Genomic DNA, 55,849 nt, shown 5'->3' with positions numbered 1-55,849 from the left:
ACCCCGCCGTCTCCCGCCTCCAGCGCAGCTCCTTGCCGTAGAAGGCCGGCACGCTCGCCGACCCGTCAATGTCCTTACGTGCGGCCACGACCCCCTGCTTTCCACACTTCGCGCTGTGGACTGGAAACCCTTCCCACGCTACGCCGGGCCACGCCAGCCTGTGAGGGCTTCGTCACACACAGTCGGCAATGCGAAAGGCTGCGCCATGAGCGACCACCCCCACGACCACGAGGCGACCCAGGCCCTGGAGAACCTCCGGGCCGCCCTCGCAGGGCACGGCATCACGCTCCCCTCCCTCGACCTCCACCTCCTCTCCTACGCCGGGCGCTACACGAGCCCACCCCTCATCGCCCTCGGCAACTGCAACCCCGCCACCGCCCAGCGCCTGGCCGACGCACTGGCGGCCCGGTGAACAGCGATCTCACGCTCCGACTCCTCGCCACCCCCGGCGCCGTCCCCCTGGCCCGCCACGCAGTGCGCGCGCACCTGGGGAGCCATGACCTGGAGCTCTGCGTCAGCGAGCTGCTCACCAACGCCCTCACCCACCTGGGCGAAGGCACGCCCGTCACGCTTCGGGTCACCGGAAGGGCAGCCCGTACGCGGGTCGAGCTCACCGACCCCGACCCGCACGCATGCCCCGTAAGGCGACACCCCACGGACGGCGACGAATCCGGCCGGGGCCTAGCCCTGCTCGACGCGCTCGCGCTGCAATGGGGGGTCATCACGGGGCCTGGGAGCAAGACCGTCTGGTGTGAGCTCGAACTTGACCCTGGTCACAGTCGCCACGGAAGGGTTGCTCTTATTACCGGTGGGTAGCATCATTACGTTACCGATTGGTATGCACGAGGAACCACTCTCACCGAGCCTTAACGGAGCCGTCGCCATGGGGCACTACAAGTCGAATCTCCGCGACATCGAGTTCAACCTCTTCGAGGTGCTCGGGCGCGACAACGTGTACGGCACCGGTCCGTTCGGTGAGATGGACACCGAGACCGCGAAGACGATCCTCAGCGAGGTGGCCAAGCTCTCCGAGAACGAGCTGGCCGCCTCCTTCGAGGACGCCGACCGCAACCCGCCGGTCTTCGACCCGACGACGAACACCGCGCCCGTCCCGGCGTCCTTCAAGAAGAGCTACAAGGCCTTCATGGACTCCGAGTACTGGCGCCTGGGCCTGCCCGAGGAGATCGGCGGCACCACCTCGCCCCGCTCCCTGATCTGGGCCTTCGCCGAGACGATCCTGGGTGCGAACCCGGCCGTGTGGATGTACTCCTCCGGCCCGGCGTTCGCCGGCGTCCTCTACGAAGAGGGCAACGAGGTCCAGAAGAAGATCGCCGCGCTCGCGGTCGAGAAGCGCTGGGGCTCCACCATGGTCCTCACCGAGCCGGACGCCGGTTCGGACGTCGGCGCGGGCCGCACGAAGGCGGTCCAGCAGGACGACGGCTCCTGGCACATCGAGGGCGTGAAGCGCTTCATCACCTCGGGCGAGCACGACATGGAGGAGAACATCCTCCACTACGTCCTCGCGCGCCCCGAGGGCCACGGTGCGGGCACCAAGGGCCTGTCCCTCTTCCTGGTCCCGAAGTTCCACTTCGACCGGGAGACCGGCGAGCTGGGCGAGCGCAACGGCGTCTACGCGACGAACGTCGAGCACAAGATGGGCCTCAAGGCCTCCAACACGTGCGAGATGACCTTCGGCGACCAGCACCCCGCCAAGGGCTGGCTGATCGGTGACAAGCACGACGGCATCCGCCAGATGTTCATGATCATCGAGTTCGCCCGCATGATGGTCGGCACGAAGGCCATCGCGACGCTCTCGACGGGCTACCTGAACGCCCTGGAGTACGCCAAGGAGCGCGTGCAGGGTCCCGACCTGGCCAACTTCATGGACAAGACGGCCCCCAAGGTCACCATCACGCACCACCCCGACGTGCGCCGCTCGCTCATGACGCAGAAGGCGTACGCCGAGGGCATGCGCGCCCTGGTCCTCTACACCGCCTCCGTCCAGGACGAGATCCAGGTCAAGCAGGCCGCCGGCGAGGACACCGCGTCCCTGGTGGGCCTCAACGACCTGCTGCTGCCGATCGTGAAGGGCTACGGCTCCGAGAAGTCCTACGAGCAGCTCGCGCAGTCGCTCCAGACCTTCGGCGGCTCGGGCTACCTGCAGGAATACCCGATCGAGCAGTACATCCGCGACGCCAAGATCGACACCCTCTACGAGGGCACCACGGCCATCCAGGGCCAGGACTTCTTCTTCCGGAAGATCGTCCGCGACCAGGGCGCCGCCCTGAACGTCCTCACCGAGACGATCAAGAAGTTCCTGGCCGAGGGCGACGGCGGCGAGGAGCTGGCCCCGGCCCGCGACGCGCTCGCCAAGGCGGCCGTCGACCTGGAGGCCATCGTCGGCCAGATGGTCGTCGACCTCACCGCCACCGGCGAGGACGTCAAGAACATCTACAAGGTCGGCCAGAACACCACTCGGCTGCTGATGGCCTCCGGTGACGTGGTCGTCGGCTACCTGCTCCTCAAGGGCGCGGCCGTCGCCGCCGAGAAGCTGCCGACCGCCTCCGCCAAGGACGTGCCGTTCTACACCGGCAAGATCGCGGCGGCGAAGTTCTTCGCCGGCGAGGTCCTCCCGGGCGTCTCGGTGGCCCGCGCGCTCGCCGAGTCCGTCGACAACACCCTGATGGAGCTCGACGAGGCCGCCTTCTAGGCCCCCGTCCCTCCTCCCACAGCTGTACGCGGTGTACGTACGCGCAGTCGGCCGGGTCCTCCGCACGGGGGCCCGGCCGTCGGCGTGCGCGCGCAGGCGACTCCGGCCGCGCCTCGCCCGCAGGGCCCCGTACCGCCTGTGGGCTGCGGGGTTCCCGGGATGTCGGTGGTTCGTGGGACGCTCGTGGGTATGAGTCCACAGGAGCAGCAGCGCGGCAGCAGGGGGTACTCGGTCCCGACCGGGCGGCCCTATGCCCTCAAGGAGCTGCAGTCCGCCGTGGGCAGCCTCGGAGACCACCTCAAGGAGCTGTACGAGGGCGCCCACCCCACCGAGTACGAATCGGTGGCCGACGCCCTCTACACCGCCTTCCAGACCGCCGCCGGGCTCGCCCCCGCCAAGAGCTACACCGGCTGCGCGGAGCACCCCAACGGCGCCCTGGACCCCGAGGCGCCCGACGGCTGGGGGCGCTGCCTGATCTGCAACGACCGGCGCCGCCTCGGACTGCGCGCCAAGGGCGCCCGGGCCGCGTCCGCCGCCCCGCCCGCCGGGGAGCAGCGCCGGCTCGGATACCCCGTACCGGACCCCCCGTACACCCTCCAGGCGCTCCAGACCCGGCTGCGCACGGTCGAGGAGCGGCGCTTCCACCTGAGCCTGTCCTCGCCCCCCGACGACTTCGTCGCGATGGCCGACGACCTGCACCGGGCCTTCATCGTGGCCCGCGAGCTGTCGCGGCCGCGCAACGCCTCCGGCTGCTCCGAGCACCCCGGCGCACCCATCGATCCCGACGCCCCTCCCGGTGAGGCCTGTATCTTCTGCGCCGGACGCAAGAGGCGCGCGCAGCGCTCCGCGCAGACCCCGGAGATGCTCCCGCGCATCCGCCGGGGCGAGCGCAGACAGTTGCAGCGCCGCTTCGACCGTCCGCCGGGCTGACACAGCCCGGGGGCCCGGGCCACACCCCCGCGACCCCTTCTCCGGCTATCCGCCGCAGTCCGGCCATGACGAACACGACCGTCGTTAAGGTGACCCACATGAGCTCTCCCGCCGCCGCCCGCTTCGACCGCGGCCACACCGACGACCTGATGACCTTCCTGGCGGCGAGTCCGTCGCAGTACCACGCCGTGGCCAACGCGGCCGAGCGGCTGGAGAAGGCCGGATTCAGGCAGTTGGCCGAGACCGACGCGTGGGACGCGAGCACGGGCGGCAAGTTCGTACTCCGCGGGGGCGCGATCATCGCCTGGTACGTGCCCGAGGGCGCGGCCGCGCACACCCCCTTCCGGATCATCGGCGCACACACCGACTCCCCCAACCTCCGGGTCAAGCCGCTCCCCGACACCGGCGCCCAGGGCTGGCGGCAGATCGCCGTGGAGATCTACGGCGGCACCCTGCTCAACACCTGGCTCGACCGCGACCTGGGCCTGGCCGGACGCCTCACCCTGCTCGACGGCACCGAACGGCTCGTCAACATCGACCGTGCGCTGATGCGCGTACCCCAACTCGCCGTGCACCTCGACCGGTCGGTGAACACCGACGGGCTCAAGCTGGACAAGCAGCGGCACATGCAGCCGATCTGGGGCCTCGGCGACGTCCACGAAGGCGACCTGATCGCCTTCCTTGAGGACGAGGAAGACCTCGAGCGCGGCTCCGTCGCCGGATGGGACCTGATGGTCCATTCGATCGAGCCCCCGGCCTACCTCGGCCGCGACCGCGAGCTCCTCGCCGGCCCGCGCATGGACAACCTGCTCTCCGTCCACGCGGGCGTCGCGGCCCTCGCCGCGGCCTCCACGGCAGGCAAGCTCGACCACATCCCGGTACTGGCCGCCTTCGACCACGAGGAGAACGGCTCCCAGTCGGACACCGGCGCGGACGGCCCCCTGCTGGGCAACGTGCTGGAACGTTCAGTCTTCTCCCGCGGCGGCACCTACGAGGACCGCGCCCGGGCCTTCGCCGGCGCGATCTGCCTCTCCTCCGACACCGGCCACGCCGTGCACCCCAACTACGCGGAGCGGCACGACCCCTCGCACCACCCGCGCGCCAACGGCGGCCCGATCCTGAAGGTCAACGTCAACCAGCGCTACGCCACCGACGGCAGCGGCCGCGCGGTGTTCGTGAACGCCTGCGAACGCGCCGGCGTCCCGTGGCAGACCTTCGTCTCCAACAACTCGATGCCGTGCGGCACCACGATCGGCCCGATCACCGCCGCCCGCCACGGCATCCAGACGGTAGACATCGGCGTAGCCATCCTCTCCATGCACAGCGCCCGCGAACTCTGCGGCGCAGACGACCCATACCTCCTGGCCAACGTCATGCTGGCGTTCCTGGAGAACTAGCACCCCCGGCCCGACCGCCGAGCACTGAGACGACCCACCCCGGAACGTTCCGGGGTGGGTCTTTTCAACTCCGTAATTAACTGAGTAATGTACTTAGTTATGGATATGGATTTAACCGCCATCGCGCACGCCGTCCAGATCGATGGGGTCAAGCGACTCCAGATGCGCACCATCAAGGCGCACGCGGCTCCGGACCGGGCGCGATTGAGCCTGGAACTCTGTGCAGAAATCAGAGCATCGTTCGATAAATTGGGAATTATGACACTTCCCCTACGCCTTCCGACGTCCGAGAACGACTTCGTGTTCCTTTTCGAGAAGTCCGGACCGATCGGTCAAGCCGTCGCAATCGCGTCGAGTGCGGCCCTGCTGGACAGGTACGGCCAGAATCCGCTTTCCCTGCTGCTCGAAGGCCGTCCAGGGGTGAAGGAATTCCTGATTCCGTAGGTCGAAAAGGGGCGAAAATCAGCCACTTACACTCCCCTCCGGCCACCCCAGTCAGACAAACAGGCATACGGACCATCCGAGCGGGTACTACTCTCCTTTCTCAAGTAACCCGAAGTCATCCGCGAGGGCAGTTCGCCGCGTCGCGGGCTACGGGAAGAGAAAGCAACGGAGATGGACATGACCGAGGGGCATTCCCTTGCCGGTGACGGCGACCGCACACCGTTACCCTTTGCTGCAAAGATCGCCATCGCAAAGGATGGCATCCATGTAGTGGCCCCGGCCCGCGACCGCAACCTGGCCACCATCGGCTGGATGCGCATCGACTTCGACCGTCTGAAGGAAACCCTCGCGGCCTGGTCCGCGCTTCACGACGAAGCACTCGCGGACCCCGGCGTGAATGTCCGGCGAGGCGACCGGCTCCGGGCACGGAAACTCGCAGGTGGCCACGGTCGCCCCCGCCACGCTTCCGCCCGCGGCGGTCTCCTCCGGGCCGAGCGCTGGACCTACCGGTTCCTCTTCCTGAGTTTGCTCCGCCATCTCTCCGACCTGCCGAATGTCACGACCGGCGCGATGTACAGCCGCCACCTGACGGCCCCGGAACTGATCGAATCCCGGCTCGGTGAACTTGAGCTCCTGCATGCGGTCCCGGCCGAAATCCAGGCTTTGCTGGACGATCCCACCACATACGAACAGCTGGTCGACATGACCGGGTTCATCGCCCAGGCCGCGCTCCAGAACGTGGCCGGGAACCCGCACCGGCGTTTCATGTGGGCCTGGTTCCCCGAGAGCCTTCCGGGGGCCGAGGGTCCCCGCGAAGTCTGACCTCACCCGTTCAAGCCACAGCGCTCTGATCCGGCTGCCTCCACGACAAAGAGGCAGCCGGATCAGCACGTTGCGTATGCACCCGGAGGCCGCCACCCATGCCACAGCATCCTCACCAGTCCCTGGTCGTCAGCTGGGGGAACGAACAGATCACAGTGTCCAACCTGGGACCCGACCTGCCCGCCGGACCCGGCGAGGCCGACGTCCGCAAGGTCGTCGAAGCCGGCACCGCCAACCCCGCGACCCGTCTCCCCGAGGCCGCGTTGCATGCCATCGGCCGTGCCACGACCGGCCCCGACAGCGTGGCCGTACAGCTCCGTTCCACTGCCGAGGAGACGGATGGACTCCTGATGGCAGAGAACGTCGACGGCGCCACGCTCCACTCCGTCATCACCCGCGCCTACTTCACCGAGCTGCTGCCCGGAATCCAGCCGCGCACGGGAGTGGAGCACCAAGAAGTCGACGATCCCCAGGTCCAGGGCGTCACGGACGACGGGCACCCTTGCGCGATCCTCCAGTACCGGTACCGCGACCTGGAGCACCTCAGGAACCACATCTGGCAGACCATCTACGGGACCCTGTCGCTCAACAGCTACGCGATCTCCATCCTCCGCCGGAAGGTGACGCGCAGCCTGATCACCCACCCTGTGGAGATCTGCTTCGAGGACGGCACCGAGTCCTTCCACGCCCTGACCGTCCGGGACGGGATCACCCGGCTGGCCAGCGCCTGGGCCGTGCTCGCGGGCCCCGGCGCCGACCACGAAGAGGCCGCGACCCTGGCGGTGGACACGCTCTTCGGCAGGGGGCCCGCGCCCGCGGGTGACGGCAGCCCGCTCGGAGACCGTTTGGCAGCCGGCCGCGAGCGCCGCCGTGCGTCGCTGCGCGAGGAGTACGACCAGCAGATGGACAGCGCGGACCCCGGCCTCCGCGCCGCCCAGATCGTGCAGACCTACGTCGTGCCCGTCCAGATCGCGGTCGGAGTGACGGGGCACGGGCGTCTGCTGGCCTCGGAGGACCTCTTCGACGACGCGATCCGTTCCGTACTGGCCTCGATCCACGTCGAGTTCAAGGAATGGAAGGAATCCGCCCAGAACATCGAGGTTGCAACACGCGCCCTCAAGCGCGTGATCCAGGCGGGGGACTCCGCGATACCTCAGGACGATCTCAAGACCGTCTACGGTCTGGCCGTCGGCCGCATCCCGTTCGAGGACTTGCCCAAGCACTTCCCCGGGAACGACGCCCCTGTTCCCGCCACCGCGCTGTGGCGGGCCGTGTGCCTGGTGCACGCGCTGACCAGGCCCGAGCTGATGGACCTCCTCAAGGACCAGGCCAAGCTCATCAAGGGCGGCCGGCGCATGAGCACGAAGGGGTACGCCGAGCTGCTGGGACCGATCATCGACCTGCCTTGGCGCTCCAAGAAGAAGCTCGTGACAACCCAGGCACGCAATGCCTGGAAGAACGGGGGTGTGCTGACCTCCACCGTCACCTCCGAGTGGGAGCCCGTACCCACACACGACTTCACCACACTGGTCGCCCCGGCACTCGCAGGAGACACCAACGCCCGCTGCACGCTGGCCGTGGCCGGCGGCGTGGCGCTCATCGCGGACAAACTCCTTACCCGGAATGTCGGTTCGAGCCTCTCCGCCTCCAAAGTAAGGGGCGGAGTTCCCTTCCGTGCCGATGTCAACCTGATCGTCGACGGCCTGTCCCGACCCAGCAACGAGCGCGGCCTGTGGACCCTCGCCCTCGCGGCGAACCGCTTCCGAAGCGATGCGCTGCCCGAAAACGCGGCGACCTCACGACCGCTCATACACCGGGACAAGGCCCTCGACGACTCGACCGCGCCCTACGTCCACTACGCCCTGGACCTGGAGGCCGAGGACAAAGCCGCCCGCGACGCCGATGGCGTGCCCGAGCTCCTCCACCAATGGGACGTCGTCTGGGATTCCGATTCGGTCCGGGCCACCGCGAACCAGCGCCCCGTAGTCCCGCAAGCCCCGGACACGCTGTTCGGTCCCACGGATCCCACGGACTCAAAGGACGCCGACGTCTCCACGGCCCCGGCGGTGGACCTGCCCCACCCCCGCGATCCCGACGTCCCCGACACCAGGCCGGTCAGCCAGCGTGCCGCCGGCCACCGGCAGACTCTCCGGCGGGCCGTGACGGTGTCGCGCGATGCGCTGGACCGGCTCCTGGAACTCGAGCCGGAGGTCGGGGGCCACACTCCGATCATCCCGGTGGACGCCCTCGACGACCTTCACAAGGTGCTCATCGGTCTGCAGACGGATGTCGAGAACCTCCGGCGGAGCATCAACTCCGCCGAGGACCCGTCCTGGGAAGACGAGGAGGTGTAGCGGCCCGCGACCCGTCCGGCTACTGGCTCACGTCCCCGTCCATCCCCGCCAGCACCAGCGGCAGGCGGGTCGTGCCGTCGGTGGTGATGGTCAGGGGGACGCCCCAGTCCTGTTGGTGGACGTGGCAGGCCGGGTATTCGTTGGCCGGGTCGTCGTCGCAGGAGGCGGCCATCGCGGAGACGTGGAGGACGCCCTCGGTCAGGGTCGGGTTCAGGGCGAGGTCCCGGAAGAGGTCCGTGCCGGCTCCGGAGCCCGCCGTCAGCAGCTCGGGCGGGGTCGAGGAGACCAGCAGCCGGGTCGAGGGACCGTAGCGGGTGTCGAGCTTCTGGCCGGACGGGGCCTGGAAGACGATGTCGAGCCGGAGCGTGCCGGGGGCCACCTCGGTGGCGGCCCGCTTGGTGCGGTGGGCGACCGCGTCGACCCGTACGGCCTCCTCGGGGAGCCGCAGCCGGGTCAGGCGGTGCCGGGCCGACTCCACCACCACGATGTCGTCCCCGACCAGCACGGCGTCGCTGGGCTCGCGCAGGTCGGTCGCCAGGGTGGTGACCTGGCCGGTCGCCGGGTCGTAGCGGCGCAGGGCGTGGTTGTACGTGTCGCACACCGCGACCGAGCCGTCGGGCAGTGCGGTCACCCCGAGCGGGTGCTGGAGCAGCGCCTGGGCGGCGTCGCCGTCCCGGTGGCCGAAGTCGAACAGGCCGGACCCGACGGCGGTGCGGATGGCGTAGCCGCCCTCGCCCGCCTCCACGTACCGGAGCGAGCTCGTCTCGGAGTCGGCGATCCACAGCCGGTCCTCCGTGGCGGCGAGCCCCGACGGCTGGGCGAACCAGGCCTCGGCGGCCGGCCCGTCGTGCAGCCCCTCGTTGGTCGTGCCGGCGGCGACCTCCACGGTGTTGTTCTCCGGGTCCCAGGTCCACAGCTGGTGGACGCCCGCCATGGCGATCCACACCCGGCCCTGCCACCAGGCCACGTCCCACGGCGAGGACAGGTCGACCTCCAGGGCCGGCCCGGAGGTCGGGGAGCCCTGCCACCACTGCCGCCCGGTCCCGGCGACGGTCTCCACGGCCCCGGTCTCGGGGTCGAAGCGCCGCAGCGCGTGATTGACGGTGTCGGCGACGACCACGGACCCGTCGGGCAGCAGCGCCAGCCCCTGCGGCTCGCTGAACGCCTCCGGCCCGAACCCGCGCTCCCCGCCACCCACACGCCGTACGACGCTCTCCCCGTCGGGGGCCAGCTCCACGAGCTGGTGCCGGGTCGTGTCGGAGACGAGCAGGTTCCCGGACGGCAGCACGAGCGCCTTCCCGGGGAACCGCAGGTCACCCGCCACCGGCTCGGGAGCCACGTACGGCCCGTCCCCGCGCCGCAGCGTGCCCTTGGCCTCGTGCTCGGCCTCCAGCTCCGCCACGAGCTTCGCGATGGCGTGCGCGTGCCCCTCGCCGGCGTGCTGCGCGACGACGTACCCCTCGGGGTCGATCACCACGAGCGTGGGCCAGGCGCGGACGGCGTACTGCTTCCAGGTCGCGAGCTCGGGGTCGTCGAGCACGGGATGGTGCACCCCGTACCGCTCGACGGCGTCGACGACGGCGGAGTGCTCGGCCTCGTGCACGAACTTCGGCGAGTGCACGCCGACGATCACGACGGTGTCGCGGTGCTTCTCCTCCAGCTCGCGCAACTCGTCCAGCACGTGCAGGCAGTTCACACAGCAGAAGGTCCAAAAATCGAGGATCGTGATGCGTCCTCGCAGGTCGGCAAGGGTCAGGTCCTTCCCGCCGGTGTTGAGCCAGCCCCCCTTGCCGATCAGCTCGGGGGCACGGACACGGGCACGTCGGCGGGGCGCGGGCGCGGGGGTGGGCGCCGGGGCGGCATCGTTCATGCTTCAAGCTTGCCATCCGGGTATGAACGCCCGACCACACGCATACGTCAGGGGGAGCGGGCCGGGCTTCAGGGTGTGGGCGGGGTCAGGGCTCCGACCGCGGTGGTGGCGGCTCGCTCTATGAGGGCGGTGCCCGCCTCTCGGGTGGGCTGGCCGTCGGTGAGGACGGCGAGCAGGAGGGTGTGGCCTTCGTGCTCCACGAGGCCGATGCTGTTGACCGCCCATCGGGCGGGCGTTCCGACCGGGAGCCAGCCGTTCTTGAGTACGGGCGGGGTGCCGGGGGCTCTCGCCGCGCCTACGCCCCAGTTCTGGTCGGCGGCGATGTCGGCCATGAGGGTGCGCATGTACGTCCGGGAGGCGGCGGTCAAGGGGGAGTGTTCGGTGAACACGGCCTTCAGGAGGGTGATTTGGTCGCCGGCCGTGGTGCGGGTGAGGCCCCAGGGGACCTGCTGGCCGGCGTGGGCCGGGGTGAATCCGAGTCGGGCGTTGGCCGCGTCCAGGCCCTGGCGTCTGCCGATGGCCGTCCAGAGTTCCTGGGTCGCGTCGTTGTCGCTGACGCGGATCATGGCCGAGGCCAGCCGTCGCTGGTCGGGGGTGAGGCTGCCGCCGCGGTCCTGGGTCCGGAGCAGCAGGGTGGCCAGGATGTCGACCTTGATGATGCTCGCGGAGACGAAGGTCTCGGTGGACGGGCCGTAGGCGGCCGCACGGCCCGAGGTGAGGTCCTCCACGGCGAGCGCGTACCGGCCCTGGTGCGGTCCGAGCCCGTCGAGGGCGCGGCGCACGGCCTGGTCCGGAGCCACCGGCTCCGCGGGGGCCGGGGTCTTGGGGGGCGTCGCAGCGGGGGCCGGGGCCGTCGGGGCTGCCGCCGTCGGGGCCGTCGCCGTCGGGGCTGCCGCTCTCGGGGCCGTCGCCGTCGGCAGGGGGCGGGGAGGCGCGGACTCGGCGAGGCCCGGGGTCGGTATCAGGAGGCGGGCCGCCAGGGCGCCGCCCAGGACCAGGGGGAGGAGTAAGGCCGTCCGGTGCTTCATGCGGGACTCGCTTTCCGATGTGCGGGCACGCGGACATCGCCCCGCGGCGCATCAGGGCGCGTCAGGGCATGCCGAAGCGAGCCGTGGCGTGTGTCGGGGTGTGGATCGGGATGTGGATCGGGATGTGGATCGGGATGTGTGCCGGGGCGTGCCGGGATGTGCGGCATGCGGCAGGGCCCGTCAGGGGGGCCGGACGCGCCGCCGTGCGGGCGCGGTCCGGTGCCGTTCGCTGCCGGCGGGTGCTACTGCCCGCGGAGCCGGGTCAGCGGCGGTCGGCGGTCGGCGGTCGGCGCCGGGCGGTGCGGATCAGCCCCCGCAGGAACGGGTGATCTTCTCGTCCTCGCCGATCTCGATCGGGAAGGCGGAGGCGGGGTCGCCGCCGAGGTTCACGGTCCATCCGTGGGTGATGGTTCCGGACGAGGGGTTGTCGGCGAGCCAGAAGGCGGGCCTGGTGTGGGAGCAGGTGCCGGCGGTCGGGCCCTGGGCCGCGGCGGACCGGAGCTGCGGGGACACGAACTGCTTCCCGAGCGTCTCCAGTGCAGTGGAGTCACCGGACTTGGTGGCCGCCACCAGTCCGCCGTAGAAGCCGGAGACCGTCGCGTCGCCGCCCTTGCCGCCTCCGGGGCCCGTCGCGCAGGTCAGGTCGACCACCAGACCCGTGGTCCCGTCGAAGGTGAGGGACGGGACCCGGTCGAGCGGCTCGGTCCCCCGGTACAGCAGGACCTGACCCGGCACCAGTACGCCGTCGGCCGCCTCGCCGCAGGTCACGCCGAGCGAGTCGGTGCCCCAGATGCGCCGGTACGTGGGCTCGTTGGCGAACAGCGCCGCCACCGCGGCCGGATCCACCTGGGAGCGGGTGGCCGGGTTCTGGTAGCGCAGGGCGGCGAGGAACAGGGTGTTCGTCGTCCGGGCCGGGTCGATCGGGGGCAGTTTGACGTGCAGGGAGGGGGCGGGAGGCATGTCGGGGCTCGGTGCGGTCGCCGCCGGTGCGGGCGCCGAGGTGTGGTCCCGGCCCTCCTGGACGGCGAAGCCGGCGCCCAGGGCCACGATCGCCGCGGCCGCCGCCGCACCCGTCTGCAGGCGGCGCCTGCGCTGCCGCACCCGCCCGATGAGGCCGTCCACGTCGTAGCCGCGCGGCGGTTCCTGGGCCGCGCGGTCGAGCATGGCCGCGGCCAGCTCCTCCTCCAGGTCGAAGTCCTTCATCCCGCCCCTTCCGATCCCGCACGCAGTGCCTGTGTACCGACGGTCGACCGGAGCTTCGACAGCCCCCGGGCCACCTGGGACCGGACCGAGCCGGCCGAGATGTTCATCAAGCGGCCGATCTCCGCGTCGTCGAGGTCCTCGAAGTACCGCAGCACCAGTACGGTGCGCATGCCGACCGGCAGGGACTGCAGTCCGCGCATCAGCTCGTCGCGGGCCACGAGCCCTTTGTACGGGTCGACCGCCGGCCCGCCCCCGGCGCCCCCGAGGCCGTCGTCCAAGGGAACTTCCGCACGCCCGCGCAGCTTGCGCCAGCGGTCGTTCGCGAGGTTCACCAGGATCCGGCGCGCGTAGGCCTCCGGTGCGTCGGCGGAGCGGACCTTGCGCCAGTGCCGGCACACCTGCTCCAGCGTGGACTGCACCAGGTCGTCGGCCACGTGCCGTTCACCGGTGATCAGCAGAGCCGTCCTGAAGAGTGCCGAGGACCGTGCCTGCACGAAAGCCGTGAAGGCGGGAACATCAGCGGTTCGCATGGCCACCCGGCCCGTGTCTCCTGCGCATCTGCACCTTCTGCATCTGCACCCCTCCCCCCGAAGCCCCCTTGGCTCCCCCGACGTACTGACGGGGCCCGCTGCCCGTCTGCTGCACGCACGCCGCGACCGTGACCCAAGCGTTATCTCCCGCGCCCCCGCCGGTGCCGCGCGCACTCCCCCTGCACGGCTCTGACCAGGTACGCGGTGCGCCACAGGATGAGTAGGCGTACTCAGGTGGCGGGACCCGGCAGCTTCGAGACTGGCACCAGAACGAACGAAGCAGAACGGCAAACGGCAAACGGGAAACAGGGAACGGTGAACGTCATGGTGCGGCGCTGGTCGAAGGCGGAGATGTGGGTGCCCGGCACGTACCTGGCGCTGGTGCTCGCGATGCTCGTCTACATGGCGGTCGTCAGCCGCACCGGGGACATCGGGTTCTTCGGGGTCTGGCCGATCCTGGCCACGGCGCCGGTCAGCCTGGTGCTGCTGATGGCCGTCGGCCCTGCGGCGGCGGCCCTGGACGAGACGCCGCCGCCGGTCGAGGGGCCCGTCTACGAAGGCTCCACGCCGCCTCCCGAGCCGCTGCCCACGGAGTTCATGCCGGAGCCCACCTCGCCCCCGGCGGACTGGGTGGCACCGGACACGTCCGACGGCGGCAAGTTCGACCTGCTGGGCGAGTTCGGCTTCTACGGCGCCATCCTGTTCAGCGCCCTCGTCAACGCCGCGGCGATCTGGGCCCTGCTCCGCTACGCGGCACGGCAGCACGCCGCCAGGCGTCCGCAGCTCTAGGACGCGCCGTTCGGCTCAGGCTCCGAAGTCGCGGAGGGAGCGGACCAGGGAGGTCAGGAAGGTGTCCTGGACCTCGGGCGGGAGCAGGTCCAGGGAGAGATACGGGTTGAGGTCCTCCAGCTCCACCAGGAGCAGCTCGCCCGAGGGGGCGCGGCAGGCGTCCACGCGCTGGATGCCGTGACCGAGGGTGTTCCAGTCGATGAACGTCCGGGCGAAGGCCAGGTCCTCGGGAGTGGCCTCGTAGCGGACCAGCTCCCAGCGGCGGGCCGGGTCGGGGGCGTAGAGGGCGTACTGGAAGGCGTCGTCGACGAAGTAGAAGGACACCTCGTACGCGAAATCGATGCGCGGCTGGATCAGGAACTCCCCCGGCGCGCAGTCCGGGTGCGGGGTGAAGGTCAGCCCTATCGAGTCCGCGCCCTGCTTCGGCTTCACCGCGTACGAGGGGGACGGCGGGAGGAGGGCGAGGTCCGCCGGGTCGTCGACCGTCGGGATGACCGGGTGGCCCGAGACGGTCAGGTCGACCAGGTACTGCTTGCCCGCCATGTCGCCGCGCCCCGTCAGGGGGTTGTAGACCCGGGTGCCGGCGGCGAGGGCGGCCGCGCGGAAGGAGTCGTAGGCCTCCTGGTGGTGGAGGACCGGGCCGCTGTTGCGGACGACCACGGTGTCGAAGGCGGGGAGGAGGGCCTCCGCGTCCAAGGGGTGGCACAGGGCGAGGGTGAAGTGCTCGCGCAGGCGTGCGGTGAGGAAGACGTCCTCGTCGCCGTAGCGGCGGCCGCGCGCCGGATAGGCCAGGTCGGTCACGTAGAGGAGTGGCATGACCGGAACCTATCGCGGGCAGCGATGAGGGCGTGAAATACCTGGTACGGGACAAAATGCTGGCCATCGGGGACGACTACTGGATCGAGGACGAGGACGGCCGGCACGCCTTCCTCGTGGACGGCAAGGCCCTGCGGTTCCGGGACACCCTGGAGCTGAAGGATCCCGACGGGCGGCTCCTCATCACGCTGCGGGAGAAGCTCTTCGCCCTGCGCGACGCGATGACGCTGGAGCGCGACGAGCGGCGGCTCGCGGTGATCCGGAAGAAGCGGTTCTCGCTGCTGCGCAACCACTACCTGGTCACGCTCAACGAGGGCACCGAGCTCGATGTCAGCGGGCGGATCCTGGACCGGGAGTTCAAGGTCGAGTACGAGGGCGAACTGCTCGCGCTGATCTCCCGCCAGTGGTACCGGGTCCGCGAGACGTACGCCGTCGACGTGATCCGCGAGGACGCCGACGCCTCGCTGCTGATCGCCGTCGCGGTGTGCGTGATCCGGATGGCGGAGAAGGAGCGGGAGGGCCCGGGCGACGAGTCGTAGGCCCGCTCAGTCGCAGCCCCGCTCGGTTCAGTCACCGCCGTAGACGTCCTCCGGACCATCCTCGGAGTAGCTGTTCGCGGGCTTGCCGAGGTCCGGGGCCACCGAGACCGCCACGTACGCCGCCCCGGCGAGGGCGGCGCCGGTGATGGCGACAGCGAGGCCGGCGTAGACGCGGGCGAGCACCGGGCGGCGGCGCGGGTCCGCGGACGCGGCCAGCAGCAGCATCACCGCGGAGGGGATCACCACGAACATGCCGAAGCAGGTCAGGAGGACGCCGAGCCCGGTCAGGACGGCGCCGACGCCCTTGCACGTGGCGCGGAACGCCGCCCGGTCCCGGAGGAAGAGGGGCCACGCGACGGCGACGAACGGGAAGAGGAAGACCAGCCCGACCGGGTTCACCAGGGCAAAGGCCACGGGGACGGCGGCGAGGAAGGCGGCGGCCCCGGCCATCGACCGCTGGAGCCAGTGGACGGTGTCCGGTTCGACCGGCCCGGGTGGTTCGGCCGGCTCGACCAGCCTGACCGTCCCGGCCGGACCGGCCGCTATGTCCCCGTTCTCCATGCCCCGTGCTCACCCTTTACTTCATGCAGACTTCGCACAAGTAAACCCCATCCGGTCAGCGCCCCAGGCGGCGGTCCTTCAGCGCCGGGAACTGCTCGCGGGTCTCCGCGACCTTCTTCGGGTCGAGGTCCACCGTCAGGACCTCCTCCCCCGGGCCCGCCTCCGCGAGGACCTCGCCCCAGGGGTCCACGACCAGGCTGTGTCCGGCCTGTTCCACGCCCCCGTTGGTGCCGGCCGTCCCGCACGCGAGGACGTACGACTGGTCCTCGACGGCGCGCGCCCGGTTCAGCAGCGTCCAGTGGCCCCGGCGGCGGGCCGGCCAGCCCGCGGAGACGACGAGCGTCGTCGCCCCGGCGTCGACCAGGCCGCGGAACAGCTCCGGGAAGCGCAGGTCGTAGCAGGTGGCCAGGCCGAGGGTCTGCTCCGGCAGGGCCACCGTGGTCAGGGACTCGCCCGCGGACATCAGGACGGCCTCGCCCTGGTCGAAGCCGAAGCGGTGGATCTTGCGGTACGTGGCGGCGAGCTCGCCCGTCGGGGAGAGCACGAGCGCGGTGTTGTAGAGCGAGCCGTCGCCCGCGCGCTCCACGAAGGAACCGGCGTGCAGCCAGACCCCGGCGTCGCGGGCGGCCGCGGCCATGGCCTCGTAGGTCGGTCCGTCCAGCGGCTCGGCCTCTGTCTCGAACTGCTCGTAGGCGAAGGCGCCCACGGTCCACAGCTCGGGCAGGACCACGAGGTCCGCGCCGGACTGCTCGCGTACGAGGTCGGCGGCCCGGGAGCGGCGGGAAACCACCGACTCCCCCTCATTCACCGCGATTTGGATCAGGGAAGCGCGCACAGTACCACCGTCCTGGCTTTCAAGCCGTCAACTCGGGCCTACGATCGTCACACGAAAGCACTGCCGGGGTGCTCACCGGCAGCGTAGTTTTGAAGCCATTGCACAAGCTTCCAGAACGCGCCAATGCGCCAACGCGCCAACAGACCGATGAACAGCACGCGAGGGGTCCCGTTGACCGTCCATCCGCATCCCAGCCTTCAGCCCTATGCCGACGCGTGGACCCACTCCATCGAGGCGATATCCGAGCTGGTCCTTCCGTTGACGGAAGGCGAGTGGAGCCGGGCGACGCCCTGCCCCAACTGGTCCGTGCGCGATGTCGTGTCCCACGTCATCGGGATCGAGTGCGAGCAGCTGGGCGACCCGCGGCCGATCCACACCCTGCCGCGGGACCTGCGGCACGTGGTCGACGAGTTCACCCGGTACATGGAAGTACAGGTCGACGTGCGGCGCCACCACACGGCCCCCGAGATGACCTCCGAGCTGGAGTACACGATCATCCGCCGCTCCCGGCAGCTGCGGAACGAGAAGCGCGAACCGGACACGATGATCCGCGGCCCGCTGGGCGAGCCGGCCACCCTGGAGCACTCCCTGCGGCTGCGCGCGTTCGACGTGTGGATGCACGAGCAGGACCTGCGCGCGGCCCTGGGCGTACCGGGGAACTGGGACTCGCCGGGGGCCTACGTGGCCCGCGACGTCCTGCTGTCCGGGCTGCCCAAGGTGGTCGCGAAGAAGGCGGGCGCGCCCGCGAACTCCGCCGTCGTCATCGACGTGCACGGGGCGCTGGAGTTCATGCGGACCGTACGGGTCGACGCGGAGGGCCGCGGCACCATCGACAAGGCCCCCTCGCTGGGGCCCGCGGTGACGCTGACCCTGGACTGGGAGACGTACGTACGCCTCGCGGCCGGCCGGGTGCGTGCGCACACCGTCGCCGACCGGGTGAAGGTGGAGGGTGACCCGGCACTGGCCGAGGCGATCCTGGCCCACTTCTCCGTGACCCCGTGACCGGTCCGGCCTGATGGACCGGTCCGGGCTGATGGACCGGTCCGGGCTGCGTGACCCGTCCGGCCTGCGTGACCCGTCCGGCCTGATGGACCGGGTGCTCGCCGAGCGGATCCCCGCCGACCGGGGGACGGGGGCGATCCTCGCGCAGTACCTGCGCTCCCTGGACGCGCACGGGCAGGAGTGCACGCCCGCCGAGCTGGAGCAGCTCGGCGCCGTCGCGCTCGACCTGGCCGCCGCCTGCCTCGCCGGGCGGCCCGGCGCGGCCGGGGACGAGCCGTCTCAGGAGAGCCGGACCCGGGCGCTGATGACCCGGATCGACATCTTCATCGGACACAACCTCGGCGATCCCGAGCTGAGCCCCTCCGTCGTCGCCGCCCGGCACGGCCTGTCGCTGCGCCGGCTCCAGCTCCTCTTCCGGGAGCGCGGGGAGGGCGTGGCGGCCGCGATCCGCCGCCGCCGGCTGGAGCGCTGCCGCGAGGACCTCGCCGATCCCGGTCAGCTCACCGTCCCCGTCAACACCGTGGCCCTGCGCTGGGGATTCACCGGCGCCCCGGTGTTCAGCCGCCTGTTCCGCGAGACCTACGGGGCTAGCCCCGGCGAGTTCCGGCGTACGACGGCGGTGGCGGCCGCGGGCTCCGCGCCCGCGAGCACGTCCCGGCCCGCCGACCGGCCCGTTGCGCGGATTGTCAACGGTCCCTGCACGCAGCGCACACGCGGCCGCGCGGAGCCCTCATAGGCTCGGCACGCGTTGGCCGGAACCCGACTCCGCGGAGTCGACGGACGGACAGGCGGGAAAGGACGGGGGTCTGTCCCGCCCCGGCCCGTCCTCCTCGGTGCGGGGGCCTGCGCTCAAGCCGGGCCGGCACCGGACGTCACCGGGCCGGCCGCGGGTCGACCGGGGTGCCGACCGGGGTGCCGGCCCCGGCGGCCGCCACGGCGGTGCCGGCCGGAACCGGGGCCGGCGGAGCCGTCGCCTGTGCGGGAAGCACCACGGGGGCGACCGGCGTACCGGCGCCCGCGGCGCCTGCGACGCCCGTGCCGACCCGCTCGCGTTCGCGGGCCAGGGCGCGGCCGCGCAGGCGCAGGATCTGGGTGATGCCCAGGAGTTCCAGGACGAAGACCGACGAGAACGCGATGCGGTAGTTGTCCCCGGTGGCGTCGAGCAGCAGGCCCACCACCAGCAGGGTCGTCATCGAGGCGAGGAAACCGCCCATGTTGGTGATGCCGGAGGCGGTGCCCTGACGTTCCGCCGGGTTGGCGGGGCGGGCGAAGTCGAAGCCGATCATCGACGCCGGGCCGCAGGTGCCCAGCACCAGGCAGAGCGCGATCAGCAGCCACATCGGCGCATGGTCCCCGGGGTAGGCCAGGACCGAACCCCAGAGGAGGGCGGTGAGGGCGACCGTGCCCAGGGCGAGCGGGATCCGGGAGGACTGCCGGCGGCCGACGATCTGGCCGTAGACCAGGCCGAGCGCCATGTTCGAGGCGACCACCAGCGTGAGCAGCCCGCCCGCGGTGGTCCGCGAGAGCCCCTGGGCCTCGACGAGGAAGGGCATGCCCCACAGCAGCAGGAACACCATCGCCGGGAACTGCGTCGTGAAGTGCACCCACAGGCCCAGCTTGGTGCCGGGCTCCTTCCAGGAGTCGGTGATCTGACGCCGTACGAAGCCCCCCGCCCCGGAGCCCGGCCCGGCGGCCGCCCGCGGCGCGGGCTCGTGGCCCTCCGGGTGGTCGCGCAGGAACAGCACGAGCGGGACCAGGACGATCAGCCCCGCCACCGCGCTGCCCGCGAAGGCCGGTACCCAGCCGACCCCGTGCAGCACGGGGGCCAGTACCAGCGTGGAGATCAGGTTGCCGGCCATCCCGACCAGGCCGGCCAGCTGCGCCATCAGCGGGCCCCGGCGGGCCGGGAACCAGCGGGTGCCGAGCCGCAGCACGGAGATGAAGGTCATGGCGTCCCCGCAGCCCAGCAGGGCGCGGGCCGCCAGGGCCATCCCGTAGGAGGGGGACAGCGCGAAGCCGATCTGGCCTGCGGTGAAGAGCACGGCGCCGAGGGTGAGCACCTTCTTGGTGCCGAGCCGGTCCACCATCAGGCCGACGGGTATCTGCATGCCCGCGTAGACCAGGAGCTGGAGCAGCGAGAAGGTCGACAGGGCCGAGGCGTTCACGTGGAAGCGGTCGGCGGCCTCCAGCCCGGCCACGCCGAGGCTGGTGCGGAAGATGACCGCCACGAAGTAGACGGCGACGCCGATCGACCAGACGAGCACCGCCTTGCGGCCGCCCGGCGGGTCCTTGAACACGGCGTGAGCGGGAACGGCGGCGGAGACCGCGGGCGAAGCGGCGGACGCGGAGCTCATCGGCCGGACCCCCGCACCAGTTCCCCGATCCGGCTCACGTGCGCCCGTACCGCCGCGGCGGCCGTGTCGGCGTCGCCCGCGCGCAGGGCGTCGAGGATCTCCCGGTGCTCGGCCAGCGTCCGCTCCACCCGCTCGGGGTGGGCGTGCAGCAGGGCCACGCCCATGCGGAGCTGGCGGTCGCGCAGTTGGTCGTAGAGGCGGCTGAGGATCTGGTTGCCGGCGCTGCGCACGATCTCCGCGTGGAAGGCGCGGTCGACGGCCATCATCGCCCCGAGCTCGCCCGCGTCGCCGAGCCGGCGCTGCTCCTCGACCAGTTCCGCGAGCCGCTCCAGCAGCCCGGCCGGGGCGGGCACGGCCCGGCGGACCGTGTACTCCTCCACCAGCAGCCGGGTCTCGATCACGTCGGCGATCTCCTGGGCGGAGACCGCGAGGACGAGCGCGCCCTTCTTCGGGTACAGCTTCAGCAGCCCCTCGGTCTCCAGCCGCAGCAGCGCCTCGCGGACCGGTGTGCGCGAGACGCCGACGGCGACCGCGAGTTCCCCTTCGGTCAGCAGCACCCCGCCCTCGTAGCGGCGGTCGAGCACGGCCTGCTTGACGTGTCGGTAGACGCGTTCGGCAGCGGTCACGGTGGTACCGGGGGCACTGGCGGGTGGCATGCGCACAGCATAGATACAACAGAGGTGCAAGTCGGAGCCCGTCCACGATGTGGACCTTGAGGGCACGCACCACGAGCACGCACGACGGGCACGCACCACGAGCACGCACCACGAGCACGCACCACGGGCACCGACTCAGCCCACGACGACGTCCAGCACGAACTCGTCGTACGCGGCCTCCTCCGGATACGGCGGCCGGACCTGCGCGAAGCGGATCCTGGCCCGGCCCGCCACCCGCCCCCGTACGACGTACACCCGCTCCACCGTCGCCCCCGGCAGCGGCGGCTCCGGCTCCCCCTGCCGCTCCACGGCGGCCGGCGGGGCCTCCGACACCGTGACGGCGTCCGCGTCGCCCGTCACCCGCCAGGTCCATACGTAGCCGCGCGCACCGCGCCCGGTGAGCCGCAGCTCGTACGGCTCACCGGGCGCGAGCGCCACCTCGCGGACCTCCACGCGGCTGCTCCTCTCCTGGGGCGGGGCAGCTGCTCAGCCGGCCTGGGCCGGGCCGATCAGCGCCCCCTCGTGCCAGCCGTCGCCGTCGCGCCAGTAGTGCTGGAGCAGGCGGTCGGTGCGCAGGACGATCACCTCCAGGTTGAACCCGAAGCTGCCCTGCAGCATCCCGGTGACCGCCCGCACGTCGTGGCCGAACACCGCCGAGCGCCGCCAGGCGGCTCCGCCCGCGTTGCCGCGCCACCAGTGCTCGACGCGGCCGCCCGCGCCCGTCACGCACAGCTCGTAGTTCCCCGCGGTGTCCTCGTCGGCCGCCCCGTGCTGCGCCTCGATCAGGCAGGGCGCGGAGGTGATGCCGGAGCCGAAGACCTCCCCGGGACGCCAGACGAACCCGTTCGGGTCGTCGCGCCACCACAGCTGCATCCGGCCGTCGGTACGGGTGGCGACCAGGTCGAGGTGACGGGCGCGGGTCTGGACCAGGGCCGGGCCGAAGTGGGCGATGCCGGAGCCGAAGCGGCCGCCGTCGTTCCAGGTCCAGGGGGCGCCGTTGATCCGCCACCAGTGGTTGAGGCGGCCGTCGGCGGTGCGGACGACCACCTCGAAGTTGCCGGGCGCCCCGTAGTCGCTCTGGATGAAGGCCGGGGTCGAACCGAGCGCCGCGTCGCCCGGGCCGAAGGCGCCGCCGTCGCGCCAGGCACCGCCGAAGTGCTCGTAGTACCAGTGGCGCAGCCGGCCGCCGGTGGTGACGTGCAGCGACTCCATGTTCCGGTTGTACGTGGTTCCCGTGAAGGCGGGCTGGCCCGAGGCGTCGGAGGCGAAGCTGCGGGCGCGGTTCCAGCCGAAGGGGGCCTCGCCCTCGCGCCACCAGTGCCGCAGGGAGCTCCCGCCGGCCTCGTCGCCGCCGCCGGCGAGGGCCGCCAGCTCGAAGTTCCGGTGCGCGCGGCCGTTGCCGCTCTCGTACACGTTGCCGGTGTGCAGGCGGCGCTTGCTCCACGGGTCGATGTTGGTGTCCTGGAGCCCGCACTTCGCCCAGTCGTCGATGCGTGCCTCGCCGTACGCGATCCGGCCGTAGCCGCCCACGTGGTAGCCGGTCCCCCAGGAGTTCTTGAACAGCCAGCAGCCCGCCGCGTCGTCGTAGCCGACGACCAGGACGCAGTGCCCGCCCGCGAGCCGGTCGCTGGTGCGGTGGTAGACCCCGGAGCCCAGGCCGAAGAAGTCCTCGTACACGTCGAAGCAGGCCGTCAGCGGGCCCACCGTGTCCAGCCACACCTTCTGCTGCTCCACGTCGCCGAGCCGGACGTGCTCGCCGATCCGGACGGTCCGCCCGGACCGGTCCCAGCTCGGGGTGTACTCGGCCCGCCAGGCCTCCCGCCGGTCGACCGGGGTTCCGGGCGGCGGCGGCGAGTACGGCCAGCAGCCCGGGTCCGCGAGTCCGCCGTTGGTCCGGATCCAGTCGAGGGCGGCCTCCGGGCTGCCCGTCTGCCCGCAGCGGGCCTTCATCCCCTCGTGCACGTCCCCCTCGGACCGCTCGGCCCACACGTGGTGCTCGATCCGCGCCATCGACTCCACGAGGCCGGCCGCCCCGAACGCCCAGCAGGAACTGCACGGGTCCTGGTCCTTCACCTTGGTGAGCCAGGGCCACCCCCAACGGCTCCGCCAGTCCACGGCGGACGGCCGCGCGACGGCCGCGACCCCACCGGCCCCCGTAGCCGTACCCGTACTCGTACCCGTCCTCCCCGCATCCGCGTCGGGGAGCAGCCCGTGCGCCCTCCTGCGCCGGGTGAGGTGCGGATTGCCGCTGACCCGGCCCACGAGCCCGCGCAGGTCCACCGGCGGCGCCGCCCCGGCGGGCGTCAGCTCCACCGCCGCGGCCGTGGACTCCCCCAGGCCCAGGGCCGGTCTCGGCACGGGATCCCCGTCGGCGAGGTGCTCGCTCACCGACCAGCGCGCCCCCCGCGCCGCGAGCAGCGCCCGCAGCTCCCCCGCCGTCTGGACACGCCCCTCCGACTGCTCCGGCATTCCGGCCCCCCAACGCACCGTACGGATCCGAGCCCCGGGAGCGTCCACCTGCCCGGAGCCCCCGTCAAGGGGGTCCGTACGGTCGCGCGGCGGCACACCGGTCGCACGGAGGCCGTGGTCGGCCGGGGCCTCGGGAGCCCGAAGCCGGGGGCCGCGGCCCGGGACCCGGAAACCTGGGTTTCCGGGCCGGGACCGGGGGCTGCCGCCGGTGCTGCCGCTACTGGACGGGGAGGGGGACCGGGAGCGGCGGGGCCGGGACCGGGAGCGGCGGGAGGCCCGGGAGGCCGAGGCCCGTCAGGAGGGCGACGAGGGCTGCGACCAGGTCGGTGACGACGTCGGTGGCCTTGGCCTTGGCGTCGGTGGAGCAGCCGCAGGGGCCGGCGGCCTTGGTGAGGCCGTCGACGGAGGCCTTGAGCTTGTCGACGGCGCCGGTGGCGAGGTCGAGCGGGCCGGCGGCGGGCTTGGCCGCCTTGTGGGCGGCCACGGGGAGCGCCGCCGGGAGCTTCGGGGCCTCGACGGGCAGCGCCGGGGCGGCGACCGGCAGCTTCGGAGCCTCCACGGGCAACTTCGGGGCCTCGACCGGGAGCTTCGGAGCCTCGACCGGCAGCGCCGGGGCCTCCACCGGGAGCTTCGGAGCCTCCACCGGGAGCTTCGGGGCCTCCACCGGCAGCGCCGGGGCCTCGACCGGAAGCTTCGGCGGGTCCACCGGGAGGGCCGGGGCGTCCACCGGGGGGACCGGGACCGGGAGGGCCGGGGTGGCGGGGAGGGACTTCTTCAGGTCTGCGATCGCGGCGTCGATCTTCTCCTTGAAGGCGGCCAGGTCCGCCTCCGGGATCTTGCCGTCGGGGGACTTCAGGACCGCGGCCAGCAGGTCGGTGACGGGTTTCAGCAGTCCGCCGACGCCGCCCAGCGACTGCACCTGCGCGAGCAGGTCCTCGGTGCCCGGAATGGCCTTCCCGGCCGGGGCCGCGGCGAAGGTCGTGGCGGCGTGCGGTTTGGCGGGCGACTGCGCCGACGCCAGACCGGGGGACGCGGTCAGCAGGGTCAGGCAGAGGGCGGCGGGGACGGTGTAGCGCGTGATGCGGAGCAACGGAACTCTCCTGTCGAGGAGCCGCGGCATGGGACGTGCCGGGGCGTGACGTGATGGGGGACGCGACATGGGACGTGTCCCAGCCCACTCACCGACAGCCCGTCAGGGCCCGCAACCCGAACCCCCGCACCGCCCGGGAGGACACGCCGCGCAACCGGCCTACGTACGCCCGTGACCTGCGCGGACACCGTCACCCTCGGGCGATGCCCCGTCAGAAGGGCTGGGGCGTGGGCCCCTCCCACCGGACCTCGCCGTCCTGCCACCGGTCGGTCGGTGCGAGGCCGAGCCCCTCGGCGACGGCGGCGGACGCCGTGTGGTCGGGGTGGACGTGCGCGACGACCGTGCGCACCCCGGACCGGGAGAGCCACCCCGTCATCGCCCGGGCCGCCTCGTGGGCGATGCCGCGCCGCTGCCAGGGCGTGCCGACGATCCAGGCGATCTCGGCGACGTCCCCGGTGACGGTCGCCTGGACCGTCCCGGTCAGGCAGTCCTCCGCGTCGAGCCGGATCACCCAGTTCCGCCAGGTGACGCCGGGATCCGGGGAGCCGGCGGCCATCCGCTCGTAGCGGGCGCGCAGGGCCCCGGCCGTGGGCGGCTCGCCGCCGATGAAGGAGTACAGGGCCGGGTCGGACAGGACGGCGGCCATCTCCCCGGCGTGCTCGGCCCGCAGCGGCAGCAGGGTCAGGCGGCGGCCCGGGATGGCGGAGCCGCCGTGGCCGGGCTCTTCGGAGGGGGTCGCTGTCACGGCCCCACAGTAGGGCCGCCGAGGCGGGCCCCGAGGGCCCCATCGGCCCCCGCTAGGCTGCTCCCATGGATGGGTGGACGGCGCCGAGTTCCATCGAGCGCGAGCTGTACGGGGCCAAGGCGCGCGGGGATTGGGCGGGGTACCTCGACGTCCTCGCCCGGAGCGAGCTGTTCCTGGCGCAGTCCCGGGCGCAGGTCGACGCCGAGCCCACGCAGGCGCGCTTCCACCCCACCCCCGACCGGCGCTGCCTCGTCGTGCACACCCGCGGGATGCTGCCGGTGCCCGATCCGCACACCGTGTACCTGCCCAGGTCCCTCGCCTGGTTCGCGAACGCCTGGGACTCCGCCGACCCCCCGAACCTCGCCGTGAACCCCGGCTCCCCCGCCGAGGCCTACCTCGCCACCACCCCCGCCGACCTCGCCCGCTGGCGGGCCCACTGGGACGCCGCCGCCCCGGTCTGGGGGCTCGCCCCCGGAGCCGTGCACTCCCTGCACGTCGGCGGACCGCTGCACGGGCCCGTCGCGCACGGACTGGCCGTCGGAGCCCATCTCGCCGTCTCCAACGGGGAGTTCTGGAACGCCCTGGCCTATCACGGCAACGGCTACACCCGTGAGCGCGAGCGGCTCCGCAAGGGCTGGGGCATCACCTCCGCCGCGGAGTGGCACGACACCCTGCGCCGCCTGCTCGCCACCGACATGGTCAGCCCCGTCTGGGAGTTCGCGCTGCGCGTGCGCCGCGTCCTGGCCTCCGACTTCGCCGGCCCCGTGGACGTGGAGCACTGGCGGCACGCCGCCGCCTCCGCCCTGCGCCGCAGCGCCGAACGGGCCGCCGAACCGCAGCTCACCCCCGACGGGGTCACCCTCGCGGAGCCCCGCCCCACCGCCGAGGTGGAGGGCGAAGTGACGGGCGTGCAGCGGCTGATCGGCCGGATAGCCCGCTACGAGCAGCGCTTCCGCGCCGACGGACTGCTCCCCGAGGACGGCTGGGTCCGCTCCGTGGAGGGCTGGGACCAGGGCCGGGCCTCCCAGATGGCCCGCTGGGGCCTCGGAACCCGCTACGGGACCCTGGCCGATGCCGAGGACGGGGTCCTGCGCGCCGGAGAGGCGGCGAGGTCCACGTACCGCTCGTGGGAGGAGTTCTCCGCCGGGTACGCGCTGGGGCGGTGCCTGCACTTCGACGAGGAGGAGTTCGGCGAGTGGTACACGGGCGTACTGGCCAACCACCTCACCCTGACCGCCGACCCGGCGAGCCCCTGGCGCAACATCCCCTGGCAGCAGCCGTGACCCGGCAGGGCGCCATCACGACGGTGCTCCTGGACGGACCGGCCGCGCTGCGGGCCGCGGACGCGTTCGGGCTCGTCTACGCCGAGGCCTTCGCGGAGCCTCCGTACGGCGAGACCGAGAACCAAGCCGCCGCCGCCCAGGGCCAGTTCCCCGCCCTGACCCGCAGGCCCGCCTTCCGCGCGGCCCTGGCCCGTACGGCGCGGGGCGAGCCGGTCGGCATGGCGTACGGCTGGCCGCTCCCGCCCGAAGCCGTGTGGTGGGACGAGCTCACCGAGCAGCCCGTACCCGCGGCCCTGCGGCGCGAGGACGGGCGGCGGACCTTTGGGCTGATCGAGCTCGCCGTGCGCGGACCGTGGCGCGGGCAGGGCGTGGCCCGAGGCCTGCACACGGCGCTGCTCGACGGCATCACCACGGAGCGGGTGCTGCTGAACGTCCACCCGGAGGCCGGAGCGGCAGCGGCCGCCTACCGGTCGTGGGGCTACCGCAAGATCGGCGAGGCGCGGCCCCGGGGCGCGGACGCCGACCTGCACGACGTGATGCTGCTCGGTCTGCGCTGAGCGCGGTGGGTGCGGCGCCCCGCTAGCGGGGGGCGGTGGTCGTACGGTCGCGGTCGCGCGGGAGGCGGGCGAGGGTGACCGCGCGCAGCAGCCACTCGACCGGGCCGTACCGGTGGCGGCCCATCAGGCGGGCGCTCAGGGCGAGTTGGGTGCCGTACAGGGCGAGCGCGCCGAGGATGACGGGGGCCGCGCCGAGGCGGTCGTACAGGGCGAGGCCGTAGGCGGTGAAGACGAGGGCCATGACGAGGGACTGGCTCAGGTAGTTCGTCAGGGCCATCCGGCCGGCGGGGGCCAGCAGCAGCGCGGTGCGCGCGCCCCGGGCCGTCTTCATGAAGAGGAGCATGCCGCAGACGTACGCGGCGGTGAGCGCGGGCGCGGTGACCATGCCCACGACCGGGCCCAGCAGCGTCCACCGGGGACCGAGCACGCCGCTGCCGGCCAGGGCCATGAAGAGGCTGCCGGGCAGGCCCACGGCGGCGCCGAGCAGGCAGATGCGCCGCATCCGGGCCGTGTGGCGGCCCGTGCCGTCGAGGAGGCGGAGCTTGCCGCAGTACAGGCCGGTCAGGAAGGCCGCCAGGACGAAGCCGCCCATCAGCGGTACGGCGAGGAGCACGTCGGGGAGCTGGCCGAGGTTGGCCGACACGACGGAGGCCGCGTCGCCGCGGTAGTCGGCGACCAGTCCGGCGAAGCCCGCGGTGAGTTCCTCGTCCATCCCTGCCGATTCGGCGTCCGACACGAACAGGGAGGCCAGGCCGAGGAGGAGCAGGAGCGCGCTCGCGCAGCCGTACACGGTCCGGGCGGCGCGCAGGGCGGTCCGGGGCGAGCAGTTCCGGGCGGCGATCAGGACCAGGCCGATCAGGGCGTAGGTCATGAGGATGTCGCCGGTGTAGAGCAGGACGGCGTGCAGGGCGCCCAGGACGAACAGTCCGAGGGTGCGGCGGAGCATCCGGGGAACGGGGCTCGCGCCCTCGCGGGCGGCGGAGGCCTGCTGGAGGGTGAAGCTGTAGCCGAAGAGGAACGAGAACAGCAGGTAGAACTTGCCGACCGCGAGGGCCTGCACGGCCCCCTCGACGGTCCGGTCGAGCGCCGAGGCGTCCGGGTCGACGGCGCCGCCGGGGCCGTACGGGCTCGCCATCATCAGCGCGTTGACCAGCAGGATCCCCAGGAGGGCGAACCCGCGCAGGGCGTCGACCTCCGGTATGCGCGCCGGCCGGTCCGGGGCCGCGCCCTCCGCGACTTCCGCGCCCTGCGCGCCCTGCACGCCCTTCGCTGCCGGTCGTTCTGCGTCCGCGTGCTCTGCCGTTGCGGGCACGGCTTCCCCCCAGGTGGTCGTCGGTGCATGGAGCACCTTTCTCCTGGGGTGACGGTAGCCCGGCGGGTCGGGGCCGCGCGTCGCGCGCGACCCCGCGACCCGGGCCGTCAGAGACCTCGGGCGGCGGTCGCGATGCGCGCCGCGAGGGCCTTGCCCTTCGACTCCGCGTCCGCGAGCGCCTGCGCGTACGAGGCCTCCGCGAGCGGGATGAGTCCGGCCATCGCCGGGACGTGCGCGGCCAGGGTCAGCTCGGGGACGATGAAGTCGACCTCGGCGCCGAACATCTCGGTCAGCACTCCGGCCAGGTAGTTCTGGACGTACTCCATGCCCTCGCGCGGGGTGCCCGGCGCGTAGGAGCCGCCGCGGCTGGCGACGACGGTGACCGGCAGGCCCTTGAGGGGCGACTCGGGGCCCGCGGTGCGGCCCATCACGATGACCTGGTCGAGCCAGGCCTTCAGGGTGGAGGGGATGGAGAAGTTGTACATCGGGGCGCCGATCAGCACGGCGTCCGCCTGCTCCAGCTCCGCCACCAGCTTCAGCCGCTCGGCGAAGGCCGCGGCCTGCTCGGGGGTGTGGGTGGAGGGGTCGGCGAAGGCCGCGGACCAGGCGAGGCCGTCGAGGTGCGGTACGGGGTCGGCCGCCAGGTCGCGGTAGACGACGGTGCCCTCGGGGTGCTGCTCCTCCCAGGCCTTGCGGAACGCGGCGGACACCGCGCGCGAGGCGGAGCCGGCGGCGGGGTTCAGGGACGAGTCCAGGTGCAGAAGGGTGACCATGGGAACCTCCAGTGAGTGCATTTTCGTACGTCACTATTATTAGCACAGTCACTTACTTTTTCTCACCCCCTAAGGTGCGGGTAGTACCCTGAAGCCATGGCGGACAAGGCGGAGCAAGCGGAGAAGGCGAAGCAGCACCAGGACACCGGGGCGTGCAGCCGGGTGAGCGACGGCATCACCCAGGTCTTCGGACTGCTCGGAAAGCGCTGGACCGGGGTGATCCTGGCCTCGCTCATGGCGGGCCCGGTGCACTTCGCCGATCTGCGCAGGTCCATCGCCGGCATCAGCGAGCGCATGCTGTCCGACCGCCTGGTCGAGCTCGGGGCGGCCGGCCTCGTCCTGCGCGAGGTCGACGAGGGACCGCCCCTGCGGGTGGCCTACCGGCTGACGGAGCGGGGCGCCGCACTGAAGCCCGCGCTCACCGAGCTGGGCCAGTGGGCGGAAAAATGCCTGATCAAGGAAGAGGGAACCTGCTGACCGCGGGCCCCGCACCGGCCGACCTGCCCTAGTCGCCGCGCGTCCGCGCCAAATCGAAGGCGGGCCACGGGCCGCCCCGACTACCGTTCACCGCATGACTCCCGTACTGAACGACACCGTACGCAAGCTCCTCGACGCCCCCCACCCGGCCGTGCTCGCCACCCTCAACCCCGATGGCAGCCCGCAGAGTTCGGTGGTCTGGGTGACCCGCGACGGCGACGAGGTCCTGATCTCCACCGAGCGCGGCCGCGCCAAGGAGCGCAACATCGCGCGGGACGCCCGGATCGGCCTCACCGTCTTCGACCTGGCCAACCCCTTCCTCTACGCCGAGATCCGCGGCACCGCCACCGTCACCGAGGACACCGGCCGGGCCGTCGCCGTCCGCATCGCGGAGGAGTACGAGGGGCCGGGCGCGGGCGCGGACTACGCCAACGCCCCGGCCGAGAACGTCCGGGTCGTCCTGCGCCTCACCCCGGCCAAGGTCCTCGGCAACGCGGCCCGCTGAACCACCGGGCCGCTACGGAAGCCCCGGCCGCACCGCCGCCCAGGCGTCCACGGCCACCGCCAGGGGGTCGGTCGCCGCGAGGTGGGGCCGGGCCGGTTCCGTGCAGCGGATCAGGTTCTTGATGCGGCGCAGCCGGAGGATGTCGGGGCGCGACAGGTCCCGCCAGACCCGGGCCTGCGCCGCAGCCCGCTCCGGGGTCAGATCGAAGCGGGCCAGCACGTCCCGGCACAGCTCGGCGGGGTCCCGGTCGGGATCCCAGGGCTCGCCTGGTCCGAAGCACCGGAGCAAGTAGCTTCGTACGTACGGCCGTTCCTCCGAGCGCTCCGAGCGCTCGATGGCGGCCAGCGCGAGCCGGCCCCAGCGCAGCCGCACCCCGTCGGGCAGCTCCTCGCCCTGCATCCGGCTCGTCGCCAGGGACCGCAGCTGCTCCGGGTGCGGCTCCTCCAGCAGCGGCGGCCCGGTGGCCAGCCACTGCTCCAGATCGGCCAGCGCGTGCCCGTCAGGCGGTACGTACGTCAGCACCTGCCCGCGGGCGAGCAGCGCGACCACGGGCCCCGTGAGGTGCACCTTCGCCACGTGCCCCGCGTCGAAGGAGCCGACCGTGCGCCCGTACCGCTCGATCCCCCGCAGCCTGGTCCGCAACTCCCCGGCCGCATAAGCCTGCCCGGCCCGGGCCACTCCGCCGATGCACCGCACCACGCACACCCCGCCCGTGACGTCGGCCGCCTCGACGGCACACACCTGCAACTCCGCGATGGACACCGTCCCACCCTTCTCCCGGCGGGGAGGCTACCCCCGGGAAACGCCGGGCGCGGCCACTTCCGGATCCGGCGGGCTGCCGGATGCCCGGAGTGACCGCGGCCCGCGCGAAGCGGTCGCCTGCGGACGGCTACCAGCCGGTGCCGATCTGGGTGCGGTCGGCGAAGCCGCCGGCGCCGTTGCCGGGGTAGAAGTACAGCGCGCCGGCCACGTCCGCGGGGGCCTGGACGGCGTCCAGGTCGCCCTTGCCGTCGCCGTTGAAGTCGGCGCCCACCAGCTGCCGCATGCTGTTCCAGTGCGTACCGAGCTGGGTGCGGGAGCCGAGGGTGCTCATCCCGTTGAGGGCGCCCGTGGAGGGGTACTTCCACAGCACCCCGGCCGCGTCGACGGTCACCAGGTCGGGCTTGCCGTCCGCGTCGAGGTCGCCGGGGACCGTCAGTTCGGCCATCGTGCCCCAGCCCGCGCCGATCTGGGTGCGCGGGCCCAGCGTGCCGGTGCCGTTCAGGGAACCGGTGCCCGGGTAGACCCACAGCGCACCGGCCGTGTCGAGGGCCACCAGATCCGCCGTGCCGTTCCTGTTCGCGTCCAGCGCGGTCAGCTCCCGCATCGAGCCCCATCCGGAACCGATCTGGGTGCGGGTGCCCAGCGTGCGCATCCCGGCCGCGCTCCCCGAGCCCGGGTACAGGTACAGGCCTCCCGAGGCGTCCACCGTCAGCAGGTCCGGCTTCCCGTCCCCCGTGTAGTCCGCGGCCGTGAGCTCGCTCATCGCGCCCCAGCCCGCCCCGATCCGGATCCGGTCGCCGAGGCCGCCGGCCCCGTTGCCGGGGTACAGCCAGAGGGTGCCCGTCGTGCTCTCCACACCGGTGAGGTCCTGCTTCCCGTCACCCGTGAAGTCCGCCGCGGTCAGCCGCCCCATTCCGGCGGGCGCCTTGGGCCAGGGGATGTTGAGGACGGTGCGCTCGCCGGGAGCCTCGCCGATCAGCCAGAGCTGGTCGCTGCCCGGCCAGTAGGAGAAGTTCTCCGGGTTGACCGGGGTCCGCGTGACGAGCCGTACGGGCTCGCCCGGGCGGGTCTCGTAGAGGCAGCCGGCGTACTGGCGGATGTCGTTCTGGTCCGGCTGGTGCTCCGCGGGGACGAACTCCGGGCAGGCGCCCGCGAGGACGAGGCGACCGTTGTTCATGGCGACGCCCTGGGTGCCGCCCATCGGCGAGGCGAAGGCTTCGGCGGCCTGCACGCGGCCCGCGCCGTCGGCTTTGAGCACTCCGGTGGCCGGGTCGATGGGCCAGCGGACCACGGGGGCGGAGGCCTTGCCGAACTCGCCCTCGACCGCGGCGGGATCGCCCTCGGCGGCGACCAGGGCGGGCTGGGAGCCGCTGAGGTCCAGCGAGGCGGCGGTGAGGCACGGGCGCTGGGGAACGCCGGCGTAGCTTCCGCAGCCGGTGCCCTGACCGGTGTACGCGTAGCTGCCCTGGCGGGGCAGGACGTAGGCGTGACCCGCACCCCGGGCCTTGCCGTCGGCGCCGAGGCCGAAGGCCGTGCCGGTGGTGACGTCCATCTTCCAGATGTCGTTGAGGTCGAAGACGTCGAAGCCGCTGCCGATGGAGGCGACGTAGAGCTTGCTGCCGGCCCAGACGACCGCGTTGGCGTGGCCACCGAGGACGGGGGTGTAGTTGTCGCCGGCGCTGTTGAGGGCGGCGAGCTGCACGTGCCGGTAGGTGACGTGGGCGGGGTCGGTGACGTCGGCCAGGGTGATGCGCTCGCTGCCGGAGGCCCCGTACCAGCTGCTGACGATCACCTTGCGGCCCCCGACGACGGCCTGCGACTGCGCGGACTCCCCGGAACCGGCGAGGCCCTGGGGGGTCCACTCGCCGGTGGCGTCGTCGGTGGTGTTCCAGCAGAAGCCCTGCGCCCCGGCGACGTTGGTCGGGTGGCACAGGCCGCGGCCGGTGCTGAGCCCCGCGGTATCGGCGAGCACGTCCGCCGCCTTGGCCCGCTTGAGCGCCGGGTGCGCGGCTTCGAAGGCCGAAATCCGGTCCGCCTCGCGGCCGTTGTCCGACTGCAGCCCCATCCCGGTGGTGCTGAGCGGCACGACCTTGTTGGGGGTGGCGATGGCCCCGTCGGGGACCGTGGCGGCGTTCGCCGGGGTGGTGCCCAGGCAGGCGAGCGCCAGGGCCGCCGCGACCACGGCGCCGAGTGCGGAGGTGCGGGTGCGGGGGCGGAGGGCCATGGTGGCGCTCGTCCTTTCGGAAGTGCGGGCGGGTGGACGGGGAGAAGCGGCCCGGAGGCCCGAGGGCCGTACTGCGTGCGCGGGGTGGGGCGGGGTGGGGCGGGGTGGGGCGGGTTACCAGCCGGAGCCGATCTGGACGCGGTTGCCCAGGGTGTTCATGCCGTTGAGCGCACCGGTGCCGGGGTAGCTGTAGAACTTGCCGGTGTTGCCCTCGTTGGCCTCGACGGCGTCCACGTCGCCGATGCCGTCGTTGTTGAAGTCACCGCTGACCAGATTGGTCATGGCGTTCCAGCCGGCGCCGATCTGGACGCGGTTGCCCAGGGTGTTCATGCCGTTGACCGCACCGGTGCCCGGGTAGGCGTAGAGGTTCCCGGACGCGACCTCGCGGGCCACGATGTCGTCCTTGCCGTCGTTGTTGAGGTCGCCGGGGCTGACGATCTCGTCCATGGCGTTCCAGCCGGAGCCGATCTGGACGCGGTCGTTGAAGCCGCCGTTGCCGTTGCCCGGGTAGACGAACAGCTTGCCGTCGGAACCCACCGCGAGCAGGTCGGTCTTGCCGTCCTTGTTGACGTCGGCGCCGGCCAGGTCGTGCATGGAGTCCCAGCCGGTGCCGGCCTGGATCCGGTTGCCGAAGGTGCCGTCGCCGTTGCCCGGGTAGATCCACAGCTTGCCGTCGGCGTCGACCGCGGCGATGTCGCGGTGGGCGTCGGAGGTGAACTTGCCGGAGGACAGCTCGCTCATCGAGCCCCAGTTGGTGCCGACCTGGACGCGGTCGCCGAGCTGCCCGCCGCTGGTGCCCGGGTAGTAGAAGAGCTTGCCGCTCGCGGACTCCACGGCGATGACGTCGGCGACGGCGCTGCCGCCGAAGTTGCCGCCGGTCAGGTCGGTCATACCGGCGTCGGGGGCCGTCGGAGTGCCTTCGATGATCTTGTTGTAGCGGTAGGGCTTGAAGGCCGCGACGTTGATGTAGTCACGGGTGTAGGTGTTCTTCCGGGCGGTGAGGCCGCTCTTGGGCTCCTCGATGATGTTGGCCACGGTGTGGCTCGCATCGGTCCAGCCGGTGAAGAGCACGACGTGCTGGTTGATGTTGTTGAGCGCGTCGCCGGGCTGGAGGTCGTCCAGGCCGGCGAGCCTCGTGGAGACCTGCGGAAGCGTCTGGGTGACGAGGCTGCTGCCGAGGTGCCAGGCCAGCGAGACCAGGCCCGAGCAGTCCGCGCGGTAGGAGCGGCCGAGCGAGTCCGGCACCCAGGTGGTCTGGCTGTACGGGACCTTCTCGTCGACCCAGTACTGGGCCCGGGACAGGACCTCGGCGCGGGTGATGCTGCCGTTGACGGTGGAGGCGGTCGCGGCCACCGGAGCGGCGGACAGCGAGCTCGGGGCCGTGGCACCGGGGGCGGCGTTGACCACCGTGACGGCCGCTGCGGCGACGAGCGTGGCGATGGCGGTGGTCTTCAGGGTGCGGGTGATCACGGACACGAGGACTCCTCGGAGTGGCGGTGCGGGGCACCGCGGCGAAGGCGGGTCTGAGTGGTGCGGGTGGTCGTGCAGGTGCTGCTGGTGGTGCTGGTGGTGCTGGTGGTGCGAAGTTCTGGGGGCGGTGCGGCGGCCGTGGCGCCGCTACCAGCCGGAGCCGATCTGGGCGCGGTTGCCGAAGCCGCCGCTGCCGTTGCCGGGGTAGAAGAAGAAGTCGCCGGTCGACCCGGTGGGGGCCTCGACCGCATCGAGGTCGCCGTTGCCGTCGCCGTTGAAGTCGGCGCCGACCAGCTGGCGCATGCTGTCCCAGTTGGAGCCGACCTGGGACCGGGCGCCGAGGGTGTTCATGCCGGCCAGGGAGCCGGTGGTGGGGTACTTCCAGAGGGCGCCGGCCGCGTCGACGGCGAGCAGGTCGGCCTTGCCGTCGGCGTTCAGGTCGCCGGGCACGGCCAGTTCGGTCAGGCCGCCCCAGCCGGAGCCGATCTGGGTGCGGGCGCCCAGGGTGTTCATGCCGGCCAGGGAGCCGGTGCCCTGGTAGGACCACAGCGCACCGTTGGTGTCGATGGCCAGCAGGTCGGGCTTGGCGTCCTTGTTGACGTCGACGGCGGTGAGGTCGCGCATCGAGCCCCAGCCGCTGCCGATCTGGGTGCGGGAGCCCAGGGTGTTCGTCCCGTTGGCGGCCCCGGTGCCGGGGTAGGCGTAGAAGGCTCCGCTGGAGTTCTCCACGGCCAGCAGGTCGGCCTTGCCGTCACCCGTGAAATCGGCGGCCGACAGCTTGCTCATGCCGTCCCAGCCCGATCCGATCTGGATGCGGGAGCCGAGGGCGCCGGATCCGGTGCCGGGGTACAGCCACAGCTTCCCGGAGGCCGATTCGACGCCGACCAGGTCCGCCTTGGCGTCACCGGTGAAGTCGGCCGCGGTGAGCTGGACCATGCCCACGGGGGCGGGCGGGGTGGCGGGGTAGGGATCGGCATGGTCGTTCGCCAGCGGAGATCCGCAGTTGGGCCAGGCCCTCCAGCCCTGACCGGCGAGGATCTTCTCGCCTATCAGGATCTGCTGTTGCTTGGTGGCCCGGTGCGGATAGGACGCGTACTGCTTGCCGCCGAAGGCGTTCCACGTGGGCAGCGAGATCTGCAGACCGCCGAAGTAGTTCCCGCTGGGGTCGATGACCTGCCAGTTCCCGGTGGCCTCGCACTGCGCGACCTTGTCCCAGGTGGCCACCGAAGCGGCCTGTGCGGAGCCGCCGGTGAGGAGCGGCGAGAGGAGCAGGGACATCGACGCGGTGGCGACGGCGGCCTTCAGGGTGCGGTTGCGCACGGGGAACTCTCCTGTGGGTGTGAAAGTGCGGGGGCCCGTCCCGGATGCGGGAGGGCGGACCGGCCCGGCGGGAGCGCTGTCCCGGTGGACGGGATGCGCGGTCGACCGCCGGGCGGTCGGCGTCAGTTGTCGAAGTTCCAGCCGGCGCCGTTGTCGATGCGGGCGCCGAGCCGGCCGCCACCGGTGCCCGGGTAGACGTAGAGCTTTCCGTCGTTCTGGCGGGCCACGATGTCGTCCTTGCCGTCGCCCGTGTAGTCGCCGGCTCCGGTGACGCTGGACATCACGTCCCAGCCGGTGCCCGCCTCGATGCGGGATCCGAGGGGCCCGTTGCCCAGGCCCGGGTAGACGAAGAGCTTGCCGGTGGCCTCCTCGACGGCGACCACGTCGTTCTTGCCGTCTCCGGTCAGGTCCCCCGCTCCGGCGGCCACGCTCATCGAGTCCCAGTTGGTGCCGGTCTGGACGCGGTTGCCGAAGTGGCCGTTGGACTGGCCCGGGTAGAGGAACAGCTTGCCGGTCTCGGTCTCCACGGCCAGCAGGTCGCCCTTGCCGTCGCCGGTCAGGTCCTGCGTACCGGCGATGCGCATGTCGTTCCAGCCGGCCCCGTTGTCTACGCGGGCCCCCAGGCGGCCGTTGGTCTGCCCCGGGTAGACCCACAGCTTCCCGGTGGACTTCTCCACGGCCAGGACGTCCGCACGGGAGTCCCCGGTGATGTCGCCCACGCCGGAGATCTGGTTGATGGAGCCCCAGCCGCCGTTGTCGATCCGGGTGCCGAAGCGCCCGTTGCCCTGGCCCGGGTACAGCCACAGGGTCTTCCCGTCGGTGCCCTCCCGGGCCAGCAGGTCGGGCTTGCCGTCGCCGGTCAGGTCACCGACCGCGGTGAGCGGGGCGGGCGAAGCCGGTTCGGGAGAACCGCAGTTGGCGCTGGTGATGTTGCGAGTGGTGTACGAGTAGGCCGCGCCGTTGAAGACCGCGGGCTGTCCGACACCGTTCAGGGTCTGCTCGAAGTGCAGGTGCGCGCCGCTGGAGTTGCCGGTGTTGCCGACCCGGCCGATCATCGTGCCCGCGGCGACCGTGGTGCCGGCGGTCACCGACGTGCTCTGCAGGTGGGCGTAGTGGGTGGTCCAGCCGCCGCCGTGGTCGATCTGCACGTGGTTGCCCGCCCAGCCTCCGGAGGCGCCGGCGATGCTCACGGTGCCGGCCGCGCTGGCCACGACCGGGCGGCCGGTGTCCTCGGGGTAGTAGTTCAGGTCCACCGAGTAGGAGGGTGCGTGCCCCGAGTAGGTGGTCGCCGTCCAGTTCTCGCCGCAGGCGGCGGGAAGCTGGAAGTCGGGCTTGCCGGCGGCCTGTGCTGTCGGGAGACAGATCATCGTCGCGACGACGGCGGTGGCCGCCGCGGTGACGGTGAGGGCGCGCTTGGGCATGGCGGGGCTCCTTGGGGTGCTGCGAAGTGAGTGGTCAGGTGTGCCGGGGCCGTCCGCCGGTACGAATGCGGCGGGGCGGGCGCGGGGCCGGCTCGGCTCCGGACGGCTGTCCTGCAGGAACAGCGGTCGTACGGGGCGGGGCGGCGGGCCCGTCGGGGCGCGGCGGCGGTGCTGTGCGGCCGTGTTGTGCGGCCGTGTTGTACGGCCGTGTTGTACGGCCCTGCTGAGCGGCGGTGCTGGGCGGCGGTGCTGGGCTCACGCCGTTCGGAGAAGAAGAAGAAGAAGAAGGGGGCCCGTTGGCGGGCCGGATGGGGCCGGTCGGGTCAGGACCAGCCCATCGTGTCCTTGCCGGCGGCGGGAGCGGTCCCGGCGGGAGCGACAGCGGGAGCGGCGGCGGACACCGAGGGCTGCGCAGCCTGGGCGGTGGAGGCCTGGAGGGCGCCGGCCACGAGGAAGGAGGAGGTGAGGGCGGTGACCGCGGCGGCCTGGGCGAGACGGGTGCGAAGCATGTTCTTGGTCCTTTTCTAACGTGTGGTCGGTGTCCTGAACCGGTCTGCGTCCCGCGGTGACGCTGTCCGGTTCCTTGTCCGCCGGGCGGTGTTCCCTGCTGACAAGAACTACTCTCGCCGCTGGTCAGGTGGGGTGGAAGGGGATTCGCCTGGACGCAAATGGCCTTGGCCCGTTCCGTCCACCGACCCCGCCGGGGGGACGGAAAGGGCCACCAGCGACTCGTAGAACGGCGCGACCATGGGTGCCTGCGCGAGCAGCAGCGCCCACCCGGCGAACTCCTCGTGTTCCAGGACCCGGCGGCAGAGCCCGGCCGCGTTCGACTCGGCCTGCGCGAGGCTCCCGGCCCGGACGTAGAGGCCGACGATCGGGTGCGGAAGCGCGCGGGGATGGGCCACCACGTGCTCGATGCCGTCGCCCTCATGGGCGAGCGCGCAGACGACGGACGCGGCCCGCGGGGGCAGGACGACACCGGGAGGACCCTGGAAGCGGGCGTGCACGAGGTACATGGACGCGACGATTCCAAAGTACGGACCACCGGTCCACGTTCCAGAGGTGGACAGTTGGGGCCCTGGACGCAAGCGGCCACGGACCGGCCGGCCCAAATCCCCTTACACCCCTGGTGAGGGCCGTGGCATGATCACATGCACCCCCGGGGGTGGGGTGCATGTTTCAAGGGGGCTGCACAGTGCTGACCGCACTAGGACTCGATTCGGTCGCGGAATCCGTCTACCGCGCCATGCTCGGCGATCCGGCGGGCGGTGTCGCCGAGCTCGTCGCCCGGGTGGGTGCGCCCCGGCAGGAGGTGCTCGGCGCCCTCGATCTGCTCAGCGAGCTGGCCCTGGTGCGGCCCTCGGCCGAGCACGAAGGCAGGATGCGGGCGGTCTCCCCCGACATCGGCATGGAAATCCTGATGGCCCGCCAGCAGGCGGAACTCGCGGCGCAGCAGCAGCGGTTGGAGGCCTCGCGGGCGGTCGCCGCCCAGCTCATCGCCGAGTACGCGGACCTGCGCCCGGCAGCCTCCAGCCCCGGGGTCGAGCAGCTCATCGGCATCGACGAGATCCGCGAGTGCCTCACCCGGCTGACCCGGGACGTCACCACCGAGGTCATGTCGTTCGCGCCGGGCGGCGCCCAGCCCGCCTCCCAGATGGACGCCTCACGGCCCCTGGACGAGCAGCTGCTGGGCCGCGGGGTGCGGATGCGCACCATCTACCTGAACAGCGTGCGCAACGACCAGGCCACCGTCGAGTACGCGAACTGGCTGGCCGGGCTGGGCGGAGAGATCCGTACCGTGCCGGTCCTGCCCACCCGGATGATCATCACCGACCGGTCCACCGCGGTCATCCCCGTCAGCAGTGACGACACCTCCGCCGGGGCTGTCCTCCTCACCGGGCAGGGCACGCTGACCGCGCTGTGCGCGCTCTTCGAGAGCGCCTGGGCGGGTGCGCAGCCGCTCGGCGAGGCCGCCCCGACGAGCAGCGGCGGGCTGAGCCCCCAGGAGTCCACGACCATCGCGCTGCTGGCCCAGGGCCACACCGACGAGTCCATCGCCAAGCGGCTCGGTGTCTCCCAGCGCACGGCCCGCCGCATCGCGACCGACCTGATGGAACGCCTCGGTGCGCGCAGCCGGTTCGAGGCGGGCGTGCGGTGCGTGCAGCGGGGCTGGATCACGGAGTAGCGGCGAAGGGGTCCGCGGGGCGGTGCCCCCGGACCCCTCGTGCTCAGGCCTCCTGGGCCGCTTCCAGGACCAGGCGGATCTCGCTGACCTCGTAGCCGGCGCGGGTGAAGGCGGCGGCCATCGGGGCGTTCACGGTGTCCGTGGTGGCGGTGATGCGGTCGGCTCCCTCGGAGGCGTGGAAGCGGGTGATCTCGGCGAGGACCTCGTCGATCAGGCCCTTGCCGCGCTGCTCGGGGACGACGCCGAGGTAGCCGACGTTGCGGTGGTACGGGGTCGCGGACGGGATCGCCATGCCGGCGAGGGTGCCGTCGGGCAGGTGGGCGAGGCGCCACCAGGAGCGCTCGCCCGGGCAGTCGGTGTAGAACTCGACGTCGTCGCGCGCCAGTTCCTCGGCGTCGATCGTGCGGAGCTCGTTCTGGGTGTGCAGGTCCAGGCTGCCCTGCGACAGGCGGACGAAGGCGTCGAGGAACTCCTCGTCGGTGCCCTCCCGGAAGACCAGCCGGCCGGTGGGCTCCGCGGTGCCCGCGGCCGGGGTCCACTCGAAGCGGAGCCGCTCGATCTCGCGGACCAGGCCGGAGGAGGCCGCCGCCTTCTGTCGCCAGGCGACCGCGTCGGCCATGCCGTCGGAGGAGGTGCGCCAGTCGCGCGGGAGCGAGATGTTGTAGTCGGGGATTTTGCCGAAGGCCTCGTGCCCGGCGGCGAGCAGCCCGGCGGCGACGGCGGCCGGGTCCGGCACGGAGCTGTGCACCTGGAGGCAGTCGAGCACGTTCGGGCGCTCGCTGTCGGCGCGGCCCCACCACAGGGCCCGGGCCAGGACCTCGCCGTTCTCGTCCTCGGCGATCCAGGTCCACTCGGGGCGCATCCGGCCCTCGGCGAGCTCTTCGCGGATCTTCTCGGGGGTGAGGGCGGGGACGGGGCCATCGGCCGGGTAGGCGAGGGCGCGGTCCAGGTCGGTGGGGTCTGCGGTGGCAGCGCGGAAGTGCATGGGTCGAATGATCACACCTGACGGAGGAGTCCTCCAGCGAGTTTCCGCACGTCAGGGGCGGTTTGGTACGGATTTCCGGCCTCCGGGTGGAATACCCGGAGGCCGGTCCGCGGGCCGTCAGGACCAGGTGATCAGACGGCGGGGGTGCTCCAGGACGGCGGCGATGTCCGCGAGGAAGCGGGAGCCGAGCTCGCCGTCGATGAGGCGGTGGTCGAAGGACAGCGCCAGGGTGGTGACGTGGCGCGCCTTGACCTTGCCCTTGTGGACCCACGGCTGGAGCTTGATCGCGCCGACCGCGAGGATCGCGGACTCGCCGGGGTTCAGGATGGGCGTACCGGTGTCGACGCCGAAGACGCCGACGTTGGTGATGGTGATCGTGCCGTTCTGCATGTCGGCCGGGGAGGTCTTGCCCTCGCGGGCCGTGGCGACCAGCCCGGACAGGGCCTGCGACAGCTCGCCGAGCGTCTTGGCGTGGGCGTCCTTGATGTTCGGGACGATCAGCCCGCGGGGGGTGGCCGCCGCGATGCCCAGGTTGACGTAGTGCTTGAGCACGATCTCCTGGGCCGCCTCGTCCCAGGACGCGTTCACGTCCGGGTTGCGGCGGACGGCCACGAGGACGGCCTTGGCGATCAGGAGCAGCGGGTTGATCCGGAGCCCCGCGAGGTCCGGGTCCTCCTTGAGCTCCTGGACCAGCTTCATCGTGCGGGTCACGTCGAAGGTGATGAACTCGGTGACGTGCGGCGCGGTGAAGGCGGAGCCGACCATGGCCTGGGCGGTGATCTTGCGGACGCCCTTGACCGGGATGCGGGTCTCGCGGACGGACCCGGCGGCCTCGGCCGGAGCCTGCGCCGCCTGAGCCGCCTGCGCCGCAGCCGGAGCCTGGGCCTGTACGGGAGCCGCCTGCGGCTCCTGAGCCACCGGGACCGCCGCGGAGACGGCCTGCGGGGTGATGGCCGCAGCGGCCGCAGCGTGGACGTCCTCGCGGGTCACGACCCCGCCGTCGCCGGTGGGGACCACCGCGGCCAGGTCGATGCCGAGGTCCTTGGCGAGCTTGCGCACCGGCGGCTTCGCCAGCGCCTTGCCCGCGCCGCCCTGGGCGGGGACCACCGCGGGGGCGGCCGGAGCCGCCGGGGCCGCCGGAGCCGTGGCCGGAGCCGCCGGAGCGGCCGCGGCGTGGGCCACGCCCGTGCCGTTCTGTGCGGCGACCGCGGGCTGCGGAGCCTTGCGCGGGCGGCGCTTCGTAGAGGCGGTGGAGACTCCGTAGCCGACCAGGACGGGCTGGCGGGCCGCCGGGGCCTCGGGCTCCGCCGCGGCTGCGGCGACGGCCACGGGGGCTGCCACGGGGGCTGCCACCGCTGCCGGGGCCTCGTCGGCCGGGCCGGTCCGCACCGAGATGATGACCTGGCCGACGTCGACCGTGACGCCCTCCTCGAAGAGGAGCGCGTGCACGACCCCGTCGAAGGGGATCGGCAGCTCGACGGCCGCCTTCGCCGTCTCCACCTCGCAGACGACCTGGCCGTCGGTGACGGTGTCACCCGGCTGGACGTACCACTTGAGGATCTCGGCCTCGGTGAGGCCCTCGCCCACATCGGGCATCTTGAATTCGCGGATCGTCATCGCAGGGCTCTCCTCAGTACGCCAGCGAGCGGTCGACTGCGTCGAGCACCCTGTCCAGGCCCGGCAGGTACTCGTCCTCCAGGCGGGCCGGCGGGTACGGGGCGTGGTAGCCGCCCACGCGCAGCACGGGCGCCTCCAGGTGGTAGAAGCACCGCTCCGTGATGCGAGCGGCGATCTCCGAACCCACACCGAGGAACACCGGCGCCTCGTGGACCACCACGAGCCGGCGGGTCTTCTCCACCGACGCCTGGATCCCGTCGAAGTCGACCGGGGACATCGAGCGCAGGTCGACGACCTCCACCGACTTGCCCTCCTCGGCGGCGGCCGCGGCGGCCTCCAGGCAGACCTTCACCATGGGCCCGTAGGCCGCAAGGGTGATGTCGGTACCCGTACGGGCCACCCGCGAGCCGTGCAGCGCGTCGGGGATGGCCTCGACGTCGACCTCGCCCTTGTCCCAGTAGCGGCGCTTCGGCTCGAAGAAGATCACCGGGTCGTCGCTGAGGATCGCCTGCTGGAGCATCCAGTAGGCGTCGTTCGCGTTGGACGGCGAGACCACCTTCAGGCCCGGGACGTGCGCGAACAGCGTCTCCGGGGACTCCGAGTGGTGCTCGACCGCGCCGATGCCGCCCGCGTAGGGGATGCGGATGACGACCGGCATCTTGATGGTGCCGAGCGAGCGCGCGTGCATCTTGGCGAGCTGCGTGACGATCTGGTCGTACGCGGGGAAGACGAACCCGTCGAACTGGATCTCCACGACGGGCCGGTACCCGCGCAGGGCCAGGCCGATCGCGGTGCCGACGATGCCGGACTCGGCGAGCGGGGTGTCGATGACCCGCTCCTCGCCGAAGTCCTTCTGCAGTCCGTCGGTGATGCGGAAGACGCCGCCGAGCTTGCCGACGTCCTCGCCCATGATGAGGACCTTGGGGTCCTCTTCGAGGGCCTTGCGCAGGGAGTCGTTGAGCGCCTTGGCGATGGTGAGCTTCTGTACGGCCATGACGGTCACTCCCCGCCTTCGAAGGACGCGAGGTAGGCGGCGAACTGCGCGCGCTCCTCGTCGACGAGCGCGTGCCCGTCCGCGTAGACGTTCTCGAAGATCGCCATGACGTCCGGGTCGGGCATCGAGCGCACGACCTCGCGCACCCGCTTGCCGAGCGCCTCGCTCTCCACCTCCAGCTGCTCGAAGTACGCCTCGTCGGCGCCTCCGGTGGCCAGCAGGTGGGCCTTGAGGCGCAGGATCGGGTCCTTGGCCTCCCAGGCCGCCGTCTCCTCGTCGCGCCGGTACTTCGTCGGGTCGTCGGAGGTGGTGTGCGCACCCATCCGGTACGTGAAGGCCTCCACCAGGGTGGGTCCCTCTCCCCGGCGGGCCCGCTCCAGTGCCCAGCGGGTCACCGCGAGGCAGGCCAGTACGTCGTTGCCGTCCACCCGGACGCCCGGGAAGCCGAAGCCCTGCGCGCGCTGGTAGAGCGGTACGCGCATCTGGCGCTCGGTGGGCTCGGAGATCGCCCACTGGTTGTTCTGGCAGAAGAACACCACGGGCGAGTTGTAGACCGCCGAGAAGGTGAAGGCCTCCGCCACGTCGCCCTGGCTGGACGCGCCGTCGCCGAAGTAGGCGATGACCGCCGAGTCGGCGCCGTCCTTGGCCACGCCCATCGCGTACCCGGTCGCGTGCAGCGTCTGGGAGCCGATGACGATCGTGTAGAGGTGGAAGTTGTTGGTGGTCGGGTCCCAGCCACCGTGGTTCACACCGCGGAACATGCCGAGGAGGTTGGTCGGGTCGACCCCGCGGCACCACGCCACGCCGTGCTCGCGGTAGGTCGGGAAGACGTAGTCGTCGTCGCGCAGGGCCCGGCCGGAGCCGATCTGGGCGGCCTCCTGGCCGAGCAGCGAGGCCCACAGGCCCAGCTCGCCCTGGCGCTGGAGGGCGGTCGCCTCGCCGTCGAAGCGGCGGGTCATGACCATGTCGCGGTAGAGACCCCGCAGGTCATCGGTGGTGATGTCGGCGACGAAGGGCGCGAATTCCGCGATGTCGGGATGGTCCGCGACCTCGACCCGCTCCCCTTCAGGCGTCAGCAGCTGTACGAGCTGGGGCTCGGCGTCATGCGTCTTCGCGGTGGCAGCGGCGGGCTTGGCGGCGCTTGCCGCGCCGGCCGGCCGCTTGGTGCCGCTGCGGCGCGGCTTGCGCGCGGCAGTGCTCTCCACGGTCACGATTGCTCCTCCGTCGGTCCGGCACCCGGGTTCTCCGGGGACCAGTGCGGCTCACCTGGATCTCTGCCCGCGCACGGGGTGGGTGCGCTTCGGGTCTGGGATTCAGGCGTGACAGGTGCCCCGGCGAGTGCCCTGCGCAATGCACGTTACCCAGTGCGTCGCATAACTGCGAAACCCCGTTTGACCTGCGATTTTGCTTGGATTTCCAAGTAAATCCGCGGAACCGGGAACAACCACTGGTCACAGCCTTGCAGGGGGCCGGAACAACGGCACGTTATCCCGGCCGTCCCCGGCAGGGAAGGGGTGAGTGTGTGAAACTGAGTTCGTGCGCGAAAACGGAAAAATCAAGGTATTCCTCCTGGACGACCACGAAGTGGTACGCAGGGGTGTTCACGAGCTGTTGTCGATGGAATCGGACATCGAGGTCGTGGGTGAGGCCGGTACGGCCGCCGACGCGCTGGTCCGCATCCCCGCCACCCGCCCCGACGTGGCCGTGCTCGACGTCCGGCTGCCCGACGGCAGCGGCGTGGAGGTGTGCCGCGAGGTGCGCTCCCAGAACGAGGACATCAAGTGCCTGATGCTGACCTCGTTCGCCGACGACGAAGCCCTGTTCGACGCGATCATGGCCGGCGCCTCGGGCTACGTGCTCAAGGCGATCCGCGGGAACGAGCTGCTCAACGCGGTGCGTGACGTGGCGGCCGGCAAGTCCCTGCTGGACCCCGTCGCCACGGCCCGGGTGCTGGAGCGGCTGCGCGACGGCAAGAACGGCAAGGGCGACGACCGGCTCTCCAACCTCACCGAGCAGGAGCGCAAGATCCTCGACCTGATCGGCGAGGGCCTGACGAACCGGGTGATCGGCGAGCGCCTGCACCTGGCCGAGAAGACCATCAAGAACTACGTCTCCAGCCTGCTCTCGAAGCTCGGCATGGAGCGCCGCTCGCAGGCCGCCGCGTACGTGGCCCGCCTGCAGGCCGAGAAGCGGAACTGAGTCCGTAACTCGGTGGGCCGCAATTCAGCGGGCCGTAACTCAGTGTGACGCCCCGTGGTGGCACGATTCCACGGGGCGCACTGTTTAATTCGGGACCAACGTCCTTCATGTGCGGGGCGGGCTCCTCTTTCCCCACACGGTGTCGGTACCCGACAGTGGATGACATGTCCCCAGAGGAACTCCACGCCATCGAACTGCTGCGCCGCGTGCCGTACGGCCGAGCCGCCACCAGCATGCGCGCGCTGCCCTTCCTCGCCGTCGCGCGCCACATCGTGGTGAACGGCAAGGTCGTCCTGAGAATGCACGCCGGTTTCGGCTACCACCACGCCTGCAACGGCAGCGTGGTCTCGTACGGAGCCGACAACTTCAATTCCGGCGACTCCCAGCTGTGGTCGGTGCAGTTCACCGGCACCGCGAACCTCGTCGAACCCACCACCGCCGAACTGGAACTGTTCGGCCCCGGTCCGCACTTCGTGGACGGCGCGGTCTTCGACCCCGTCTACATGCGGATCGAGCCGCACCTCGTCACCGTCCACACCCTCGCGGGCAATCTGGACCGGCAGTACCAGCACGCGCTCTGAGCCTTCCGAACCCCCCGAGCAGTCCGCTTCGGGACGTTGGTCCCGTGCGGCACGGTCATGCAGAACGGCCCGGCAGTCCTCTCACCGAGAGGTCCGCCGGGCCGTTCTTCATGACGCAGGGCTACTCTCCGTCGTCCCCGATGCCATTGCCCTCGGGCGACTTCGAGGCGCTCGGCGACGCCGACTTCGACGGGCTCGGCGTGGGCGTCGGCGTCGGCGTGGGCGTCGGGGTGGGCGTCGGCGTGGGGGTCGCGCTGGGCGAGTACGAGTAGCTCGGCGACGAGGACTTGCTGCGGCTCGCGGACGGCGAGTACGAGTACGAGCTCTCCGGAGCCGACTTGGACGCCGAGTTCTCCGGCGAGGGGCTCTCCGGCGTCGCGCCGGCCGAGGAGGACGCGGAGCTCGCCGGCGGGGTCGGGCCCGTGCCGGGGTCCTTCTTGCCGCCACCGAAGCCGTTGACCGCGTACGCCACGCCGCCCGCGACCGCGAGGACGGCGAGCACCGCGAACAGCCACAGCTTCCAGCCGCCGCCCCCGGAGGGACGCTCGTTGTACCCGTCGTAGCCGCCGGTCCCGCCGTGGCCATTGCCGCCCCCGCCGGGGTAGGCGGAGCCGTCGTCCGGGTTCAGCGGCGGCACCATCGGCTGCTGGAACTGCGAGGTGTTGGAGTGCGAGCCGTACTGCGGCTGGCCCTGGCCGGGCGTGGCCATCGCGGTGGTCTGCGCCGGGCCGCGCCCGTGCGGCAGCGCCATGGTGACCGGGCCGGTGTTCCAGGTGCCGGTGTTGGCCCCCTGGTCGTGCAGCATCTGCAGGGCGTACTGGACCAGCCCGCGCATCTCCTCGGCGCTCTGGAACCGGTCGTCCGGATCCTTGGCGAGGGAGCGCATGACGAGCCCGTCGAGCTCCTGCGGGATGTTGCCGCCCTCCGGCAGCTGCGAGGGCGGGATCGGCGCGTCCTGGACGTGCTGGTAGACCACCGACAGCGGGGTCTCCCCGGTGAACGGGGGCCGCAGCGAGAGGAGTTCGTAGAGCAGGCAGCCCGTCGCGTACAGGTCGGAGCGGTGGTCCACCGCCTTGCCGAGGGCCTGTTCGGGCGAGAGGTACTGCGGCGTGCCCATGACCATGCCGGTCTGGGTCATCGTCGACTGCGCGCCGTGCAGGGCGCGCGCGATGCCGAAGTCCATCACCTTGACCGCGCCCGTGTCCGTGATGATCACGTTGGCGGGCTTGATGTCACGGTGCACGATGCCGTGCTGGTGCGAGTACGCGAGCGCTTCGAGCACGCCGGAGGTGATGATCAGCGCCTGGTCGGGGCCCGGGGCCTCGGCGCTGATCAGCAGGTCGCGGATGGTGCGGCCCTCGACCAGTTCCATGACGATGTAGGGGACGACGTTCGGGCCGACCCGGTCCTCGCCCGAGTCGTACACGGCGACGACGGCATGGTGGTTGAGGCCGGCGACCGACTGCGCCTCGCGCGTGAAGCGGGCCTTGGACACCGGGTCCTCGGCCAGGTCCGGGCGCAGCAGCTTGACGGCGACGGTCCGGCCCAGCCGGACGTCCTCCGCGGCGAAGACCTCGGCCATGCCGCCCCGGCCCAGACGGTGGGTCAGCCGGTAACGGCCGTCGCCCACCAGGCCGCCCGCGCCCCAGTGCTCAGGACCCTCTGCCATCCCGGCGCCGCTTCCCTCGGGTTCGGGTGCCATCAGTCCTCACCGTCGTCTGTCTCGGCCGCCGCTCAGCGGTAGGTCCTCATCGTGTGCTCCGACGAACGCTACAGCCTCGGAACCGGTCACCGTTCGGACGCGGACCCCCCGTGCGCCGCCTGTGGACCCCCTGTGGCCTTGTGGTCACGGAACGGGAACCTGGCTTGACGTGTGCTTGCCCTCCGGCAGACTGAGCCCGACATGCGCTCAGCCAGGGGCGTGGGGACCATCCCGAGGGGAAGCAACAGTCATGAGCCAGGACGGCACTCAGGGCCAGTACGCGGGCGGCTCTCTGGCCGGTGGCCGTTACCAGCTGAGGGACTTGCTCGGCGAGGGAGGCATGGCCTCCGTTTACCTCGCCTACGACTCGGCGCTGGACCGTCAGGTCGCCATCAAGACCCTGCACAGTGAGCTCGGACGCGAACAGTCCTTCCGCGAACGCTTCCGGCGCGAGGCCCAGGCTGTAGCGAAACTGTCGCACACGAACATCGTCTCGGTCTTCGACACCGGTGAGGGGGTCGTCTCCTTCGCGAACCCCGCGGCGGCCGACGGCTCGGTCATGCCGTACATCGTCATGGAGTACGTCGAGGGGCAGCCTCTCGGCTCCGTCCTGGACGGCGACATCAGGCAGTACGGGGCCATGCCGGCCGACAAGGCGCTGAAGGTGACGGCCGACGTCCTGGCCGCCCTGGAGAGCAGCCACGAAATGGGGCTGGTCCACCGCGACATCAAGCCGGGCAACGTCATGATGACGCGGCGCGGAGTGGTCAAGGTCATGGACTTCGGCATCGCGCGGGCCATGCAGTCGGGGGTCACCTCGATGACGCAGACCGGCATGGTCGTCGGCACCCCGCAGTACCTCTCCCCCGAGCAGGCGCTCGGCCGGGCCGTGGACGCCCGCTCCGACCTGTACTCGGTGGGCATCATGCTCTTCGAGCTGCTGACCGGGCGGGTCCCCTTCGTCGCCGACTCGGCCCTGGGCATGGCGTACGCGCACGTGCAGGAGGAGCCGGTCGCGCCCTCCTCCATCAACCGCTCGGTCACCCCGGCGATGGACGCGCTGGTGGCGCGGGCCCTGAAGAAGAACCCGAACGAGCGTTTCCCCACCGCCGCCGCCATGCTCGACGAGGTCGCGCGGGTGGCGGGCGCCGGGCACACCGGAGCCCCCGTCATCGTCCCGGGCTCGCACCCGACCAACAGCGGCGCCGGTCTGGGCTCGGCCGTGTTCCCCCCGGTGGACTCCTCCCTGCAGGCCCCGCCGCACTCGGTGCAGCAGCCGTACCAGCCGCCGCACACCCCGGTGCCGTCCCCGTACGCGCCGACCCCGCCTCCGGCGCCGCAGTCCGGGGCGTACGGGTACCCGCAGCAGCACCAGCCGCAGCACCAGCAGACCCCGGCGCCGTACTCGGCTTCGACCCCGCCGCCGTACACGATCTCGCCGCAGGGTGGGCAGGGCGGGCAGGGCCCGGCCGCGGGCGGGACCGGCAAGAAGAAGAACAACCAGATCGTGATCGGGGCCGTCCTGGTGGCGCTGGTGGCCATCGGCGGGCTGATCGCCGTCCTGAACATGGGTGACAAGGACAAGGACAAGGCCGGGCCGTCGACCCCCGGCTCCTCCACTTCGGCGTCCGCCCCGGCGAGCACCGGGCACAAGGGCCCGGACCTCTCGCGGACGATCGAGGAGTCCAAGTGCAAGGAGCCCCGGAAGGGCACCGACGCCACCAAGGTGGTGGCACCGGACTTCCGGTACATGAACGAGGTCTCGGTCAAGGCGTGCATCCGGGCCGGCGGCTGGAAGTACGACCCCAAGCCGAGGGACGAGGCGGTCTACGGCGAGGGGACCATCGTGGAGCAGCAGCCCGCCGGCGGCGCCGAGATCGACCCGAAGAACACCACCTTCACCCTGTGGATCTCGACGGGCGACCCGGAGTAGGCCTACGGGAGACCCCCGGGGGTCACGCCCCGGAAGGGTGAAGCGCGGTTCGCCCACGGGGCGCCGGTACTGATACATACGCGCAGGTCACACCCGCCGCACTCCGGGAGTCCTGTTGCACCACCGCGCACGCAGCCTCGTACGCCTCCTCACCGCCGGCGCCGCCGCGCTGGCGGTGAGCGCGCTCACCGTCTCACCCGCCTCGGCCGCCGGGGCCTCGTCCAGCTGCGAGACCACCGGCGCGTACGGCAACGCCGACTGGACGTGGCTGAACGGCTACACGCTCCTCCACGTCAAGCTCACGTCCGTGGACACCTCGAACGACGCCCGCATCGCGGGGATCCGTCTCTACTCGCTGGACTACGACGGCGGCTCGCACGACTGGCCCTGGCGCTACAACAAGCGCGGGGCCGGCAAGAGCCAGACCTGGGAGACCACCCTCCAGGACAAGCGCGGGATCGACCGGGTCGGCGTGGAGGTCGCGGCGTTCAGCGACGCCGGTTACCGGAGCATGTGCGGTTCCGCTTCCGTGAAGAACCCGACCTTCTAGACGGACCTTCCGGGCGGACCTTCCAGCCGGACCTTCCAGGCGGACCGGCATCCCGAACGGCCTGTACGGGATGCCGGTTTTGTCCGGTTATGTAAATCTGAGTCCGTGACCTACGCCCGCGCGCTGCGCTGGACCGCCGGGGCAGCGATGGCAACCGCCGCGCTGCTGGTCACGGCGCCCGCCCACGCCGCGCCGGCGCCCGCCGCGGCCCCCCTCACCGTTTTCACCTCCGCGCTCGCCGCCGTGTCCTCCGGCGACCCCGCGCCCGCGACCGACGTGGCGGACCGGGCCTTCGAGGACCTCGCCGGCAGCTCCGCCGGGGCCGGGCGCGAGCGGCCCGGACGGCCGGTGGGCGAGCCCGCCAACCCCGAGACCGTGCTCGCCGCCCGCCCCGTCCCGGCGCTCCCGCGCACCGAGCCGGTCCCGCAGGCTCCCGCGACCCCCTCCGCCCCTCCGGTGAACCCGATGGTGGGCGCACTGGGCACCGAGCCGAACGAGCGGGCCGCCGACCTGGCCGCGCACATACTGCCGCTCGGAACGGGATTCGCCCTGATGGGACTGGGTCTCGGCTTCATGGGAATGCGGCTGCGCCGGGGCGCGTAACCCCTGGTCACGCGCCCGCTCCCGCCCTCCCCCCACCCTCTCCCCACCCCCGTTCCCACCCCGGGTCCCTCTTGGGACGTAGGCCTCAGGATGGTTGCGGCGAGGTACATACTCGGTATACATACTGAGTATGTCGATCCGCCACGGCCTTCTCGCCCTGCTGGAACGGGGCCCCAGGTACGGCTCTCAGCTCCGCACCGAATTCGAGTCCCGCACCGGTTCCACCTGGCCGCTCAACGTCGGGCAGGTGTACACCACGCTCGCCCGTCTGGAACGCGACGGCCTCGTCGCCCCCGGCGGCGCGGACACGGCCGGGCACACCCTGTACGCCATCACCGAGACCGGACGCCACGAACTGCACGCGTGGTACGAGCGTCCCGTGGACCGGGCCAACCCGCCCCGGGACGAACTCGCCATCAAGCTCGCCATGGCCGTCGGCGCACCCGGCGTGGACATCCGTGCCGTCATCCAGTCCCAGCGGCACGCCACCGTCCAGGCCATGCAGGACTACACCCGGCTCAAGGCCCAGGCGCTCGCCGCCATCGAGAGCGGACGCTCCGGCGAACGCGACGACATCGCCTGGCTGCTGGTCCTGGAACAGCTCATCTTCCAGACCGAGGCCGAGGCCCGCTGGCTCGACCACTGCGAGTCCCGGCTCGTACGGCTGGCCGCGCGCGGGGAGCGCGCACCGGCCGAGGCCGAACCGCCCGAGGCCGCCGGGCCCACCACCGTCCCGACCACACCCACGACCCAGACCACCGACCGGTCTCTTGCCCGCACCGCCCGCACGCGGCGGGTCTGACACCACCGCTCCACGCCCCAGGGGGGAACCCTTCATGCCCGACCAGCCCGTATTGCAACTGGACCAGCTCGTCCGCACCCACGGAAGCGGCGCCACCGAGGTGCACGCCCTGCGCGGGATCGACCTCTCCGTGTACCCCGGCGAACTCGTCGCCGTCATGGGCCCCTCCGGGTCCGGCAAGTCCACGCTGCTGACCCTCGCCGGCGGACTCGACACCCCGAGCCGCGGCCGGGTCATCGTCGAGGGCACCGACATCACCACCGCGAGCCGCAAGCAGCTGGCCGCCCTGCGCCGCCGCAGCATCGGCTACGTCTTCCAGGACTACAACCTGATCCCGGCCCTCACCGCCGCCGAGAACGTCTCCCTGCCGCTCGAACTCGACGGAGTCTCCGCGCGCAAGGCCCGCGTCTCCGCGCTCGCGGCCCTGGAGGAGATGAACCTCGGCCAGCTCGCCGACCGCTTCCCCGACGAGATGTCCGGCGGCCAGCAGCAGCGCGTGGCCATCGCCCGCGCCCTGGTCGGCGACCGCCGCCTGGTCCTCGCCGACGAGCCGACCGGAGCCCTCGACTCCGAGACCGGGGAGTCCGTGCTCGCCCTGCTGCGCTCGCGCTGCGACGCCGGCGCGGCCGGAATCCTGGTCACCCACGAGCCGCGCTTCGCCGCATGGGCCGACCGCGTGGTGTTCCTGCGCGACGGCAGCGTCGTCGACGAGACCCTGCGCAGCCATGCCGACTCCCTGCTCTCCGGGCAGGCGGCCGCTCAGTGATCTCCGCGTACCACTCCTGGATCGCGGCGATCCGGATAGCCCGCCGCGATGCCTGGCGCTCCAAGGGCCGCAGCGCCCTGGTCCTGGCCATGATCGCGCTGCCGATCGTCGGCGTGAGCGCCGTCGACCTCACCGTGCGCAGCTCGCAGCTCTCCCCCGAACAGCACGTCAGCCGGGTGCTCGGCGCCGCCGACGCCAAGGTGCGCGACCCCCAGATGGGGGTGGCCATCTACCAGTCCCCCGACGCCCAGAGCTACGCCCCGGTCGGCGGTTACGACAAGTACCAGCCGAGCGCCGGCGGCGGGGACGAGACCACCACCGCGCCCGTGCTCCCGGCCGGGTCCCAGTCCGTCAAGGACAGCCTCTCCTACGCCAAGGTCCGCACCCGGTACGGGATCCTGGACACCGAGCTGCGCGAGGTGGACCCGGCGAGCCCGCTGGTCAAGGGCCTGTGGACGCTGGAGCGCGGCCGGCTGCCGCAGGCGGCCGGCGAGATCCTCGCCACCGGCGCCTTCCTGGAGGAGTCCGGGTACTTCCTCGGCTCCAGCGTGACCCCGCGCGAGTCGAAGACCTCGTACAAGATCGTCGGTGTCTACGAGCTGCCCGACGCCCTGAAATCGGCGCAGCTCCTCGCCCCGCCCGGCACCCTGCTGGCCCCGCTCGACCGGGACCTGAAGGCCGCCGGCGGCAGCGGGGTGCACCCCCAGGACGAGTTCCTGGTGAAGGTCGGCGGCGAAGGTTTCACGTGGAACATGGTCAAGGAGACCAACGCCAAGCAGCACCTGATGGTCGAGTCCCGCGTCGTGCTGCTGAACCCGCCGGCCGACTCCGAGGTGCCGCTCTACACCGAGCAGCCCAGGGACGCGTGGCGGCCCGGCTCCATGATCGGCCCCACCGAACTCGCGATCGTCTCCACCGTCGTCGGCCTCGCCATGCTGGAGATCTGCCTGCTGGCCGGACCCGCCTTCGCGGTCGGCGCCCGGCGCTCGCGCCGCCAGCTCGGCCTGGTCGGCGCCAACGGCGGTGACCGGCGGCACATCCGGGCCATCGTGCTCTCCGGCGGCCTCGTCATCGGCGCCGCGGCGGCCGTCATCGGCACCGCCGTCGGCATCGCCCTCACCCTGGCTCTGAGCCCGCTGCTGGAGTCGACGATCGGCAAGCGGTTCGGCAACTTCGACGTCCGCCCGGTGGAACTCCTCGCCATCGGCGGGCTCGCCGTCCTGACCGGGCTGCTGGCCGCGATCGTCCCGGCCGTCAACGCCTCCCGGCAGACCGTGCTGGCCTCCCTCACCGGCCGCCGCGGGGTGCGCCGGGCCAACCGGGTGCTGCCCGTCCTCGGCCTGCTCGCCATCGCGGGCGGGGCCGCCATCGCCCTGTTCGGCTCCGTGTCCAAGATGGGCGCCACCGTCGTCGCGGGCGGCAGCGCCATCGCCGAACTCGGCGTCGTCGCCCTCACCCCCACCCTGGTCGGCCTGTTCGGCCGGGCCGGCCGCTGGCTGCCGCTGTCGCCCCGCCTCGCGCTGCGCGACGCCGTCCGCAACCGGGGACGTACGGCACCGGCCGTGGCCGCCGTGCTGGCCGCCGTGGCCGGCACCGTCGCCGTGGCCACGTACCAGCACAGCAAGGAGATCCAGGCCCGGCACGAGTACGTCGCCAGCCTGCCCTTCGGGACCGGGGTGATCGAGACGAACGAGTTCACCGCCTACCGGGACGTGCCCGCGATGCGCGAGACCCTGACGAAGGAACTCCCGGTGGCCGTACGGGCCGACGTGGAGCGTCCCGTCGTCGGCAAGCCGGGCTGCTCCCCGTACGGCGACAGCCCGGACTGCGGGCGGGCCGAGGTCATCATCCCGAAGGCGCAGCGCTGCCCCCTCTTCGGGGCCGTGAACGGGCCCAGTTCGTTCACACTGGCCCAGCAGAAGGAGCTGCGCAACGACTGGCGGTGCCAGTACAGCCGCTTCGGGGTCCAGCACTCCCTCGTCGTCGCCGACGAGAAGCTGCTGTCCGTCCTCGCCGTCGACGACCCGGGTGCGGCCGCCGCACTGAAGGCGGGCAAGGCCGTCTCCTTCAAGAAGCAGAACGTGCTCGCGGACAAGGTCACCGTCCGGCTGATCATGGGCCGGGGCGAGCCCGCCCCCGGTTCCGCGCCCGATGAGCCGGGAGCCGGCCAGGACAAGGTCTTCGCCGCGTACCAGGTGCCCGAATCGGTGACGGGCTACGGCGTGGAGCTGGTCCTGCCGCCCGCGGCGGCGAAGAGCGCCGGGATCACCTCCGTCCCCTTCGGCTCGTACTTCACCCTCGACGGGGACGCGAGCTCCGAGCAGCGCCAGCGGCTCGAAGGGGCCCTCGACAAGCTGGGCATGGACACCAGCCTGAAGATCGAGAAGGGCTACGAGGGCGACGACAGCCTCGTCATGCTCGTCCTGACCGTCTTCGCGGGCCTGGTCACCATCGGCGCCGCCGGCATCGCCACGGGCCTGGCCCAGGCGGACGCCGAGGGCGATCTGAAGACCCTGGCGGCGGTCGGCGCACCGCCGCGGGTGCGGCGCACCCTCAGCGGCTTCCAGTGCGGGGTGGTCGCCCTGATGGGCGTGGTGCTCGGCTCGGCCGCCGGGATCCTGCCCGCGGTCGGACTCCGGCTCACCGAACGGCGGGCCGCGGCCGACCTGGTCCGCAACGGCATCGAGAACGGCTACTCGGCCGCCTCCGAGGCCATTCCGTACATCCCGATCGCGGTGCCGTGGACCACGCTGGGCGGCCTGCTGATCGTCGTCCCCCTGGGCGCGGCGCTGCTGGCGGCCCTGGTCACCCGTTCGAGCGGAGCACTGGCCCGCCGCGAGGTCTGACGATTCCGGCTCCTTTGGTGCCCCCGCACAGGGTGGATCACGCCCGTGCGGGGGCACACCGTGTGAATACGAAGGTGTGCGAGAGAATGACGGCATGGAGATGCCGAGGAGTGAACGGTCGCAGGACAGCCCCCCGCCCGGCCTGATCGTGGGGCAGGACGGGTTGCCGGTCGGCGGCGCCGATGACGAGTCGCGCGAGGTCCCGGTGACGGAGATGGTCGAACAGCCCGCCAAGGTCATGCGGATCGGCAGCATGATCAAGCAACTCCTGGAAGAGGTACGCGCCGCACCTCTGGACGAGGCCAGCCGGGTCCGTCTCAAGGACATTCACGCAGCGTCGGTGAAGGAGCTGGAAGACGGTCTGGCTCCCGAGCTGGTGGAGGAACTGGAGCGGCTCTCCCTTCCCTTCACCGAGGAGGCGATCCCCTCCGAAGCGGAACTGCGCATCGCCCAGGCCCAGTTGGTGGGCTGGCTGGAAGGCCTGTTCCACGGCATCCAGACGGCCCTGTTCGCGCAGCAGATGGCGGCGCGGGCCCAGCTGGAACAGATGCGCCGGGCCCTCCCGCCCGGCTCCTCCCACGAGGACGACGAGGACGGCCCCCACGGCGCCATCCGCTCCGGCCCGTACCTCTAACCACCCCGCCCCACCACCCCTCCGGGGCCGCCCCTAGGGCGGCCCCGAAGCCATGTCCGCCGCCCGACGCTCGCGTCTGGGCGCAGCACATCCAGCCCGTCCGGCGTTTGAGGACCGGGTCCGGGCCGGCCCTGACGCGAATAAACATCTCCGAGCCCACCAGACCTTAAGCAAACTCGTATGCCGTCATCAGATTGGAAAATA

The 55,849-nt window shown here is 72.0% G+C and carries 53 protein-coding genes and 1 pseudogene (1 of these 54 cut by a window edge); 26 read left to right on the top strand and 28 right to left on the bottom strand.

Going from position 1 to position 55,849, the window contains the following annotated elements; all coding sequences use genetic code 11:
• Positions 1–88, bottom strand: partial view of a helix-turn-helix domain-containing protein gene (locus ACFWNV_RS14165; RefSeq protein ID WP_383945535.1) — the 5' end (the start) only. The gene continues 764 nt to the left of window position 1, outside the view; 88 of the gene's 852 nt are visible here — the first part of the coding sequence; its start codon is at positions 86–88; its stop codon lies off the left edge, out of view.
• Between the two features lie 117 nt (positions 89–205).
• On the opposite strand from ACFWNV_RS14165, the gene ACFWNV_RS14160 reads away from it, so the two are divergent.
• The 8 genes from ACFWNV_RS14160 (at position 206) to ACFWNV_RS14125 (ending at position 8,657) form a co-directional block, all read left to right on the top strand.
• The gene (locus ACFWNV_RS14160) at positions 206–412 is read left to right on the top strand and encodes a hypothetical protein (RefSeq protein ID WP_383945532.1); all 207 of its coding nucleotides are present in this window, start codon (positions 206–208) and stop codon (positions 410–412) included.
• Positions 409–816, top strand: coding sequence for an ATP-binding protein (locus ACFWNV_RS14155; protein WP_383945529.1), 408 nt, complete (start codon positions 409–411; stop codon positions 814–816). The genes ACFWNV_RS14160 and ACFWNV_RS14155 overlap by 4 nt, the downstream gene beginning before the upstream one ends.
• 67 nt (positions 817–883) lie before the next feature.
• Positions 884–2,710: an acyl-CoA dehydrogenase gene (locus ACFWNV_RS14150; protein ID WP_383945526.1), complete on the top strand. Its 1,827-nt coding sequence runs from the start codon at positions 884–886 to the stop codon at positions 2,708–2,710.
• 189 nt (positions 2,711–2,899) lie between these two features.
• A complete protein-coding gene (locus ACFWNV_RS14145; protein ID WP_383945523.1) occupies positions 2,900–3,640 on the top strand; it encodes a hypothetical protein in 741 nt (246 codons plus the stop codon).
• A 98-nt stretch (positions 3,641–3,738) separates the two neighbouring features.
• Positions 3,739–5,037, top strand: a complete 1,299-nt coding sequence (locus ACFWNV_RS14140) for a M18 family aminopeptidase (protein WP_383945520.1) — start codon at positions 3,739–3,741, stop codon at positions 5,035–5,037.
• Between the two features lie 99 nt (positions 5,038–5,136).
• Positions 5,137–5,481, top strand: a complete 345-nt coding sequence (locus ACFWNV_RS14135) for a hypothetical protein (RefSeq protein WP_383945517.1) — start codon at positions 5,137–5,139, stop codon at positions 5,479–5,481.
• Positions 5,482–5,658: 177 nt separating this feature from the next.
• Positions 5,659–6,303 carry a hypothetical protein gene (locus ACFWNV_RS14130; RefSeq protein WP_383945514.1) on the top strand — a complete coding sequence of 215 codons (645 nt, stop codon included), beginning with the start codon at positions 5,659–5,661 and terminating at the stop codon, positions 6,301–6,303.
• Positions 6,304–6,401: 98 nt separating this feature from the next.
• On the top strand, positions 6,402–8,657 hold the full coding sequence (locus tag ACFWNV_RS14125; RefSeq protein WP_383945511.1) for a hypothetical protein: 2,256 nt from the start codon (positions 6,402–6,404) through the stop codon (positions 8,655–8,657).
• 19 nt (positions 8,658–8,676) lie between these two features.
• On the opposite strand, the gene ACFWNV_RS14120 is transcribed toward ACFWNV_RS14125, so the two are convergent.
• The 4 genes from ACFWNV_RS14120 to ACFWNV_RS14105 form a co-directional block, all read right to left on the bottom strand.
• Positions 8,677–10,527 carry an NHL domain-containing thioredoxin family protein gene (locus tag ACFWNV_RS14120; protein WP_383945508.1) on the bottom strand — a complete coding sequence of 617 codons (1,851 nt, stop codon included), beginning with the start codon at positions 10,525–10,527 and terminating at the stop codon, positions 8,677–8,679.
• Positions 10,528–10,595: 68 nt separating this feature from the next.
• Positions 10,596–11,555, bottom strand: a complete 960-nt coding sequence (locus ACFWNV_RS14115; RefSeq protein ID WP_383945505.1) for a serine hydrolase — start codon at positions 11,553–11,555, stop codon at positions 10,596–10,598.
• Positions 11,556–11,861: 306 nt separating this feature from the next.
• Positions 11,862–12,758, bottom strand: a complete 897-nt coding sequence (locus tag ACFWNV_RS14110; protein WP_383945503.1) for a hypothetical protein — start codon at positions 12,756–12,758, stop codon at positions 11,862–11,864.
• The gene (locus ACFWNV_RS14105; RefSeq protein ID WP_383945579.1) at positions 12,755–13,288 is read right to left on the bottom strand and encodes a SigE family RNA polymerase sigma factor; all 534 of its coding nucleotides are present in this window, start codon (positions 13,286–13,288) and stop codon (positions 12,755–12,757) included. Before ACFWNV_RS14105 ends, ACFWNV_RS14110 begins: the two co-directional genes overlap by 4 nt.
• Before the next feature lie 324 nt (positions 13,289–13,612).
• Between ACFWNV_RS14105 and ACFWNV_RS14100 the strand changes: the two genes are divergently transcribed.
• Positions 13,613–14,077 (top strand): SCO4225 family membrane protein, encoded by a 465-nt coding sequence (locus ACFWNV_RS14100; protein WP_383945575.1) that lies wholly within the window; start codon positions 13,613–13,615, stop codon positions 14,075–14,077.
• 15 nt (positions 14,078–14,092) lie between these two features.
• Here ACFWNV_RS14100 and ACFWNV_RS14095 read toward each other — a convergent pair whose 3' ends face one another.
• Positions 14,093–14,893 carry a hypothetical protein gene (locus tag ACFWNV_RS14095; protein ID WP_383945500.1) on the bottom strand — a complete coding sequence of 267 codons (801 nt, stop codon included), beginning with the start codon at positions 14,891–14,893 and terminating at the stop codon, positions 14,093–14,095.
• A gap of 32 nt (positions 14,894–14,925) precedes the next feature.
• On the opposite strand from ACFWNV_RS14095, the gene ACFWNV_RS14090 reads away from it, so the two are divergent.
• The gene (locus tag ACFWNV_RS14090) at positions 14,926–15,432 is read left to right on the top strand and encodes an LURP-one-related/scramblase family protein (RefSeq protein WP_383945498.1); all 507 of its coding nucleotides are present in this window, start codon (positions 14,926–14,928) and stop codon (positions 15,430–15,432) included.
• A gap of 27 nt (positions 15,433–15,459) precedes the next feature.
• Here the strand turns inward: ACFWNV_RS14090 and ACFWNV_RS14085 are convergent, their stop codons facing one another.
• Together ACFWNV_RS14085 and ACFWNV_RS14080 are read right to left on the bottom strand one after the other, a co-directional pair.
• Positions 15,460–15,993, bottom strand: coding sequence for a hypothetical protein (locus ACFWNV_RS14085; RefSeq protein ID WP_383945495.1), 534 nt, complete (start codon positions 15,991–15,993; stop codon positions 15,460–15,462).
• 55 nt (positions 15,994–16,048) lie between these two features.
• On the bottom strand, positions 16,049–16,828 hold the full coding sequence (locus ACFWNV_RS14080) for a carbon-nitrogen family hydrolase (RefSeq protein ID WP_383945492.1): 780 nt from the start codon (positions 16,826–16,828) through the stop codon (positions 16,049–16,051).
• A gap of 171 nt (positions 16,829–16,999) precedes the next feature.
• Here ACFWNV_RS14080 and ACFWNV_RS14075 point away from each other — a divergent pair, with 171 nt between their 5' ends.
• Both ACFWNV_RS14075 and ACFWNV_RS14070 read left to right on the top strand, forming a co-directional pair.
• A complete protein-coding gene (locus tag ACFWNV_RS14075; RefSeq protein ID WP_383945489.1) occupies positions 17,000–17,830 on the top strand; it encodes a maleylpyruvate isomerase family mycothiol-dependent enzyme in 831 nt (276 codons plus the stop codon).
• 13 nt (positions 17,831–17,843) lie between these two features.
• A complete protein-coding gene (locus tag ACFWNV_RS14070) occupies positions 17,844–18,566 on the top strand; it encodes a helix-turn-helix domain-containing protein (RefSeq protein WP_383945486.1) in 723 nt (240 codons plus the stop codon).
• A gap of 304 nt (positions 18,567–18,870) precedes the next feature.
• On the opposite strand, the pseudogene ACFWNV_RS14065 reads toward ACFWNV_RS14070, so the two are convergent.
• The 6 genes and pseudogenes from ACFWNV_RS14065 to ACFWNV_RS14040 all read right to left on the bottom strand — a co-directional run.
• Positions 18,871–20,184: pseudogene (locus ACFWNV_RS14065) on the bottom strand (nitrate/nitrite transporter); the annotation flags it as partial.
• Positions 20,181–20,840, bottom strand: a complete 660-nt coding sequence (locus ACFWNV_RS14060; RefSeq protein WP_383945483.1) for a GntR family transcriptional regulator — start codon at positions 20,838–20,840, stop codon at positions 20,181–20,183. The pseudogene ACFWNV_RS14065 and the gene ACFWNV_RS14060, both read right to left, overlap by 4 nt.
• Before the next feature lie 135 nt (positions 20,841–20,975).
• Positions 20,976–21,293, bottom strand: a complete 318-nt coding sequence (locus ACFWNV_RS14055) for a protease inhibitor I42 family protein (RefSeq protein WP_383945480.1) — start codon at positions 21,291–21,293, stop codon at positions 20,976–20,978.
• A gap of 33 nt (positions 21,294–21,326) precedes the next feature.
• The gene (locus ACFWNV_RS14050; protein ID WP_383945477.1) at positions 21,327–23,309 is read right to left on the bottom strand and encodes a C1 family peptidase; all 1,983 of its coding nucleotides are present in this window, start codon (positions 23,307–23,309) and stop codon (positions 21,327–21,329) included.
• Positions 23,310–23,526: 217 nt separating this feature from the next.
• Positions 23,527–24,399, bottom strand: a complete 873-nt coding sequence (locus tag ACFWNV_RS14045) for a hypothetical protein (RefSeq protein WP_383945474.1) — start codon at positions 24,397–24,399, stop codon at positions 23,527–23,529.
• A gap of 211 nt (positions 24,400–24,610) precedes the next feature.
• Positions 24,611–25,144, bottom strand: a complete 534-nt coding sequence (locus tag ACFWNV_RS14040) for a GNAT family N-acetyltransferase (RefSeq protein WP_383945471.1) — start codon at positions 25,142–25,144, stop codon at positions 24,611–24,613.
• Positions 25,145–25,209: 65 nt separating this feature from the next.
• Here ACFWNV_RS14040 and ACFWNV_RS14035 point away from each other — a divergent pair, with 65 nt between their 5' ends.
• Together ACFWNV_RS14035 and ACFWNV_RS14030 are read left to right on the top strand one after the other, a co-directional pair.
• A complete protein-coding gene (locus tag ACFWNV_RS14035; RefSeq protein WP_383945468.1) occupies positions 25,210–26,427 on the top strand; it encodes a DUF1266 domain-containing protein in 1,218 nt (405 codons plus the stop codon).
• Entirely contained in the window at positions 26,424–26,984 is a 561-nt protein-coding gene (locus tag ACFWNV_RS14030) for a GNAT family N-acetyltransferase (protein WP_383945465.1), read from the top strand. The genes ACFWNV_RS14035 and ACFWNV_RS14030 overlap by 4 nt, the downstream gene beginning before the upstream one ends.
• Before the next feature lie 22 nt (positions 26,985–27,006).
• Here ACFWNV_RS14030 and ACFWNV_RS14025 read toward each other — a convergent pair whose 3' ends face one another.
• Together ACFWNV_RS14025 and ACFWNV_RS14020 are read right to left on the bottom strand one after the other, a co-directional pair.
• Complete coding sequence (locus ACFWNV_RS14025) at positions 27,007–28,296, bottom strand: DUF418 domain-containing protein (RefSeq protein ID WP_383945463.1); 1,290 nt, start codon at positions 28,294–28,296, stop codon at positions 27,007–27,009.
• A gap of 107 nt (positions 28,297–28,403) precedes the next feature.
• A complete protein-coding gene (locus ACFWNV_RS14020; protein ID WP_383945460.1) occupies positions 28,404–29,069 on the bottom strand; it encodes an FMN-dependent NADH-azoreductase in 666 nt (221 codons plus the stop codon).
• Between the two features lie 96 nt (positions 29,070–29,165).
• Between ACFWNV_RS14020 and ACFWNV_RS14015 the strand changes: the two genes are divergently transcribed.
• Positions 29,166–29,546, top strand: coding sequence for a winged helix-turn-helix transcriptional regulator (locus ACFWNV_RS14015; RefSeq protein ID WP_383945457.1), 381 nt, complete (start codon positions 29,166–29,168; stop codon positions 29,544–29,546).
• Between the two features lie 94 nt (positions 29,547–29,640).
• Positions 29,641–30,051, top strand: coding sequence for a PPOX class F420-dependent oxidoreductase (locus ACFWNV_RS14010; RefSeq protein WP_383945454.1), 411 nt, complete (start codon positions 29,641–29,643; stop codon positions 30,049–30,051).
• Between the two features lie 12 nt (positions 30,052–30,063).
• Here ACFWNV_RS14010 and ACFWNV_RS14005 read toward each other — a convergent pair whose 3' ends face one another.
• The 7 genes from ACFWNV_RS14005 to ACFWNV_RS13975 all read right to left on the bottom strand — a co-directional run bounded on the left by ACFWNV_RS14005 (position 30,064) and on the right by ACFWNV_RS13975 (position 38,264).
• The gene (locus ACFWNV_RS14005) at positions 30,064–30,813 is read right to left on the bottom strand and encodes a hypothetical protein (RefSeq protein ID WP_383945451.1); all 750 of its coding nucleotides are present in this window, start codon (positions 30,811–30,813) and stop codon (positions 30,064–30,066) included.
• Between the two features lie 127 nt (positions 30,814–30,940).
• Positions 30,941–33,037 carry an FG-GAP repeat domain-containing protein gene (locus ACFWNV_RS14000; protein ID WP_383945448.1) on the bottom strand — a complete coding sequence of 699 codons (2,097 nt, stop codon included), beginning with the start codon at positions 33,035–33,037 and terminating at the stop codon, positions 30,941–30,943.
• 114 nt (positions 33,038–33,151) lie between these two features.
• Complete coding sequence (locus ACFWNV_RS13995) at positions 33,152–34,513, bottom strand: FG-GAP repeat domain-containing protein (protein ID WP_383945445.1); 1,362 nt, start codon at positions 34,511–34,513, stop codon at positions 33,152–33,154.
• Positions 34,514–34,654: 141 nt separating this feature from the next.
• Complete coding sequence (locus ACFWNV_RS13990; protein ID WP_383945442.1) at positions 34,655–35,827, bottom strand: FG-GAP-like repeat-containing protein; 1,173 nt, start codon at positions 35,825–35,827, stop codon at positions 34,655–34,657.
• 122 nt (positions 35,828–35,949) lie between these two features.
• Positions 35,950–37,248, bottom strand: a complete 1,299-nt coding sequence (locus ACFWNV_RS13985; protein ID WP_383945439.1) for an FG-GAP-like repeat-containing protein — start codon at positions 37,246–37,248, stop codon at positions 35,950–35,952.
• Positions 37,249–37,571: 323 nt separating this feature from the next.
• Positions 37,572–37,757, bottom strand: a complete 186-nt coding sequence (locus ACFWNV_RS13980) for a hypothetical protein (protein WP_383945436.1) — start codon at positions 37,755–37,757, stop codon at positions 37,572–37,574.
• Positions 37,758–37,865: 108 nt separating this feature from the next.
• Positions 37,866–38,264 (bottom strand): hypothetical protein, encoded by a 399-nt coding sequence (locus tag ACFWNV_RS13975; RefSeq protein WP_383945433.1) that lies wholly within the window; start codon positions 38,262–38,264, stop codon positions 37,866–37,868.
• A gap of 179 nt (positions 38,265–38,443) precedes the next feature.
• Here ACFWNV_RS13975 and ACFWNV_RS13970 point away from each other — a divergent pair, with 179 nt between their 5' ends.
• Positions 38,444–39,433, top strand: coding sequence for a LuxR C-terminal-related transcriptional regulator (locus tag ACFWNV_RS13970; RefSeq protein WP_383945430.1), 990 nt, complete (start codon positions 38,444–38,446; stop codon positions 39,431–39,433).
• Between the two features lie 43 nt (positions 39,434–39,476).
• On the opposite strand, the gene ACFWNV_RS13965 is transcribed toward ACFWNV_RS13970, so the two are convergent.
• From ACFWNV_RS13965 to pdhA, 4 genes are all read right to left on the bottom strand, one after another.
• Positions 39,477–40,418 (bottom strand): GNAT family N-acetyltransferase, encoded by a 942-nt coding sequence (locus ACFWNV_RS13965; RefSeq protein WP_383945427.1) that lies wholly within the window; start codon positions 40,416–40,418, stop codon positions 39,477–39,479.
• A gap of 117 nt (positions 40,419–40,535) precedes the next feature.
• Positions 40,536–42,035: a dihydrolipoamide acetyltransferase family protein gene (locus tag ACFWNV_RS13960; RefSeq protein ID WP_383945424.1), complete on the bottom strand. Its 1,500-nt coding sequence runs from the start codon at positions 42,033–42,035 to the stop codon at positions 40,536–40,538.
• A gap of 13 nt (positions 42,036–42,048) precedes the next feature.
• Positions 42,049–43,029, bottom strand: a complete 981-nt coding sequence (locus tag ACFWNV_RS13955; RefSeq protein WP_383945421.1) for an alpha-ketoacid dehydrogenase subunit beta — start codon at positions 43,027–43,029, stop codon at positions 42,049–42,051.
• 5 nt (positions 43,030–43,034) lie between these two features.
• Positions 43,035–44,240, bottom strand: coding sequence for a pyruvate dehydrogenase (acetyl-transferring) E1 component subunit alpha (gene pdhA / locus ACFWNV_RS13950; RefSeq protein WP_383945418.1), 1,206 nt, complete (start codon positions 44,238–44,240; stop codon positions 43,035–43,037).
• Between the two features lie 325 nt (positions 44,241–44,565).
• On the opposite strand from pdhA, the gene ACFWNV_RS13945 reads away from it, so the two are divergent.
• Positions 44,566–45,228 (top strand): response regulator transcription factor, encoded by a 663-nt coding sequence (locus ACFWNV_RS13945; RefSeq protein ID WP_250738766.1) that lies wholly within the window; start codon positions 44,566–44,568, stop codon positions 45,226–45,228.
• Between the two features lie 164 nt (positions 45,229–45,392).
• The gene (locus ACFWNV_RS13940) at positions 45,393–45,809 is read left to right on the top strand and encodes a pyridoxamine 5'-phosphate oxidase family protein (RefSeq protein ID WP_383945415.1); all 417 of its coding nucleotides are present in this window, start codon (positions 45,393–45,395) and stop codon (positions 45,807–45,809) included.
• A gap of 121 nt (positions 45,810–45,930) precedes the next feature.
• Here ACFWNV_RS13940 and ACFWNV_RS13935 read toward each other — a convergent pair whose 3' ends face one another.
• Complete coding sequence (locus ACFWNV_RS13935; protein ID WP_383945413.1) at positions 45,931–47,478, bottom strand: protein kinase; 1,548 nt, start codon at positions 47,476–47,478, stop codon at positions 45,931–45,933.
• Positions 47,479–47,761: 283 nt separating this feature from the next.
• On the opposite strand from ACFWNV_RS13935, the gene ACFWNV_RS13930 reads away from it, so the two are divergent.
• From ACFWNV_RS13930 to ACFWNV_RS13900, 7 genes are all read left to right on the top strand, one after another.
• Entirely contained in the window at positions 47,762–49,444 is a 1,683-nt protein-coding gene (locus tag ACFWNV_RS13930) for a protein kinase (protein ID WP_383945410.1), read from the top strand.
• Between the two features lie 115 nt (positions 49,445–49,559).
• Positions 49,560–49,994: a hypothetical protein gene (locus ACFWNV_RS13925; protein WP_383945407.1), complete on the top strand. Its 435-nt coding sequence runs from the start codon at positions 49,560–49,562 to the stop codon at positions 49,992–49,994.
• 105 nt (positions 49,995–50,099) lie between these two features.
• Complete coding sequence (locus tag ACFWNV_RS13920; RefSeq protein ID WP_383945404.1) at positions 50,100–50,597, top strand: hypothetical protein; 498 nt, start codon at positions 50,100–50,102, stop codon at positions 50,595–50,597.
• 130 nt (positions 50,598–50,727) lie between these two features.
• Positions 50,728–51,399, top strand: coding sequence for a PadR family transcriptional regulator (locus ACFWNV_RS13915; RefSeq protein ID WP_383945401.1), 672 nt, complete (start codon positions 50,728–50,730; stop codon positions 51,397–51,399).
• Between the two features lie 34 nt (positions 51,400–51,433).
• Positions 51,434–52,165 carry an ABC transporter ATP-binding protein gene (locus tag ACFWNV_RS13910; protein WP_383945399.1) on the top strand — a complete coding sequence of 244 codons (732 nt, stop codon included), beginning with the start codon at positions 51,434–51,436 and terminating at the stop codon, positions 52,163–52,165.
• Positions 52,162–55,011, top strand: a complete 2,850-nt coding sequence (locus tag ACFWNV_RS13905) for an FtsX-like permease family protein (RefSeq protein ID WP_383945396.1) — start codon at positions 52,162–52,164, stop codon at positions 55,009–55,011. The genes ACFWNV_RS13910 and ACFWNV_RS13905 overlap by 4 nt, the downstream gene beginning before the upstream one ends.
• Before the next feature lie 94 nt (positions 55,012–55,105).
• Positions 55,106–55,645, top strand: a complete 540-nt coding sequence (locus ACFWNV_RS13900) for a bacterial proteasome activator family protein (protein WP_356506752.1) — start codon at positions 55,106–55,108, stop codon at positions 55,643–55,645.
• Positions 55,646–55,849: the final 204 nt, after the last annotated feature.

The sequence above is a fragment of the Streptomyces sp. NPDC058401 genome (assembly GCF_042722885.1).
In the GTDB taxonomy this organism is placed as follows: Bacteria; Actinomycetota; Actinomycetes; order Streptomycetales; family Streptomycetaceae; genus Streptomyces.
Note: the sequence above shows the minus strand (reverse complement) of the source record. Positions and strands in the feature narration are given on the sequence as shown.

Excerpts from the sequence above, each read along its gene's own strand:
- ACFWNV_RS13915 (WP_383945401.1), top strand. The coding sequence starts at position 50,728 with ATGTCGATCCGCCACGGCCTTCTCGCCCTGCTGGAACGGGGCCCCAGG.
- ACFWNV_RS14015 (WP_383945457.1), top strand. The coding sequence starts at position 29,166 with ATGGCGGACAAGGCGGAGCAAGCGGAGAAGGCGAAGCAGCACCAGGAC.
- ACFWNV_RS14130 (WP_383945514.1), top strand. The coding sequence starts at position 5,659 with ATGACCGAGGGGCATTCCCTTGCCGGTGACGGCGACCGCACACCGTTA.
- ACFWNV_RS14035 (WP_383945468.1), top strand. The coding sequence starts at position 25,210 with ATGGATGGGTGGACGGCGCCGAGTTCCATCGAGCGCGAGCTGTACGGG.
- ACFWNV_RS14070 (WP_383945486.1), top strand. The coding sequence starts at position 17,844 with ATGGACCGGTCCGGGCTGATGGACCGGTCCGGGCTGCGTGACCCGTCC.
- ACFWNV_RS14125 (WP_383945511.1), top strand. The coding sequence starts at position 6,402 with ATGCCACAGCATCCTCACCAGTCCCTGGTCGTCAGCTGGGGGAACGAA.
- ACFWNV_RS13965 (WP_383945427.1), bottom strand. The coding sequence starts at position 40,418 with ATGCACTTCCGCGCTGCCACCGCAGACCCCACCGACCTGGACCGCGCC.
- ACFWNV_RS13980 (WP_383945436.1), bottom strand. The coding sequence starts at position 37,757 with ATGCTTCGCACCCGTCTCGCCCAGGCCGCCGCGGTCACCGCCCTCACC.
- ACFWNV_RS13985 (WP_383945439.1), bottom strand. The coding sequence starts at position 37,248 with ATGCCCAAGCGCGCCCTCACCGTCACCGCGGCGGCCACCGCCGTCGTC.
- ACFWNV_RS14115 (WP_383945505.1), bottom strand. The coding sequence starts at position 11,555 with ATGAAGCACCGGACGGCCTTACTCCTCCCCCTGGTCCTGGGCGGCGCC.
- ACFWNV_RS13975 (WP_383945433.1), bottom strand. The coding sequence starts at position 38,264 with ATGTACCTCGTGCACGCCCGCTTCCAGGGTCCTCCCGGTGTCGTCCTG.
- ACFWNV_RS14060 (WP_383945483.1), bottom strand. The coding sequence starts at position 20,840 with ATGCCACCCGCCAGTGCCCCCGGTACCACCGTGACCGCTGCCGAACGC.
- ACFWNV_RS13955 (WP_383945421.1), bottom strand. The coding sequence starts at position 43,029 with ATGGCCGTACAGAAGCTCACCATCGCCAAGGCGCTCAACGACTCCCTG.
- ACFWNV_RS14050 (WP_383945477.1), bottom strand. The coding sequence starts at position 23,309 with ATGCCGGAGCAGTCGGAGGGGCGTGTCCAGACGGCGGGGGAGCTGCGG.
- ACFWNV_RS14145 (WP_383945523.1), top strand. The coding sequence starts at position 2,900 with ATGAGTCCACAGGAGCAGCAGCGCGGCAGCAGGGGGTACTCGGTCCCG.
- ACFWNV_RS13910 (WP_383945399.1), top strand. The coding sequence starts at position 51,434 with ATGCCCGACCAGCCCGTATTGCAACTGGACCAGCTCGTCCGCACCCAC.
- ACFWNV_RS13900 (WP_356506752.1), top strand. The coding sequence starts at position 55,106 with ATGGAGATGCCGAGGAGTGAACGGTCGCAGGACAGCCCCCCGCCCGGC.
- ACFWNV_RS14120 (WP_383945508.1), bottom strand. The coding sequence starts at position 10,527 with ATGAACGATGCCGCCCCGGCGCCCACCCCCGCGCCCGCGCCCCGCCGA.
- ACFWNV_RS13940 (WP_383945415.1), top strand. The coding sequence starts at position 45,393 with ATGTCCCCAGAGGAACTCCACGCCATCGAACTGCTGCGCCGCGTGCCG.
- ACFWNV_RS14140 (WP_383945520.1), top strand. The coding sequence starts at position 3,739 with ATGAGCTCTCCCGCCGCCGCCCGCTTCGACCGCGGCCACACCGACGAC.
- ACFWNV_RS14160 (WP_383945532.1), top strand. The coding sequence starts at position 206 with ATGAGCGACCACCCCCACGACCACGAGGCGACCCAGGCCCTGGAGAAC.
- ACFWNV_RS14110 (WP_383945503.1), bottom strand. The coding sequence starts at position 12,758 with ATGAAGGACTTCGACCTGGAGGAGGAGCTGGCCGCGGCCATGCTCGAC.
- ACFWNV_RS14010 (WP_383945454.1), top strand. The coding sequence starts at position 29,641 with ATGACTCCCGTACTGAACGACACCGTACGCAAGCTCCTCGACGCCCCC.
- ACFWNV_RS14020 (WP_383945460.1), bottom strand. The coding sequence starts at position 29,069 with ATGGTCACCCTTCTGCACCTGGACTCGTCCCTGAACCCCGCCGCCGGC.
- ACFWNV_RS14135 (WP_383945517.1), top strand. The coding sequence starts at position 5,137 with ATGGATATGGATTTAACCGCCATCGCGCACGCCGTCCAGATCGATGGG.
- ACFWNV_RS14000 (WP_383945448.1), bottom strand. The coding sequence starts at position 33,037 with ATGGCCCTCCGCCCCCGCACCCGCACCTCCGCACTCGGCGCCGTGGTC.
- ACFWNV_RS14085 (WP_383945495.1), bottom strand. The coding sequence starts at position 15,993 with ATGGAGAACGGGGACATAGCGGCCGGTCCGGCCGGGACGGTCAGGCTG.
- ACFWNV_RS14150 (WP_383945526.1), top strand. The coding sequence starts at position 884 with ATGGGGCACTACAAGTCGAATCTCCGCGACATCGAGTTCAACCTCTTC.
- ACFWNV_RS14105 (WP_383945579.1), bottom strand. The coding sequence starts at position 13,288 with ATGCGAACCGCTGATGTTCCCGCCTTCACGGCTTTCGTGCAGGCACGG.
- ACFWNV_RS14100 (WP_383945575.1), top strand. The coding sequence starts at position 13,613 with ATGGTGCGGCGCTGGTCGAAGGCGGAGATGTGGGTGCCCGGCACGTAC.
- ACFWNV_RS13960 (WP_383945424.1), bottom strand. The coding sequence starts at position 42,035 with ATGACGATCCGCGAATTCAAGATGCCCGATGTGGGCGAGGGCCTCACC.
- ACFWNV_RS14095 (WP_383945500.1), bottom strand. The coding sequence starts at position 14,893 with ATGCCACTCCTCTACGTGACCGACCTGGCCTATCCGGCGCGCGGCCGC.
- ACFWNV_RS13935 (WP_383945413.1), bottom strand. The coding sequence starts at position 47,478 with ATGGCAGAGGGTCCTGAGCACTGGGGCGCGGGCGGCCTGGTGGGCGAC.
- ACFWNV_RS13930 (WP_383945410.1), top strand. The coding sequence starts at position 47,762 with ATGAGCCAGGACGGCACTCAGGGCCAGTACGCGGGCGGCTCTCTGGCC.